This window comes from Oculatella sp. LEGE 06141 (genome assembly GCF_015207605.1).
Lineage (GTDB): Bacteria > Cyanobacteriota > Cyanobacteriia > Elainellales > Elainellaceae > Oculatella.
The window spans coordinates 1-57,671 of record NZ_JADEWO010000035.1 but is presented as its reverse complement, the minus strand read 5'-3'; the positions used below and the strand labels follow the sequence as shown (position 1 = coordinate 57,671).

Below are 57,671 nucleotides of genomic sequence, written 5' to 3'. Positions count from 1 at the left end.
GTTGACCAAACTCAGGAAAAGACTTGATGTTGGGGCCTTTCTCCAACTCAATTTGGCGGTTGTTTTCCCCTGGCGGCACTAACATATCGGTATTGGTCATTTCCGGTTCTGGCGGCACGAATTGAGGATAGGTCATGCCATACAGCGCTTCCAGCTCTCGCGGATCGGTAATTTTGCCTGTGAGTGCCGCCGCCGCCGCCGTTTCGGGGCTGCACAGGTAAACCCGATCATCGGCAGTGCCAGAGCGACCGGGAAAATTGCGCGGCATGGTGCGAAGCGAAATTTGCTGCGAGGCCGGAGCCTGACCCATGCCGATGCAGCCCAAACAGCCAGCCTGGTGAAATCGCGCCCCAGCGTGGATCAGCGGAATAAAAGCATCCATTGCCGCCAGGTTTTCCACCAGTTGCCGCGAGGTGGGGTTGACATCAAACGAGACGCGATCGCTTGCCATTCGCCCCTGAACCAGTCGGCTCACCATCCAGAAATCGCGCAAACCGGGATTAGCGGAAGAACCCACCACCACCTGATTAACGGGTCGTCCGGCCACATCCCGCACGGGCACCACGTTGCCCGGACTGCTGGGGCAGGCAATCAACGGTTCTAGTTCAGACAAATTAATTTCATCGTACAAATCGTACTTCGCCTCTGGATCGGCCACCAGCTCAACCCAGTCATGGCCTCGCTGTTGAGTCTCTAAAAAGTGCTTCACCTCTTGGTCGGAGGGAAAAACCGTAGTTGTGGCTCCCATTTCGGTGCCCATGTTGGCGATCACATGCCGATCCATCGCGCTGAGATGGTTCAAACCAGAGCCGTAGTATTCAATCACAATGCCGCGACAGCCCTGGACATCATAACGACGCAGCATTTCCAGCACAACGTCCTTGGCGCTGACCCAGTCTGGCAGTTGCCCGCTGAGCTTCACGCCCAACACGCGCGGCATTTTGATGTACATCGGCTCACCTGCCATCACCATTGCCACATCAATGCCCCCAGCACCAAAGGCTAACATGCCCATTGACCCGGCAGCCGGGGTGTGGCTGTCCGAGCCGATCAGCGTTTTGCCTGGAATACCAAACCGTTCCATGTGTACTGCATGGCTAATCCCGTTACCGGGACGGCTGTACCAGATGCCAAACCGTTGACAGGCCGATCGCAAAAAGAGATGGTCATCCGCGTTTTTGTAATCTGTTTGCAGCAGATTGTGGTCTACATATTGGGCAGAGAGTTCTGTTTTAACACGATCGAGTCCCATTGCTTCTAGCTCTAGCATCACCATTGTTCCAGTCGCGTCCTGGGTCAATGATTGGTCAATTTTGAGGCCAATTTCCTCGCCAGCACTCATGTTGCCTGAAACGAGATGAGACTGAATTAGCTTTTGAGTTACATTCATAGTCACGCTATTTAATTTGAGAGTTTAGTAAAAACGGGTTGCGTTTGATGTCAAATATCTTTGGATGAAAATAGAAACGGTTGTATAGGCCAAATCAGTGAGTTGATTTGATCCTAGAAAAAATTAGTCCAGTTGATCCGTGCAATAGTTTACTGTTGCCCCTCCAGCAAACGCGATCGCCTCCTATTTCTACCCAAAGATAGAGCCGCACAAAACCCGTTTTTGGAAGCTTCTTACTGTCAGGTTTTCGTTGACACACCAGTCCTATAAACGCGATCGCCTCCCTTCCCAATCGGAAAAGAGGCGATCGCGTTTGCAGCGAATGTTAGCGTTGGATTCCCTACGGGACAAAACAAACTCTAAGAGAGTGTTTGAAAAGTATCTTTCACGTCTCGGTAGGGGCGAAGCATTCGAATCAGGATGGCTGGAACAACCGAGACATTGTCTACCGAATGCTTCGCCCCTACACCTATCGGGTAACTAATCAAACTTTTAGAACATCCTCTAACGAGCCGTAACCGCACCCTGCTCTGCAAATACTTCAATCATTTTGCGATTGAAGGCCGGAATATCGTCGGGTTTGCGGCTGGTGACTAAGTTACCATCAACCACAACTTCCTCATCAACCCAGTTTGCGCCTGCGTTTTTTAAGTCGGTTTGAATGGACATAAAGGATGTCATTTTGCGGCCTTTAACGCCTTCCGCATCAATTAGCGTCCAAGGGCCGTGGCAGATTGCAGCGATCGGTTTATTGGCATTCACAAATGCTCTGATAAACTCGATATTTTTTTGACTACGACGCAGCTTATCAGGATTGTAAACACCTCCTGGTAACAGCAACGCATCGTAATTTTGAGGATTGGCCTTGTCAATTTGCAGGTCAACCGGGAACTCATCGCCCCAGTCGGTCATTTGCCAGCCTTTTACCGTGTCACTATTAGGTGACACAATGTGAGTTTGTGCGCCTGCTTCTTCTAATGCTTTTTTTGGCTCAGTTAACTCGGATTGCTCAAAGCCATCAGCGACTAAAATTGCGATTTTTTTACCTTCGAGTTGACGGTTTGCCATAATACTCTGTCATCTCCTGATCTCATTCACCTCCTATGCTATTGAGCCAGATCTATTCTAAACTCCGTTCATAGTCAGATCATAGATTTGCCTGGGTTCTACCCTTAGCTAGTTGCCCACTTTTTAGGGTTTAGTAGATAGTTTTATTGACGCTGCAACTAATGCTGGATTTACCGCCGCTTAATACCGATACAATTTGGGCTATTTTGCAAGATGCGATCGCCGACGATACAGCAAACCGGCTTGTCTGGCACTGTTTAGGATATCGTTACGACTCCAGAACTGGCGCATGGGACACTTCTGCTGTCCCGGCTGACTGGCAAGAAGCGTACCCCGACCCCCCCGATTTCATCGGCAGTCGTCCGGCTACTGTAAAATTGACGCGATCGATTCCCAAAGCAAACAAACAGCTCCTCAAAGAACAGCTTGGCTTTGAAGGCTACAAAGTCAACGAACTTGTTCCGCGTAAAACTCGCCGTGCCACCCTGGCCAACTGGCTGCTGAGCTACATCAAGGAACACCCTCCAGAAGAGTGACCCCATAGCAGTCGTCTTTAATGGCCTCATCTAAATTCCCTAATATTTGCGATACTTCCCCTGCCAACGCCCACACCCCAGGGGCAACCCTCTATAATCAACACAATCCGATCAACATAATGGCGTATGAACTGGTGGCAAAAGCTTAGAAGTAACTCTCTTGCTAAGTTTGGGGCGATCGTGCTGCTGATCTTTTATCTGTCGGTCATTGCAGCCGAATTTGTGGCACCATACGATCCCTACACATCGCAATTGGATGGCTCGCTGCTGCCGCCAACCCAGATTCATTGGCAAACTCAGGACGGACGCTTTATTGGCCCCCATGTTTACCGCGTCACCCAGGGGCCGGTTGATTTGGAAACGGGCGATCGCCTGCTAAGCGTAGATTTCAGCCAGCCTGTGCCGCTGCGCCTGTTTGCGGCAGGAACAGAGTATCGCTTCTTGCAAGTTCAGTTACCTTTGCCCACCCGCTTTTCCTTAAGCGAACCGCAGTTTGAGGAAATTGAACTCTTTCCCGGCATTCCCGGCAATCGGCATCTGTTTGGCACTACCGGAGAAGCCAGAATTAATTTATTGGGAACGGATGAACAGGGGCGCGACCAATTTAGCCGCCTGCTGTACGGTGGGCGAATTAGCCTCAGCATTGGTTTAGTGGGCATCATTATTTCCTTCCCGCTGGGAATGCTGATTGGCGGCATTTCGGGTTACTTTGGCGGGTTCGTGGATGCCTCGCTGATGCGGGTGGTTGAAGTGTTGATGACGATTCCAACCATTTATCTGCTGGTGGCCTTAGCTGCCGTTTTACCGCCCGGTCTGGGTACGTCTCAGCGCTTTTTGCTGATTGTCCTTATCACCTCGTTTGTGAGCTGGGCTGGGTTAGCACGGGTGATTCGAGGCCAGGTACTCTCCATTAAAGAAAGAGAGTTTGTGCAAGCGGCACGAGCCATGGGAGGGCGATCGTTCTACATCATTACCCGCCATGTGCTGCCCCAAACGGCAACCTACATTATCATTTCGGCAACCCTGTCAATTCCCAGCTTCATTGTGGCAGAGGCCGTTCTCAGCCTGATCGGATTGGGTATTCAACAGCCCGACCCGTCCTGGGGAAACATGCTGTCTCTAGCAACCAACGCCTCCATTCTGGTGCTGCAACCGTGGTTGGTGTGGTCGCCTGCTTTTTTAATTGTGCTAACCGTGTTGGCGTTTAACCTGCTGGGTGATGGACTGCGAGATGCATTAGATCCGCGCAACCTCCAACGTTAGGGGCGATCGCCTCATGCATACAAAAGAGCCGTGATTAACATCGCGGCTCTTCCGACAGGTTTATCTACTTAATTCAAGTAATCCAATTAATCCAACCCCGATCACCGTGCCGCATTTTGCTGCTCGGAATACATCGCTCGCAGCACCAGTGCAGGGTCAACCCAGTTTTCGCTGTACTTCATGCCCCAGTGCAGGTGTGGTCCTGTGGTGCGTCCCGTCATGCCCACGCGACCAATGCGGGTACCAGCAGGAAGATCTTGCCCTTCCCAAATCTGGATGCCGCCGCTGCGATCGATCATATACCGTCGTCCGTTAGCCACCTCCACATGCCCCTGCATATGGCAGTAAATGTGCAACCAACTGCCCGACTCAACCACTACGGATGTGCCGCAATTACTGTTGTCGGTCACTTCTACCACCTTACCGCCCCACCAGTTGCGAATATAGCTTCCTTCTGGAGCCGCCATATCTAGCCCGTAATGAAACTCCTGAGAGTAGCCACCGCTGGGCGACTGTCGATAACCAAAAGGAGAAGTATACGCCTGAAAATTTTCCACCGGGAATGAGGCACCTTGCCACTGGGGGAGCCGCATTTGGCGCGGATCGACAGCCGCTATATTTGGCTCGGAGGCGTTATTGGCATCGCCCACGTTAATCGCCAGTGTGGACGGCTGGGGGTTCGCTTCTTTCGCCTGCGGACTCGCGACTGGAGATGGCTTGGCCTCGGTGGTTGGCACTTCAGCAACCGACGGCGGATTTAACCGCAGTGGATTAGTAGGGGCGATCGGCAGCTTTCCCAGGTCGAGCGCACCAACCATCGGCTGATGAGATTCCAGCACCACTAATGCCGCCAGCCCTAAACCCGTCAAAAGCAGGAGTTTACCAAAACGGATGGTGTGCTTCGATGGGGTCGGCAGCGTCAAGCCTTGTTTAATATCCTCATGCGTTCGTTTGTCAACCATTCTGTTGGGGCACCAATAACACTGAGCAATGACGAACAGATTTTAGACGAATCGATCAGTAGATGCGGGGAACGCGCCAACGGCGTTTGGCTTTTTGCCCTAACCCTGGCCTCTTGCTGTTTTGAAGTCGATTGATGAATAGGGTTCCCGCCACGAGCAACTTTTTAGAGGCCAAGGGAGGCTTGGAACCGTCCTGGGTACTCGCGATCGCTTCCATCAACGATTGGTAAGGATCGGCGGCTTACCTGATCTATTTCTCAATCTGTTTCTTCAATCCTGGCGGCAATGCTGGCGGTTCGAGCGCAGGAAGCCCAACAGACCGCAGCAGAGGCCACCCTACAGAGGCAGCAATGGTGGCAGGTAAACACACGTTTTTTCAATTAATTATTCAGTCAACCACAAAAACAAGAAGCTACCCCGGTAAAACGAATGGAAATTTGTTAAGTTTTTTAAACTAAGCTGGAACTCAATCAACAGAGAGCCTAATCCGGCACTGAAACCGTTAGGCTATTTAATACAGGTTATGCAGGGTGCGATTGGTACTGGTTCCAGCAGAGGAGACGAACCTGACTTTAATTATTTTCGTCTAGCTCTACTGGTAGGCTTGAGAACGATAGACTCCAGGCTAAACCGACTGCTGTGTTGGTTGGTTGGATGTCTGGTCACAACCTAGATACGGCTGTACTTGCCTTTCATAACTGGTTATGACAACCGCATCCTCTTCGGGCGATATGCTAGCGACCCTGTCTCAAGGCAATCGCAAAGGTGACCTCACGGCACGGGTGAAAGATCTGCCCGTTGCTCAGTTTCGCGACTTGCTAGAGCAGATTACAACAGAGTTTCAGCACTTCCTTCGTGCGATCGACATGATCAACAACGAAGCGCTGGAGACCATGCTGGAGCAAGTCCTGGAAGCCTTCACCCTTAAAATTGGGCAAATTTTGCAAGCCGATCGCACCACTATTTTTTTAGTGGACGAAGAAAAAGAGCAATTGTGGTCAAAAATTGCTCAGGGCGAAAAAGACAAGTCCCTGGAAATTCGGGTGCCGCTTAACACGGGCATTGCCGGACATGTTGCCATGACAGGCGACTGTCTCAATATTCCAGATGCCTATAGCCATCCGCTGTTTAATCGGGATGTCGATCAGCAAACGGGCTACCGCACGCGCAATATTTTGTGTATGCCGATTTTTAGCATGAAAAATCGGGTGGTTGCTGTGGTGCAGTTGTTGAACAAGCTCACGGGGATGCCCTTCAACCAGGAAGATGAAGAGCAATTCCGCCAGTTTGCCGAATCGATTGGCATCATTCTGGAAAGCTGTAATTCGTTCTATGTTGCGGCTCGAAACCAGCGAGGTGTGGCAGCTTTGCTCAAAGCCACATCCTGTTTGGGGCAAAGTCTGGATTTAGAAAAGACGTTGCGAGCCGTGATGGATGAAGCGCGTGACCTGATGCAGGCCGATCGCAGCACCTTGTTTTTGCTCGATCGCGACAATGGACAGCTTTGGTCGAAGGTGGCAAAGGCCGACGGCAAAACCATGATGGAAATTCGGATTCCAGCCGATCGCGGCATTGCTGGCTATGTGGCTTCCACCGGGCAAACCCTGAATATTCCCTACGCCTATGAAGATCCCCGGTTTGATCCCAGCACCGATCGCCGCACCGGATATCACACCCGCAACATTCTCTGTATGCCCGTTTACAACTCCGAAGCCGTGCTGATTGGGGTAACGCAACTGATCAACAAACACCAGGGCAGCTTCACCAGTTCCGACGAAGAATTTATGCGGGCGTTTAACATTCAGGCTGGAATTGCCCTGGAAAATGCCCAACTGTTTCAAAGCGTGTTGCTGGAAAAGCAGTACCAGAAAGATATGCTGCAAAGCTTATCGGATGCGGTCATTTCAACGGACATGCAGGGCAAGATTGTCACCATTAACGATGCCGCACTGGAATTGTTGGGGTGTCCGCTTAAAAAAGAAGGAGCGCGGCAGCAGCAACAGCTATGGTTACGAAAGCTGGTGGGTCGCTATGTGTGGGACATGGTGCCTATTGATCGGCTGCAAATGCGGTTGGAAGACAGCCTCAAGCTGGGCGCAAGGCAGTATATTCCAGAACAGAGCCTGGTGGTTGGGCTGTATGAGGTTCGCGATACCGAGTCGTTCCACTGCAAGACAACCCCATCACCTGCCGCCGCTGAGCCGACGGCTATTCCAACCTATATCCTGGCCATTCGCGATCGCCACCACCGCGATCGCTACATTCCCTGGAACAAGGCTGAAGGAAAAGACTCAACCGGGAAGAACGGCCAATCAAACGGACAGGGTTCGCGCCCTCATGCTTCAATTCCATCTGTACTGGACGTGGCTCAGATCCGCCAGGTAGAGCGTAGCATCAACCTCACGGTCAATCCGTTGACTAACCCGGAAGGCAGTGTTCGGGGCGGGCTGGTGGTTTTAGAAGATATCAGCCGCGAAAAGCGCATGAGAGCGACCATGCATCGCTACATGACTCCCAACGTGGCAGAGCGGGCGCTGGAGTTGGGTGAAGATGCGTTTATGGAGGGAGAACGGCGAGATGTCACCATTTTGTTCTCCGATATTCGTAGCTACACTTCGCTCACCGAGAAGATGCAAGCCACGGAAGTGGTATCGCTGCTCAATAATTATTTCGAGACGATGGTGGAGGCGGTCTTCAACTTCGAAGGCACCCTGGATAAATTTATTGGCGATTCCCTGATGGCGGTGTTTGGGGCACCGCTGCCGTTAAGCGATGACCATGCCTGGATGGCGGTGCAGTCGGCTCTGGACATGCGGCGACGGCTGAAAGAGTTTAACCGCGATCGCGGTACGCCAACACAACCCCTGATTCGGATTGGCATGGGGCTGAGTTCAGGTGAGGTGGTGTCTGGCAACATTGGCTCCCAGAAGCGGGTAGACTACACCGTGATTGGCGAGGGGGTTGATATTAGCTCGCGCCTGGAAGGGGTTACCAAGGAATATGGCTGCGACATTATTTTGAGCGAATTCACCTACACGTTGTGCTGCGATCGCATCTGGACACGGGAACTGGATCGAATTCGCGTTAAAGGCAAAAGCAAGCCCGTTAGCATTTATGAGCTGATTGCCGATCGCCAGCAACCGTTGGACGACGCAACCACCGAGTTTTTGAACTTCTATGCCGCCGGGCGATCGGCCTATGTATCTACCCACTTCAGGCAAGCCATTCAACTGTTTGAAAAGGCACAGCAACTTCGTCCGGATGATAAGGCCGTTGCCGTTCATTTAGAACGAGCCATGCGATATATGCTCAATCCCCCACCTCCTACCTGGGATGGCGTTTACACAATGACAACCAAATAAGACGCAGCATCCTGCGGCAAAACGATGAACAGGGGTTTTGTGTTACAAGAGGTTGCAGGGTCTTACCCCTTTTTGCCACTGCAATTCATACATTAAGCAGTTCATCTTTGCATCATGGTTGGTCAAATCAAACGACATCCCTATGTTTTAGTGGGTCTGTTTCTAAGTTTTCTCATCAGTATCGTGATGTTTTCTGGTGCGGCTACCACAGCAGCAGAAGCGTCATCCACTCCATCTGCACCGTCGCTGTCCCTGGCGGAAGGCAGTCAGAAAACAGTGTTAGACAACGGCTTAACCGTTGTTACCAAAGAAATTCATACGGCTCCTGTCGTTAGTGTTCAGGTATGGTATCGTGTCGGTTCGCGCAACGAGCAAACGGGCGAGAATGGCATTTCGCACCAGCTAGAACACTTACTATTCAAAGGTACGAGCGATCGCCCGATTCAGTTTGGGCGACTCTTTAACGCGTTGGGCAGCCAGTCTAACGCCTTTACTTACTATGATGAAACGGCTTACTTCAACACCGTTGAGAGCAACAAGCTAGACGCAATTTTGGCGTTAGAAGCCGATCGGATGCAAAATTCGCTAATAGAGGCAGAACAGCTCGACAGCGAAAAGCGAGTGGTGATCTCGGAACTGCAAGGCTACGAAAATCGCCCAAGTTACCGCTTAGGACGTGCCGTAATGCGAGCCGCCTTCCCCAATCGTTCTTATGGGTTGCCAGTGGGCGGCACCAAGTCAGATGTTGAACAGTTTACGGTGGAGCAGGTCAAACAGTATTACCAGACCTACTATGCGCCAAACAACGCCACGCTGGTTATTACGGGCGACTTTGCCACCGAATCTATTCTGCCAACCATTGAAGCCAGCTTCGGCACCATTCCCAACCAGGGCGATAACCCACCAACGTCAGTTACACCAGCACCAACCGCGCCAACCGAGGCGATCGCCACTGCGCCAACCGAACCAATTGTGCTACGGGAACCGGGCAGTGCTGCTTTGTTGGAAGCGCTGTACCCGCTGCCAAACATTAGCCATCCCGATGTTCCGGCGATCGATTTGCTGGACACCATCTTGACGGGAGGACGCAGTTCTCGCCTTTATCAAGCGCTGGTGGAATCGGGATTAGCCAGTTCGGTTGCAGCCTATCCAGAAGAACCGATTGAACCGGGTTGGTACTCTATTTATGCCACGGCAGCACCCGGTCAGGCGATCGCCAATGTCGATCGGGTATTGCAGCAAACGCTGGCAACCCTGCAACAATCTGGCGTTACTGAAGACGAGCTGAACCGAGCCAAGACCCAGCTCAAAACCTATCTGGTGTTAAACAACCAGGATGTTTCCAGTCAGGCCAGCCAGCTCGCATTTTATCAAGCGATCGCTGGAGATTATCAGTATGGCGATCGCTATCTAGCTGCCATTGATCAAGTGACCGTAGCGGATATTCAGCGGGTTGCCCAAACCTATCTCGACCCGGCTAAACGAACCGTCGGCTTCTTTGAACCGACCGTTGCAGATGGGCAAGCCCCAGCAGCGGGTGGTTCGAGCCGCGCCATTGAAAACTTTAGCCCCGGCGAACCCGTTGACCCGGCAGAGGTTGCTCGCTATTTGCCACCCATTACGGCAGAGACTGATTCAACCCTGCAATCGCTTCCCGATGAGGTTGTTCTGGACAACGGGCTGCGTGTTTTGCTGCTACCGAGCGACACGATTCCAATGGTAAACCTGAGCGGTTGGGTGGAAGCCGGAAGCAGCTTTGATCCAGAGAACAAGGCAGGGCTAGCCAGCCTCACGGCTGAGAACCTGTTGAATGGTACCCAGACTCGGGATGCCTTGACGATCGCCACCTCCCTGGAAGATGAGGGAGCCAGTCTCTCGTTTTCAGCCGCCCGTGAAGGAGTGAGCATCAACGGCTACGCCTTACCCGAAAAACTGCCGACGCTACTGCAAACGCTGACGGATGTGTTGCAACAGGCTAGCTTTCCTGCCGACCAGCTAGAACTGAGCCGCCAGCGATCGCTGATTTCACTAAAGGTTGAACTGGATGACCCGCAACAGTTGGGTTGGCGCTTGTTCCGACAAGCGATCTACCCGGCCAACCATCCCTTCCATTCTTTCCCAACCGAAGAGACATTAAGCCGCATTTCTCAGGCGGATCTCGCTCGCTTTTATCGAACGCACTACCGACCCGATACGACGGTGCTGGCTCTGGTAGGTAACTTCAACCCAGACGAGGTGCGATCGCTGCTCAATACGTCGTTTGGCAATTGGCAGGCCGAGGGCAAAGCCCCTCGCTTACGTGTCCCGTCCGTCTCCTTGCCGCGATCCACAACTCAGGTGAGTCGTGCCATTCCGGGCAAAGCAGAAGCCGTGACCTACATGGGATACAACGGTATTGCTCGTCAGGATTCTCGCTATTATGCGGCACTGGTGTTAAACGAAATTCTGGGAGGTAATACGCTCTCCAGCCGTCTGGGAACTGAAATTCGCGATCGCCAGGGTTTAACTTACGGCATCAACAGCTTCTTTCAAGCGGGCATTAACTCTGGCCCCTTTGCCGTGGTTATGCAAACGGCTCCTGAGGACGTGAACCAGGCGATCGACAGCACCCTGGCTCTGCTCAAACAACTGCGTCAGCACGGCATCACCAACGCGGAACTAGAAGCGGCAAAACGCTCCATTATGAGTACGTATCCCGTGGAGTTGTCTGACCCCAATTACCTGACCTACAGCATCTTACGCAACGAAATCTACGGACTGGATTTAGAAGAAATTCGCCAATTCCCGCAGCAAATCGAAGCGGTAACGTTGGACCAGGTACAGCAGGCGATCGAGGATTTGATTCATCCAGACAACCTCGTCATCGTAACGGCAGGCCCAGGCAGCGCTGAAACCACCAGCTCTCGCTAACTCGGATACCCTCGCCCAGAAATCCCCCAACATGCCTGCGCGCACTGTTGGGGGATTTCATTAGGAAATGCCTTTGAACCCTTTAAACCACACTTTCATCCTGAACCAATAAGGACAACCAACCTGTGATATGCTCATTTGAAAATTGGGTGATGGAGCTCACCCTAACCGCCGCAAACCGTTAGCGTTATGGCTACAGGTTAAGGCTGATGGCTCCTACTGTTCTGGCTTGTTGCCAGGGAGTAGGGCTATGGCACAAAAGGCTTGCTCCTAACTCCTCTGGCAACATCGTCGTTGCTGCACATCATTCGAGGAGAAAGGAATGTTAGCCAGTGCGCTATGGATTTTGTTGATGGGCTTTTTTGCTGGTCAGTTTGCTCAACGGTTGGGGGCACCTCCTCTGATCGGCATGATTGTTGCTGGTGTGTCGATCGGCCCTCAGTTTGCAGATTTGATCAGTCCTGATGTGCTAGAAGCCGCAGATGAGCTGCGCCTGGTGGCAGTCATGATCATCCTGATGAAAGCAGGACTGGGGCTGGATCGGGAAAAGCTGGTGCAGCAGGGTACAGTAGCATTGCGGTTGGGGTTTCTGCCTGCCACCCTGGAGGCGATCGTTGTGGCGCTGGCCTCCATGCTGCTATTTCAGTTTGATTTCCTGACGGGTTTACTGTTGGGCTGTGTGGTTGGAGCAGAATCGCCAGCGGTCATTGTGCCGGGGATGCTGCGGCTGAAAAGCCAGGGTTGGGGAGTCACAAAAGGTATACCAGACGCTATTTTGACCGGCAGTGCCCTGTCTGACGTGTTGCTGCTGCTGATGTTTAGCCTGTTGCTCAACTTTTTGGGGCAGGGTGGTGTGGAGGCGATCGCCTTGCCCGGTGGCATCACCCTGACCGCTGTGCAACTGTTGCCGTTTCAAGTCGTCCTCGAAATTGGGTTGGGATTAGCGGCTGGCTTTTTGGCAGCGCGGCTGTTGGTGGTGCTGTTAGTTCAGCAAAACTGGACGCGCACCGTCGTGCAAGACATGATTCTTGCGGCTGGAGCGGCCTTGTTTCTGGTCGTTTTTGCCGAGGTATTTCCCTATTACTCTGGGTATCTGGCTGTGATGGCAATGGGGTTCTTTTTAATTGAATTCGATCCTCCCCTGGCGCGGCTGTTGCGGAGTGGGTTTGATGTGCTGTGGGCGGTTGCAGAAATTGTGCTGTTTGTTTTGTTGGGGGCAACCCTCCAACTTCAGGTGTTGGGCACAGTGCTGCTGCCAGGGTTGTTGATTTTATTGCTTGGTCTGGTGGTGGGTCGCGCCATTGGCTGGTATCTCTCTACCCTGGGCAGTAATTGGACGGCAAAAGAGAAATTATTTCTGCTGCCGGGAAACATGGCAAAGGCAACGGTGCAAGCGGCGATCGGTGCATTGCCGTTGGCGGCTGGAATTGAAGGCGGAGAGATTATTCTGGCGATCGCCGCCCTCTCAATCTTAACCACCGCTCCTATTGGCGCTTGGGCAACACAGGTGTTTGCACCCAGGCTGTTAACCAAAGGAGAGGTTGATCCAACCAGGGTGGCGGTTACGGGTCGTCCCATCTTTTTGGCAGCGGTAGACACATCCTCCTTAGCTACCCAGGTACTCCTCAAGGCGGCAGACCTGGCGCGACGCAGCAACGGTGATGTGATTGTGTTGTATGTAGACAATACGGGTGACGCACAGGCAGCAGAGCAATTACGCAACCGAGCCAGGCAGCTACTGGCCGATATTCGCCATGAGTTCACTACTCAAGTTGGTGCCGTTCCGGAAGAAATTGTGCGAGTGGCTGAAGCACGGTGCGTAACTGATGTGGTGATTGGCAAACGGGGGCATCGTCCCTGGGAAGATGTGGTAGTGGGTTCGGTGTCTCAGGCCGTTTTGGAAATGAGTTCTATTCCTGTGATTACCGTGGATAGACCAATCCGTCCTGCTTCCGAAAGGGGGGCATAGGGCGATCGCCCCCAACCAGGAGCCAGTCGAAAATCCCTTTAAACAACGAACTATGGATTGGTGTGAGGTCGATCTAGCTCTTGATCGCTCCAGGACACTGGATCTTCTAGCGGTTCTAAATGAGTGGAAACATGAGTATCGGGCAGTGCTTCAATAATGGCTAGCTCAATCTCTTCACACAGATCATGCCCCTGCTTCACCGTCCAATCTCCGGGAACTAAAACGTGGAACGAAACGAAACGACGTGAGCCAGCAGAGCGGGTTCGCATGGCATGAAAGTAAAGCCCCTGATTTTGATACTGAGTCAAGATATTTGTAATCAGGGCTTGTTCCGCAGCCGGGAGAGATTCATCCAGCAACCCTGACCCGGTTTCCCTCAAAAGCCGCACCCCAGCCCACACAATATTTGCCGCAACCAATAAGGCAATAAGCGGGTCCAGGATCAGCCATCCCGTCCACTTCACCAGCGCCAGCGCCACAAAAATTCCAATAGAGGTCCAAACATCGGTGAACAAATGGTGGGCATCGGCACGTAATGTAATCGAGCGCAGGCGTTTCCCCGCTTTGAGCAAGATGATTGCCACACCGCCATTGATGACGGTTGAAACGAGAGAAAGGAGCAAACCAATGCTCAACTGTTCCAGAGGTTGAGGATTACCTAACCGTCCCCAGGCCGCAATGGCAATGCTAACCGCCGCCACGAGAATCAATGATCCCTCTAGCCCGCTGGAAAAATATTCTGCTTTGGAATGTCCAAAGGTGTGTTCGGCATCGGGTGGTTTAGCTGCAAAGCTTAAAGCCCAAAACGCCGCGATCGCAGCCACTAAATTAACGCTTGATTCCAGCGCATCTGATAGCAACCCCACTGAATCGGTGAGTAAATAAGCACCCGTTTTGAGGGCGATCGTCACTACAGCCGTGGCGATCGAAAGAACCGCATAAGAACGGGCTGAAGTAGCACTCATTCACCTACCTGAAACACAACAGAACTGCACTCTACGACATTTATACGACATTTAGAGTAAACCAAAAGGCAACGTCCAGGGATTGCTCAAAGCAGGGGGCTTGCCATCAGCCGGATGCTACGCCTTTACCAGAGACATTTAATCCGTTTCAAATCGCCTCGCAACGAACAGTGCCCCTATTTCTGTTAGGATGAACATCTGCCAGTACACTCCGGTCTGTCACTGGCATGTTGAAACTTGCTAACTTGAGCATTCAACTGAACCCAACATTCACTGCTCTTAGACTGGTCCCAGCATTTCATTTGGGATAGGGGCACCACTAGGAGTAACCACATCCATGACCTTTCATCACCTCGGTCTTGCGACCGACCTGCTTCGTGCTGTTGCTGAGCAAGGCTACAGCGAACCCACTCCCATTCAGCAGCAGGCGATTCCTGCTATCTTGCAAGGGCAAGACATCCTTGCCAGTGCCCAAACCGGAACAGGCAAGACGGCTGGTTTTACGCTGCCTCTGTTGCAGCGTCTCAAAACCACCCCATTCCAGGGGCACCGTGCGCCTCGGGCGTTAATTTTGACCCCCACGCGCGAGCTGGCTGCTCAGGTTAGCGATAGCGTTAAACTCTACGGCAAGTATCTGCCCCTGCGATCGGCAGCCATCTATGGCGGTGTTGGCATCGTTCCGCAAATCCAAACGCTGCGTCGGGGTGTGGATATTCTGGTTGCTACACCGGGTCGCCTCCTCGACCACTTGCAGCAAAAGACTCTTGACCTTTCCCATGTAGAAATCCTGGTGCTGGATGAATGCGATCGCATGTTGGATATGGGTTTTATCCACGACATCCGCAAAATTCTGGCAGTGCTGCCCTCCTCCCGGCAAACGCTGATGTTTTCAGCGACTTTCTCTAAACCGATCCAGCAGCTTGCTCACACGCTGCTTAAGTCCCCTACTCTGATCGAAGTGGCTCCTCGCAATACCGCCGCTGAGCAGGTCACCCAGATCATGCATCCGGTCGATCGCGATCGCAAGCAAGAGCTGCTGGCCTATATGATCAGTTTCCACAACTGGCGACAGGTGCTAGTCTTCACCCGCACCAAGCATGGTGCTAACCGTCTGGCAGAGAAGCTCACCAAAGATGGTCTTAAAACGGCGGCCATTCATGGCAACAAAACCCAGGCTGCCCGCACCCGTGCTTTAAACGACTTCAAGCAAGGGAAGGTGCGAGTACTGGTTGCCACTGATGTAGCGTCTCGCGGTTTGGATATTGACCATCTCCCCTATGTGGTCAATTTTGACCTGCCCAACGTTCCGGAAGACTATGTGCATCGAATTGGGCGTACAGGTCGGGCTGGCAATGAAGGCAAAGCCGTTTCCCTTGTCTGCCGCGATGAGTATCCCCTCTTAAAAAGCATTGAACGATTGCTAAATCGCACCATTGCCGAAACGGTAATTTCGGGATACGAACCCACTGCGTCACTACAGAGTGACGTAGAGCCGCCGAACCGGAAGCAATCCCAGCAGCCTCGCAGTAACCGGGCAAACTCGCAAACCCAGGCCAAGCCTACTCGCAGCAAAGCCAAATCTGGGGGACGCGATCGCAAACGGCTTCACACCGCTTAAGCACTCTCTGGCGGCGGTTCAGAGTTATCTGAGGCACGCTCAACCACCTGCCGTGCCTCGGCGTTTAGCAGCGGCATGAGCTGGACTTGTACGTCTGCTGGCTGGTTGTTCCACAGCATTTTGACAAAGTCCGCCTTGCCCTGTTCTCCAGTGCGGTTCATAACACTGGCAAGCTTATCCACATCAATAGCCTCAGACACAATAAATCTCCCTCACCCGATTGCAATATCCAGCTATCTTTATAACTCTTTGAGCAAACGAGCGTTTCGTCAAGAGCCTCTGACAAAACTATTGAAAGCTGATTGGCGGCTAAACTTCCAAAAACGGCGATTCTAACCGGGCGGAGGCTCTGGCTACGTTCAACCTATGGTGCGGGTCACAGGGTGTAGATTTAGACTACGCTCAGTATCACAAAACGACGCTAATGTGAGAAACACGACATTCAATGTGCGAATGTACATCACAAAAGCCGATGGCGGGATTTGAACCCGCGACCGCTCGATTACGAATCGAGTGCTCTACCACTGAGCCACATCGGCACGACCAGTTAATTAGTATAGCAGCCTAAATGGTCAGCTATCAGACTTTAATTTGCTTTTGAGTTATTGATTTTGCTGAATTCACCTGCATAATGTCCACCTCTTCTCCAGCCGCAACTCGGGTGTGGCCGACTGGAAGAATCGCCAGGCCGTTGGTTTGTGCCAGGTTAATTAAGTTACCAGAGCTAAGGGAACCACCAGCCCGGTGAAATTCATACTCCCCATCTGCCAGGTAAAGTTGTCCCCAGAAGTAGGTTTCTCGCTTGCCGTCTGAACGCAGTTCGTGGTGCGATCGCCCCTTTACCACCACTGGACTCCATGAACTCGACAACCCAGATAACTTGCGTAGGGCAGGTTGAACAAACCGCCAAAAGCTAACCAGCGCCGAAACAGGATTGCCAGGAAGCCCAAAATAAAGGATTTGGGACGGTTCTTCAGCCGTTGTTCCCGGGTCTTGTCTGGAAAACGTTGCCACGGTTAACGGTTTCCCCGGTTTTACAGCAACCGCTCGAATATGCAGCGTTGCGCCTAATTCTGCCAGGATGCGATCGACATAATCATAGTCCCCCACTGAAACGCCCCCGGAAGAAAGAACCATATCAGCCGTCGCAATCGCTCTGGCGATCGCTGCTTTGAGCGGTTCGGGCTGATCGGGAACAATGCCCAAACACACAGGTTCAGCCCCCGCACTCGCCACCAGTGCCGCCAGAGCATACTGGTTAGAGTCAACAATTTGTCCAGGGTGTAGCGGCTGATCGGGGCCAACCAGCTCACTTCCGGTTGAGAGGAGAGCAACCCTGGGGCGACGATAAACCGTAACGGTTGGCACCTGTGCGGCGGCTAGCACCGCAATGTCTGGCGCAGCAAGCTCTAATCCAGCAGACAATAGCGGTGTCCCGGCTCGATAAAACTCGGCCTGGTGACGCACAAAGGCATTGGAGCGAGGGGGAGAAAGGATCGAAACACGATCGCCATCCCGTGTGGTTTCTTCCTGAATCACCACCGTATCTGCGCCAGACGGCATCATTGATCCAGTCAAAATTCGAGCTGCCTGTCCAGGTTGAACCGTTTTCTGCGGCTGATAGCCCGCCGGAATTTCTTCAACAATGTCTAAAACGGCAGGTTGCTCTGCACTACACCCCTGCACATCTGCATAGCGAACAGCATATCCATCCATGGCGGAATTGTCCCAATGGGGAAAATCCAGCGTGCCAACCACCTCGGTCGCCAAAATTCGTCCAGAGGCAGCCATTAAATGAACCGTTTCGCTGTCTCGCTGCAAATGGAGCGGTTGAACTAAATCAAGAATGAGCGATTCTGCTTGAGACGCTGGTAGCATAACTGAACAACCAAAACCAAAAGGCCGTTAATGGACAGCTTAGTATGAGAATAGCGGTGCTCTCATTTTAATTTTCCATGCGCGATCGATACTTGCCCGCCCGTTATCCCAAAGTGCCACTGGGTCGGCGCAGTGCAGCATTTGCGATCGATTTTGTCGCAGTGGCTCTGCTCAGTTCTGTGGTGGCCTTAAATCCGCTGGCTCAATCCATCTTGTTTCTAGGGGGATGGATTGGTATGCGTGTCATTGCCGTGTCCAAAAACAGGGGGCAAAGCCTGGGATGGTGGGCGCTGGATATTAGAGTGGTGGACATTCGCTCGGGCAGCACACCTGACCTGCAAACGCTGGTTAGACGCGAAGCGATCGCCGGACTGGGAGCCATGTTTGCCCTGTTGGGGGTCGTCAATTTGAGTCCTGCTGCCGCGTGGTCAATCTTACTGTTTCTTCCCCTGGGAGCCGACTGTGGGTTTGCCCTGGTTGATGAGGCCGATCGCCAAGCCTTTCACGATCGCTTCGCCGATACCATCGTGGTGCAAACGCGCCGAGGCTACTCTTTAGACATAAAATTAAGAAGGCTCCTTGCACAAGTGAAGGGTCGTGTGAAATAATTGAAATTTGTGTCAATTCGTCTGCTGCAACTAAACTTCGTAGAATTATGGCTAAGGGCGTCCGAATCATCATTACGCTAGAGTGCACTGAGTGCCGCACTAATCTTGCTAAGCGATCGCCGGGTGTATCTCGCTACACCACGACCAAAAACCGTCGCAATACAACAGCACGGCTAGAACTGAAAAAGTTCTGTACGCACTGCAACAAGCACACGGTTCACAAAGAAATTAAGTAGGCAGAGAGTATAGAACGTTGGGCTATAAGTCTGTCGCCCTGACCTGTTCAGACATCCTGACTTGTTCAGAGCAACGACCGCAACCCATCACAGGCGTTCTTTACAACGATTCAGTTAATCTCTTCAATTTCATCGCTCACAACTCGTTGTTATCCAAATACCATGACTTACTACCGCCGTCGCGTTTCTCCAATCAAGCCGGGTGATCCGATCGACTACAAAGACGTCGATCTCCTGCGTAAATTTGTAACCGAACGGGGCAAAATTCTTCCTCGCCGCATCACAGGTTTAACCTCTAAGCAGCAGCACGATTTAACTGTAGCCATTAAACGCGCCCGAATTTTGGCACTGTTGCCCTTTATTAACCAAGAAGGGTAGAGCGTTCACTACGGGTGGTACACTCTACGGTTGTAGGTAGATGCCGCGAATCGTTCTGTTTTATCCAGAACCATTCAGCACGTGTAAAGCAGGTAGTCAGTTGTAGTTCTACGCGCAATCCGTTTAAAGAACTTCAACCCGTCTCCTGCTTCCGTTGCTTTTAAATGCGAGTGACCTGCAACTTGACCTGACCCTCAATACCTCATGGAAAAGGGAACCTTAGTTGAATTTCGGCTACATGGCGATCGCCGTCTTGCGGTGGCCGAACGGCCAGAAGGCAAAAAGCACTGGATTGTTGTGGATGAGCGAGGGCAATCTCACACCCTGCATCCTCGACAGGTCACCTATGAGGTCAAAGGTCAGGGGTACAAACCGGGTGGGATCGCGGCCTTTTTGCAAGAGGTGCAGTCCTATCTTGATCCGTCTAGCCTGGAAGTGGCCTGGGAACTGCTGGTTGAAGACAGCGAACCCGTTGATCCCGAAGCGATGGCGCTTCTGCTCTTTTCGGATCAAAGCCCTCCCCTGTGTTATGCAGCCCATTGTTTGCTGTCTGAAGACAAGTTTTACTTTAAGCAGAAGGGCGATCGCTACGAACCCCGTTCTGCGGCTCAGGTTTTAGAACTAAAGCATCAGTCTGATGTAGAGGCTCAGCGGCAGCAAGAGTGGCAGGGCTTCCTGTCCCGGTTGCAACAAGCATTAGCAGGAGAGCCGCTAGAATGGCAAAGTAGCGATCGTTCCCGCTTAGAAGCCCTAGAACGATTTGCGGCCTTAGGCGAAGAAACCAATCATCGAGCGCCCGCTCTGGAAACGTTATCGGCCTTGGGGCGACCCGAAACAGCTCAGGCCGCTTTTCAGCTTTTGGTGGATCTTAAAGTCTGGAGCCTTCACGAGAATTTGTTCTTGCGGCGCAGTCAGGTTCCCATGCAATTTTCCAGTAGGGTACTCGAAATGGCTCATTCCTGCTTAGCAACTCCGCCACCCGACCCCGACCCCAACCGTTTAGACCTGACTCATCTGAAGCTCTACACCATTGATGATGAGAGTACCTGCGAGATTGACGACGGGTTGAGTGTTGAAACCTTGGAAGACGGCAGACAACGGCTCTGGATTCACATTGCTGACCCAACCCGTTGGTTAGTGCCGGGAGACGACCTTGATTTAGAAGCACGGCGACGCTGTACGACGCTGTACCTGCCCACGGGAATGATTCCGATGTTTCCGCCTGAGCTGGCAACTGGGCCAATGAGCCTTAAGCAGGGGCAGGTTTGTTCGGCGCTGAGCTTTGGTGTGGTGTTAACTGAAGCGGGCGCTGTAGACGATTTTTCGGTTCATGCCAGTCTGGTTAAACCTACCTACCGCCTGACTTACGAAGACGTGGATGAAATTTTGGAGCTGGGCGTTCAGGCAGAGCCAGAACTAGCCGCCCTCGACACATGGGCAAAGCGGCGGGTGAGCTGGCGGCGGTCGCAGGGCGCAATCAGCATTCACATGCCAGAGTCTTCGATCAAAGTTCGAGACGATGAAATTACGATTCAAGTTTTAGATGATTCGTCGTCGCGGCGGCTGGTTGCCGAGCTAATGATTTTAGCGGGTGAAGTCGCTGGTCGGTACGGTCAGGCGCACGAGCTACCGTTTCCATATCGAGGGCAGTCTCAGCCGGAGCTGCCGTCTGACGATGAGCTGATGCTGCTTCCGGCAGGGCCAGTTCGTTATTGTGCCATTCGTCGGTGTATGCCCCGCAGTGAGATTAGCATTACGCCCACTCGCCACGCCAGTTTGGGGTTAGATACCTACACCCAGGTCACTTCTCCAATTCGGCGCTATGCAGACCTGCTGGCTCATTTTCAGCTTAAAGCACATCTGCGAGGGGAGCCGCTGCCTTTCTCGGCCAGCGAAATTAAGGAACTGTTGCAGACGGTGAGCAGTACGGCCTATGAGGCAACTCTGGTGGAGCGCCAAACGAATCGTTACTGGGGGTTGGAGTATTTGCGGCGACATGCAGAGCAGCCCTGGCACGCGCTGATGCTGCGCTGGTTGCGAGAGCACGAAAACCTGGGGCTGGTGCTGCTAGAAGATTTGGGCTTAGAACTGGCCATGCGCTTTACTCGTCCGATTGAACCGGGCGATCGCCTTGATGTGCGAGTCACCTATGCCGATCCACGTCAGGATATTATTCAGTTTGCCGAACACACTGAAGCCTCGGTGCAGTCAATGGCTCAACCGATGGCAACTTGAACCGCGCTCACTGAACCGATGCTGAACCACTAATGCTCAACTTAGGACGGAAAAGCAGCGCCGTTTCCTCGCTCAATTCGGGCTTTTGCGTCTTTTTCAAACCAGGCAATCACCTGAGAGGGGGTTAGCGTTTCAATCTCAGCGTCAGCTTCTGCCGCAATTTGCTTCAGTGGTTTCAAGGCTGATAGCACTAACCGGGTAAAGAAGCCCTTAAATGAGTCGCTGGCTTCCAAGCCCTGTGCCGGCTGCTGAATGCTTTCATCTTGCTCGATCCAATCGGCAATTTGCTGATCGGTAATGGTGGCGATCGGTACACTTTGGGCTTGCGAAATTTGTTTGAGCGATCGCAAACAATAAATAGCGACCCGTGTTGAAAAGCGCTCGCGCGCCGTTAATAACGCTTTGTCTACCTCAGCAGATTCTTCGGGCGTTAAAAACTGATTGGGGTCTTGAGATTCAGACATCATAAACAGATGAGTACGGATGAGTTCAGCAGTTTCTAAATGGCTTTAATCAAGTATCCACAGCGATGCTCACCGTTGGCTAACCAGTGGGTTCGTTCGACCGTACAGTTTTGCAGCGCGGCTTCAAACAGTTCGAGTTCGTGCCCGCAAACGCTAGGAAACGACTCCGCAATATGGGAAATCGCGCAGTTGTATTCAGTGACAATGAATTGAGGCGTGGAATTGTGGGATGACTCAACCGGATACCACTCCGCCATATAGCCTTCGGCTTTGCGTAGCTCTACTAAACTTGCAACCCGCTCTTGCAACGAACCGGAGCCAATTTGCTCTCGATATTCAACGGCTTTGCGTTCCCATTGTTTACGCAGGATCGAGCTAACCTGGTCGCGCCCAACCGTTTCCGCCAGGGTATCGAGCAGGGAAATGGCAAACTCGTCGTAACGTACCGGGAGGCGATCGCGCCCTTGCTGGCTGAGGTGATACACATGCTGTGGCCGACCCATGCGAGCCTGGATCGCCTGATGCTCGATCAGGCCATCATCTTCTAAATCTTTTAAGTGCCGTCGAATCGCCTGAGGACTGATCTCTAGATGGTCAGCCAACTCCTGAGCGCTAGCTTGACCTTGCTTTAACAGATGTTTCAGGATGTCCTGCTTGGTCGAAGGTTGCTGCGTAGTTGTCATCGTCTTTTCAGAAATCAATTTCCCGCGAATGGGGCACCAAACCGAGCAAAAAAGAATGTAAAATTTACTTTGACAACTTCCTTGTTGCTAAAGTACCCTACAATAGAAGTTAAGCAACACACAAGTTGTTTTAATTATAGATTATAGAAGTTATCGGCTGTTCTGTCGCCCTATGCAAACACCAGAAAAACCCACACAAGCCACCGATAAAAGCCTTGAGGCAATGCGGCATTTTTCCGAAACCTACGCCAAACGGACTGGCACTTATTTTTGTGCCGATCTGGGTGTAACCGCCGTGGTGATTGAAGGGTTAGCCAAACATAAGGACGAACTGGGTGCGCCTCTGTGTCCTTGTCGCCACTATGAAGACAAAGCAGCAGAAGTTGCAGCGGCGTACTGGAATTGCCCCTGTGTTCCCATGCGCGAGCGGAAGGAGTGCCACTGTATGCTCTTCCTCACGCCAGACAACGACTTTGCGGGCGACCAGCAAGAAATTTCCTTTGAACAGGTACGCACAACCACCAGTCAGTATTAAACCAGCGCTGAGTTTTGAGTGTTGGGTTCTAAGTCGAGAGCTAAAACTCAAATCTTAAAATTCAAAACCCCACTTGCAGAGAGAACACTATCCACCATGACGGCATCGGTTAGAACACTAGTCAACCAACCCTACAAGTACGGCTTCATCACTGACATCGAATCAGAGGCGATTCCGCGTGGGCTAAGTGAAGATGTAATTCGGCTCATTTCGGCTAAAAAAAACGAGCCGGAATTTATGCTGGAGTTTCGGCTTCGCGCCTACCGTCACTGGTTAAAGATGACCGAACCCACCTGGCAACGAGCAACCTATCCGGCGATCGATTACCAGAACATCGTCTACTATTCCGCGCCGAAACAGCAGGAGAAGCTGGGCAGCCTGGATGAAGTTGACCCAACCCTGCTGGATACCTTTGAAAAGCTAGGTATTCCGTTGTCTGAGCAAAAACGGCTGACCAATGTTGCGGTTGATGCCATCTTTGACAGTGTCTCTGTGGCCACCACCTTCAAAGAAAAGCTGGCCGAAGAAGGAGTCATCTTCTGTTCAATTTCTGAGGCGGTGCAAAAGTATCCGGACTTGATCCAGAAATACTTGGGCAGCGTGGTTCCAGTGGGCGATAACTTCTACGCAGCGCTCAACTCTGCGGTGTTTAGCGATGGTTCGTTCGTGTACATCCCGAAAAACACCCGTTGCCCGATGGAGTTGTCTACCTACTTCCGCATCAACAACGGCGATTCGGGGCAGTTTGAGCGGACGCTGATCGTCGCTGAGGAAGGCAGCAGCGTTAGCTATCTGGAAGGCTGTACCGCTCCCATGTTCGACACAAACCAGCTTCATGCGGCGGTGGTTGAACTGGTGGCGTTAGACAACGCGGAGATTAAATACTCCACTGTCCAAAACTGGTTTGCTGGCGACGAAAACGGCAAAGGCGGCATCTACAACTTTGTGACCAAGCGGGGCTTGTGTCAGGGGGTTAACTCCAAGATTTCCTGGACTCAGGTAGAAACGGGTTCGGCTATCACCTGGAAATATCCAAGCTGTGTGCTGGTGGGCGACAACTCTGTGGGTGAGTTTTACTCTGTAGCGCTGACCAACAACAGGCAGCAGGCCGACACGGGCACTAAAATGGTGCACGTTGGCAAAAATACTCGCAGCACCATTGTGTCGAAGGGGATTTCGGCAGGGCGATCGGAAAACAGCTACCGGGGGTTAGTGAAGATCGGGCCTAAAGCAGACGGCGCTCGTAACTACTCCCAGTGCGACTCCATGCTAATTGGGGATACGGCTGGGGCAAATACCTTCCCCTACATCCAGGTGCAAAATAATAGCGCCAAAGTAGAGCATGAAGCGTCTACCTCCAAAATTGGGGAAGACCAGTTGTTTTACTTTGCTCAGCGCGGCATTTCGGCGGAAGATGCCGTTTCGATGATGATCAGCGGCTTCTGTCGGGATGTGTTTAACCAACTGCCGATGGAGTTTGCTGTAGAAGCCGATCGCCTCCTGAGCCTGAAACTAGAAGGCAGCGTGGGTTAAATGACGCAAGCAGAGATAGGCATCACGTTCCCGACCCGTCAGTGGTTTTCCAGCTCAACGCCTGGGTTAACTTGGGTGGACAGTGGTGCCTCTGCGTGGGGGATCGCCCATTTTTCACCCGCTGTTCATGAGATTGGTTTGCTCAACACGAACAGAATAGTGATCCAGTAGTGCAGTTTGTTGGCGAGCGATGCCTGTACTCTCAGTAAGGGTTTGAAGATGATTGTTGAAAACAGCGAAGTAATTCTGTCCGTCAAAGATTTAACGGCCTCGGTTGAAGGCACGCCCATCCTGAAAGGGGTTAGCCTTGATGTCAAGGCAGGCGAAATTCACGCCATTATGGGGCCAAACGGTTCTGGAAAAAGTACCTTCTCTAAGGTGTTGGCAGGGCATCCCAGCTACGAAGTAACAGGCGGAGAGATCCGGTTTAAAGGAGAAAACCTGTTGGAGTTGGAGCCAGAGGAACGGGCTAGAACAGGGGTTTTCCTGGCGTTTCAATATCCGTTAGAGATTCCCGGTGTGAGCAACCTCGACTTTTTGCGGGTGGCGTACAACTCGCGCCAGAAGCACAAAGGACTGGAAGAACTGGACGCATTTGATTTTGACGAACTGGTGCAGGAAAAGCTGGATATCGTCAAGATGAACGCCAGCTTCTTGAACCGCAGCGTCAATGAAGGGTTTTCGGGTGGCGAAAAGAAGCGCAACGAAATCTTGCAGATGGCGTTGCTGGAGCCAACGTTAGCCATTTTAGACGAAACGGATTCTGGCCTGGATATCGATGCGCTAAAGATTGTTGCGAATGGCGTAACCCAGCTCACCACTCCTGAAAACGCCGTTATTTTGATTACCCACTATCAACGACTGCTGAATTACATCCAGCCGGATTATGTTCACGTCATGGAAGGTGGACGGATTGTGACGACAGGCGGTAAAGAGTTGGCGCTAGAACTAGAAGAGCGCGGCTACGAATGGGTAACAGAACCGGAAGCGACTGAAGCGAGGGTGTGATGACGATTCAAGTTTCTCCGGGGCAACTGGCAAAATCTAAGGCGACGACCCAGCGTGAGGTGTATCTGGCAGCACTGCTGAACCAGCGTTCTGAATTCGATCGTCAGAACTTATCGGCTGATTTGGGTGACTGGTTGCAGGATCTGCGTGATCGCGCTTCGGTTCGGCTGCAAGACCTTGCAATCCCGTCGCCGAAAGACGAAGAGTGGCGCTTTACCGATCTATCATCGCTCCTGCAAGTTAGCTTTCAAGCCGCTACGGCGGCGCTGTCTGCTGAAGCGTTGGCCGGGTTCAATGCCGTACTGCCAGAAACGGCAGAAAGCTGCCTGGTGTTTGTCAACGGCAGATATATGCCGTCGCTTTCTTCGACCGCTGGGCTGCCGCAGTCGGTAACGGTCGGCAATGTAGGGCAGTTGGAAGAACCCTATGCCGCTCGTCTTCGCCACTATCTAGCGCAGCAACCTGGTTCTGAGGAAGTCTTTACCACCTTGAACACAGCCAGCATGACGGATGCTGCCGTCATTTGGGTGCCTAAGAATCAAGTCGTTGAAACCCCGATTCAACTGTTGTTTATCTCTGCGGGTGAAACGGCTACGCTGTCTCATCCTCGCTGTTTGGTTGTGGCTGAACCCAATAGCCAGGTGACTTTCATTGAAGACTATGTGACTGGCGATCGAGGTTACTTCACCAATGCAGTGACGGAAATTTGGATTGAGGAAAACGCACAGGTCAATCACACCAGAGTACAAAGAGATCGGTCTAATGCGTTTCACATTGGCAAAACGGCTGTCTCTCAAGCGCGACATGCACGCTACATCGGCACTACCATCAGCATGGGTGGCAAAGTGTCTCGTCACAATTTAGAGATTTTTCAACTGGGTGAGCAAACCGAGACAACGCTCAACAGTTTAACCATGATTGCCGGAGAGCAACTATCAGACACGCACAGTACGATCGCTTATTCCAGTCCCTATGGCACCAGCCGTCAACTGCACAAATGCATTGTAGACGACCAAGCGCACGCGGTTTTCAACGGTAAAGTGGTTGTACCGCAAGCGGCTCAGTTAACGGATGCTGGGCAGCTTAACCGCAATTTGCTGATATCGCCCAAAGCGCGAGTAGACGCTAAACCTCAGCTAGAAATTGTGGCAGATAACGTCAAATGTACGCATGGTGCCACCGTGGGCCAGCTCGATGCCGATGAAGTCTTTTACTTGCAAAGTCGCGGTATTGATGCCGACAGCGCCCGTAAGCTGTTGATTTACGCCTTCGCCTTTGAAATCATTGAGCAGGTTCCGATCGCCTCTCTGCAACAAGCCCTTTCCCAATCTATTTCTCCCCCTACTTCCTGACATTCTTACTCGTGCTGCCATGACTCTTACCCAGGAAAGAACCCTCGCTGCTAAAGTCCGTCCTGATTTTCCCATTCTGCACCAGGAAATTCACGGCAAGCCCCTGGTTTATCTTGATAACGCCGCCACGTCTCAAAAGCCGTTAGCCGTACTGGAAGCGTTGCAGCATTATTATCGCCAGGATAATGCCAACGTTCACCGGGGTGTGCATACCCTTAGTTCGCGGGCAACCGATGCGTACGAGGGGGCAAGAGATAAGGTTGCCGGTTTTGTGAATGCGGCTTCTCGGCAGGAGATTGTGTTTACCCGTAATGCCAGTGAAGCGATTAACTTAGTGGCGTATTCCTGGGGAACCCGTAATTTGCAGCAGGGCGATGAAATTATTCTGTCGGTGATGGAACACCACAGCAATTTAATTCCCTGGCAACTGCTGGCTCAACGTACAGGAGCCGTACTAAAGTTCGTCGAATTGACGCAGACTCAAGAATTTGATCTGGAGCAGTTCAAGTCGCTGCTTTCGGATAAAACGAAGCTGGTTTCAGTCGTACATGTCTCCAATACCCTGGGTTGCATCAATCCAGTTCAGGAAATTACAGCACTGGCTCATCAGTCTGGCGCAAGGGTGTTAGTTGATGCTTGCCAGAGTGTTCCCCATATGCCCATTGATGTCCAGGCGATCGGCTGCGATTGGTTAGTGGCATCTGGACACAAAATGTGCGCTCCTACGGGCATTGGTTTTCTGTATGGCAAGCTTGACCTGATGCGATCGATGCCTCCATTTTTGGGCGGTGGCGAAATGATTGCAGATGTATTTTTAGATCACGCTACCTACGCTGACCTGCCCCACAAGTTTGAAGCGGGAACTCCAGCCATTGCAGAAGCGATCGCGCTGGGTGCAGCGGTCGATTACCTCTCTGGGATTGGTATGGACAATATCCATGCCTACGAGGCAGAACTAACCGCTTACCTGTTCCAGCAACTCAAACCGCTGCCAGAGGTGCAGCTTTACGGCCCTCTGCCCCAGGCCACAGGTGAAGGCAGAGCCGCATTAGCATCCTTTACGCTGGGTTCTGTCCATCCTCACGACCTATCAACCATTCTGGATCAGTCGGGCATTGCAATTCGAGCGGGGCACCACTGCACTCAGCCACTACACCGCCATCTGGCGGCTCAGTCTACGGCCAGAGCCAGTCTCTACTTCTACAACACGCGCGAGGAGATAGATACATTTATCGCGTCTTTAAAAGAAGCGATCGACTTTTTTAGCGGCCTTGGCTTCTAATCAACCCGGCTTCCAGTCAACAAACCAGGCACAGCTCAGGCTTCAGCCCCTCCTTTGCAACCAAAACGGGATGCAAAGGAGGTTTTTGCGCTTTAACCGCGCCGCAGGTACCATTCCAAGGATTGATTACAATGTCCCTCTCAAGCTGACAAAATCCTAGTACGAATGGTAATGAGTGGTGGTGGTGTATGATTAGGCCCTGGATGGTAGTTGGGGGCGTTACTCTGCTGGTAGCGCTGTTGGGTAGCATTACCCCTCCCGGTGGCGCAAAATGGTTTCAACGGTTGCAACGCCCCAGTTGGCTGACGTTTGAAAAGCTGATTCCAGTAATTTGGACGGTTGTTTTTGTCTGTGGTGCCGTATCAGCCACTTTAGTCTGGCAACAGGCTCCAGGTGAACCAGCAACCTGGCTATTGATGGCAGGCTATGTGTTACTGGAACTCATTACTGTGGCCTACAGCCCGGTAATGCTGATCACCCGCAAGTTGCGCGTTGGCATGGTCATCGGCGCAACAGGGTTTGTTGTAGCGATCGTCCTGGCACTGTCGGTACTGCCTGTTTCTGGTCAGGCAGCGGCCTTTCTGTTGCCCTATCTCATCTGGAGTCCCATCGGCACCTACACAACATGGGTCATGGCTCAGTTGAACCCGTCAGAGGCATAAGTTCACCAGGGATGTGTGTCGGCCAGCAAAAAACGGGGGATTGGGTAACTGTGGCGACGACCCTACAGCGTCACCTGCTTTAAGTGAGTCCGAGGATCGTAGCTGCGGTTGGCGCGAATTTTTTCGTAATACTCACGCTCAATGCTGCTCAAGTCTTTAGGCGGTGCAATCACGACTCGAATGAGCTGATCGCCCCGACCATCTTTGGGTTTAACCCACCCTTTACCTCGCAGCCTTAACGTTTGCCCCGATCGAATCCCGGCTGGGATGTTCATTGACACCATCCCGTCTGGCGTGGGAACCTCAATTGACCCACCCAGAACGGCTTCATCGGGCGTAATGGGCACTTCACACACCAGGTTATCGCCCTCAAACTGGAAGAAAGGATGGGGTTTGGTTTCAACCACCAGATACAAGTCTCCTCGCTGCTGGTTGTAAGGACTCACCTGGCCTTTCCCTTTGATCCGCACTCGGCTTCCCGGCTTTGCCCCGGCTGGAATTCGCACGGTGATGACTTCGTTGCCTAAGTTCAGTCGTTTTTGTACCCCATGAAAGGCTTCTGCCAGAGACAGCGGTAGCGTAGATTCTAAATCCAGTCCGGTGGCAGTGGCCGCATCCCCCATGCCAAAATCGTTGAAGCCACCAAAGCCACTGCTGGGGCCTGCGCCTGGACTGGTGCGATAGCTGTAGGTACGGCGACCGGGGTCACTGGCACCGCCTGGGCCGCCAAATCGCCCCAACAGCTCGTTGATGAACTCGTCAAAGCTGCCGTACTGACCAAAATCAAAGCCGCCAAAATCGGCACCGGTACCCGCATTGGGCGACCAACTGCCTCCAGCTTGCTTCCAGTATTGGCCAAACTGGTCATATTTTTGCCGCTTCTCAGTGTCAGACAACACCTCGTATGCCTCGCTGACCTCTTTAAATTTAGCTTCTGCTGCTTTATCCCCAGGATTCATATCAGGGTGATATTTCCGCGCTAGCTTACGGAACGCCCGCTTGATGTCGTCAGCGCTAGCCGTTTTGCTCACTCCTAATGTGGCGTAGTAATCTCTGAAGTCGGTTGCAGCCATCCACCATTCTCCTCTTGATGGGTCGTTGGGGTCTTACTTTAAGCTATCAAGGTCATGATGCTAGCTTGGTTCGGTTCTTAGCGGCAGAGTGGAGGAATTTCCGTACTCTTTAACTATTCATTCCCCTATTTATTACCACCATAGCCTCACATCCTGGGAAACAGGGGGGATTGATTGATTCTCTTTTGAAGTTCGGAAACCGGAATGAAGCCAGGGAGCCTTGTTGCCAGGGACGTGTGAGGTAGGAGCCGAATAGCGAATCAGGCGATTCAGTCCTTCTGGGAGGCTGGGAGGGGCACCTGTGAGACGGCGATGCATTCGCAAAATGACATCATCGGGAACCTGACGATCGCGCCGTTGATTGCGTTCCAGGCAAAGAGGCAATGGTGTATCTAGCCAGACCCCGGTGATATGAGTGAAGCCGATGTGTCGGGCAGTGGCGATCGCCCCTCGTCGGTGGCGACGAACGGCATTGGTGGCATCATACAGAGCGGCCTGCGCCTGCCCTTGAGCGATCGCTGTTACAGCTTGCCGTAGCTGGCGCTGAATTTCGTTCCACACTAACAGCCAGGAGCCTTGAATCGACTCGTCGCCAAATAACTGGGCACGAATGGCATCGCTGGAGATGAGAAGGAGTCCTGGATAGGTTTGCTGCCAGGAAGCGATCAGAGTTGACTTGCCGCTTCCTGGCAGGCCAATCATGAGAACTAAATCAACCATAGCAGCGCAACTGCTCGACTAACCTGGGGCGCTTCTAGCCGTGGGTTGCAGGCACACAGCCTGCAACCTTGGGCTTTAGGTGGCTAAACAAATTGGGGGAAGTAACAAGCTTCCCCCAATTCATAGTGTTTCTCACACGATTCGCTATCTTACAGCCCCATCTGTTATCAGGGGTTAGATGACCGTACCGTCTGGAATCACAGCATTTTTCAACACCGTTACAATGCCGCTGCGAATGTAAAACCCTTCGTCCTCTCGGTTGGATTCTTCAACGTTGTCTTTGTTGATGATTTTGACATTCGTTCCAATGCAGGCATTTTTATCAACAATGGCACGACGGATCGTGCTGTTGGCACCAATGCCAATTGGCACCTTGCTGTTGTGGTGATCGTCGTTTCGTTCTACGAACGGCTGATAGAAGTCTGCACCCATGATCAGCGTATCTTGAATGTCGCAGCCCGATTCGACCCGAGTACGAATCCCCAGAACCGAGTGGTGGATTCGGCAGTCTTTGAGAATACAACCCTCACCTACCATTGAGTCCGTAATCTGACAATTCAACATTTTGGTGGGCGGCAGGGAGCGGCCTCTGGTATAGATGGGGCGCTTCTCATCGTAAAAGCTAAATGGTGGTTTTGGCTGTTGGGTAAGCGCCAGGTTTGCATCGTAGAAGGCTTCGACGGTTCCAATGTCTTCCCAGTAATCGTTGAACAGGTAGGCTTGGATGTTGTATTCGTTGGCGCAGCCAGGAATAATCTCTTTGCCAAAGTCAGTTTGTTCGGTCGATCGCCGCAGTAGATCAACCATCACCTCACGCTTGAAGACGTAAATCCCCATCGAGGCAATATAAGGCTTTTCTTTGGCTTCCTCTGGAGTCAGACCGAGCTTTGTGGTGTCAACCTGCATTTGCTTGAGCGCATCCCCCTTGGGTTTTTCGCTGAAGTCTACGATTCGGTTTGAATCGTCCATCTTCATTAAGCCAAAGGACGACGCTGTTTTTTCACCAATGGGCAACACAGAGATGGTGATATCGGCATTGGTATCTTTGTGATGCTTGATGAAATCACCATAGTCCATGCGATACAAGTGATCGCCCGACAAAATCAAATATTCGTCTACATCCCACTCTTGAAAGAGCCAGAGATACTGACGGACAGCATCAGCCGTACCCTGGAACCAATTGGGGTTTTCTTGGGTTTGTTGTGCGGCTAGAACTTCGACAAATCCATCGCGAAAGCCAACCCCAGAAAAACTGTAAGTGCGACCAATATGGCGATTAAGAGATGCAGAATTGAACTGAGTCAGAACGTAGATCTTAAAAATGTCTGAGTTGATGCAGTTACTAACTGGAATATCAATTAATCGATACTTACCAGCTAACGGCACGGCTGGTTTTGCCCGCAGCTTGGTCAATGGATAGAGGCGGGTGCCGGCACCACCACCTAGAATGATTGCTAATACTCGGTCTGTATTCACAACAACCTCTTAACTGCCTCTTAACGCCAGAATTGATCCCAAGTTAAGTTTCGGCTTGAGTGGGACGGTTGGCAAGGGGTCAGGGATAGAAAAGCAAAAAATTTTCTCTCGCTCTCAAGATAGATGTTTGAAGACGCTGCTCGATCGCCCCTATTGGAACTCTGAGTTTACGTAGCCCAAGCAGCGATCGCCCTTCCCTTTTGAGCCGCTCATGGGTGGCTCGGTCGTTTGTGTCGAAGTTTATGTAGATTTGTCAGATAGCGGCTCATCTGTAGAAGAGGGCGGTTTCTTTCCGGTATTACGAACATTGAGTACAGTGTTGAGTAACTGGAACCAGAACGGGGCACCCATGCCAATGGCAACGGCGCTTAAAATCCAGCCCGGTAGCCGCTTAAGCACAAACGCAATACGCTGATCTCCGCCTGGGATAGCCTCCGCCTGCTCTGGCTCTAACGGAACACACGCCTGTTGCAAATCCAGTTGATGCAGGAGCAGAACGTTATTCTGGGAGGCGCTGGGTACCAATCCGCTCTGGCGGCAAAGCGTGCTAGAGGTCCAACCGATGGGAAGCGAGATATCGGCTAAGGCGCGATCGACTTCTCGTTTAACCTGATCAATTTGACCTGCACTTAAACTGATCTGGCTGGCACTGCTGGCTACCGCCGCTTGCAGCGTGTTGTCGCTGGAGAGTCGGCTAACCATGTGAAAGGTGTCTGCGTTGGCTATTGCAGCCACCAAAAGACCAATTAAAAACGTGACTCCTTTGGCGTTGCGCTTGTACACCCCAGAGGCGCGATCCATTGACCGATCGAACCAGTGTTCAACTTCACGCTTAAACCGATTCAATTCTTGGTCAACGTCTTTAGCAGTAATTTGAGCGTTGACCGCCAGGGTGGCAAGGCTGTTGCGAACCGAAAGCGGAAAGTGTTCGGCGATCGCTTCGATCTGATTTTTGATGTCTTGAGCGGCCTCATCCAACATGGCAGCAATCGAGCTATTCGGGTCGGTTGCCAGGGTTTCCATTTCAGTGTGGAGGCGATCGAGCATGGCAAGATTGCCCTGAATCATATCCATGACTTTGGGCAGACTGGGGCGAACCCGACCCAGCAACTCGTCATGGTGATCACCATTGCCACACACATCTTGAAGAATAGAGGTAATGTCTTGCTTAAATGTCTGCTGTCGAGCTGGGTAATCTGTGAAAAAAGCCAACTCGCTGCATGTCTCTGCAAAGGTTTCAACGGTCGATTTAAGTCGAACAATACCAGCCTGTAACGTTATTCGCTTGCATCTCAAATTCGCTAAGATCCGGGTTAATCGGTTCTGCAACTGGTCAAGCTGAACCGAGAGTTCCTGATAGGCAGATGGCTCTATTTCAGGTTGATTTAGCGTGCTAATTAGCTCTCGAATATCTCGCATGAGTTCTTCATTAACAATTCTGGCTAAATTGAACCAAGTTACTGTTTCAATCAGGTTAGGAATGCCTAAACGAACCAGTAACGTTGTTGAAAAGGTAGCTGCTGGAATATAGGAAGGGCCACTGCGTCGGCGGATTTTAACTACTGTGGGCGGCACTGTTAATGGGTGGAGAACCACTTCTTCTTCGCCAAGGTCAACCCACCGAGCGGTTAGTTTGCGGAAATAAGAAGCCACTCCCTTTTGGGACTGTTGGTTAATGTTTTTGATTAAGGGATTGTCGTACAGCTCGTTGACGATTCGTTCAACGGCTTTGTCTTCTGCGGTTTGCGGCTGTTTGCCGGCCTTTGGTTTTCCTCCAGACAGCAAAATTTCGATCGACTTCTTGAGATGATCGGCTCTCCACTGAAACAGCGTTGCCAGAATTTCTTGAATTTCAGATGCCAGTAAACTCAAGATCAAGTAAATAAAAACCAACCCCAGCGCAACATCTAAAATTACAGGCAAATTCACAATGGTTTCTCCTTTCAGCTAACTTTGTTTCTATCTCTATAGGGAGGCTAAGAAAATAGGTCAAACGTCTGATTATTAATAGAAGATGATTTGAAGATGCTGATTGTCACTTGAATCGTTCCCTAAATCCCTCATTTTTGGAACCTTTGAACTAGAAGCCGCTCGGAAGTTCCCTGACATTGAGATTTAGAGAATGGCGTGAGCGGTGTGCCGAACGTTGTAAAGCATCCCAATGTATTCATTTTTCATAGAGGTTTTACGGAAACAAAGCGCGAGAAATATCCACAAGAGGATGACTTAAATGGTCTATGCAGTGGTAGCAAGACGGTTCAGATCGGCCTAAATCCCTGCGTCAGTGAGCCGTGTTGCTGGAAAAGAGACTTTGAATTTGATTTATCTTCTTCCAAGGGAAGTAAGAGAAGCGGCAGGTGGCTCAAGACACAACAGAATTTTGCCCAACGCTGGCGCGATCGCCCACTTCTATCTAGGGTGATAGGCAATGTTGGGTTGTTTGGGCTACCGTTCCGGTATACATTTCTTCATGGAAGCGATCGCTGTCCATGCCAAACAGCCGCACTGATATTTATCGTTAAAAGTAGAAAACGTTAGAGGTTAATAGAGTTATGCCAACACGAGTTCGGTCTATTTTGGGTTTGCTTCTGGCAGTCCTGACTACATTTTTGGTGAGCTGTAGCAGTCCTACAGAAGTTGTCGAAAAAATCACCTATACGCCAAATCAACTCGAACAGATCCACAAGTACACCGAAGATTTGCAAACGTTGCGTGAGCAGATGTTAACCATTCCGCCCCTGGTGCAAAAAGGCAACTGGAATGATGTTAAAACCTTTATTCATGGGCCATTGGGCGAATTGCGCTTTAAAATGCTCAACCTCAGCCGATTTCTGACACCCAAGGCTCAAGAAAAGGCTCGCACCATTTCCAAAGAGGTATTTGGACATTTGGTGTTAATCGATGAGGCGGCTCAAACGGGCGACGCTCGTAAAGCCTTGCAGAACTACAATGGCGTACTGGCTGATTTTGATGCCTTTTTGGAGCTGATTCCCCCAGAAGCAGCCTGAGGCGCTTAAGCACAGACACGCACTTTTCAGGCATAGTGGTTGAAACCTTGCCCATAGGTACCCAATGAGGAGTGTTATGTCAATTAAATTGGTTGCGCTGCTAGCCTGTATTAGCGCGCTAGCAGTGGCACCTTGTCCCGCTTTCGCTGAGCTGCTTTTAGTGGGAGAAAACGCAGAGGGCGATCGCTTCCATGTTGATTCTGAAACCGTGACTGAATTAACAGAAGATGTGGTCGTATTTGACACGATTGTGAACCACCGCCAACCCCAGGCCAATGGCACAACGGTAACGGTCGATCGCTTTGTAGCGGATTGCCGCACCAACTCCGTCGCCAACGTTTCCTGGCTCTCGCTGGATGCCAACCAGCGTCCTGTTGTTTCGCAAGCGTTGCCGCCGTTAGAAGCCAATGTTGCCCCGGCAGGCAGTTTGATGATGGCCGAGATTGAGCTTGCGTGTACGGCGATCGATTAGCGCAGAGCAGAATGAGCAGTGCAATGAACGTGGTTGTCATTGGTTGTGGTGTTGTAGGCGCAACGATCGCCTATGAACTCACTCAAGTCCCTGGGTTAACCGTAACGGTGGTCGATCGCCATCAGCCTGCCCAAGCCTCTACCGGAGCCGCTCTCGGTGTGTTGATGGGTGCCATTAGCCAAAAGGTCAAGGGTCGAGCCTGGAAACGGCGAGAAACCAGCATTCAGCGGTACGAAACGTTGATTCCCGAACTGGAAGCTGCTACGGGGCGATCGATTCCGTTCAACCGCCAGGGTATTCTGATGCTTTGCTTAACGGCAGCAGATTTACCCAAATGGGAAGCACTGGCTCAAACTCGTCACGGTCAGGGTTGGCCGCTGGAGCTTTGGGAGCGAGATACGGTTCAGGCTCGGTGTCCTCAAATTCAGCACCCCAACCTGGTGGCGGCTATTTATTCGGCTGGCGATCGCCAGGTTGACCCAACAGCACTGACGCTAGCATTGGTGGCAGCGGCGAAACAGCGCGGTGCCACCTTTTATTTCAACGATGAGGTTACAGCCCTGGGTGGCGACACTCAGCCAGCCCCTCTGCACACCTGCCGCCAGGTGATCACTGCATCACAAGAACTTGCTGCCGATTGGGTAGTGGTTGCGGCGGGCTTAGGTTCAACCGCTCTGGCTCAACCAACTGACCCCTCGCTCAAGCTTCATCCTGTCTTAGGACAGGCGCTGCGGTTGCAGCTAGAGCAGCCATTGGGCAATCCCCACTTTCAGCCAGTGATTACAGGAGACGACATTCACATCGTACCGTTGGGGCAGGCAGACTATTGGATTGGGGCGACCGTCGAATTTCCCTCGGATGCGGGTGAGGTGACAGCCAGTGCCGATCGCCTGGATCAGGTGTTAGAAGGGGCGATCGCTCTTTGCCCAGCATTGGCAAATGCCAGGTTGCTTCACACCTGGTCGGGCTTGCGTCCTCGTCCCCAGGGGCGACCCGCTCCCATTATTGAGCCGTTGGCAGGCTACCACAACGTGCTTCTCGCAACAGGACATTACCGCAACGGAGTTTTGCTGGCTCCAGCCACGGCTCAAGCGGTGCGAGCGGCGATCGAGCGTCAATCAGGCTAATGGGCTAATCTCGACTTAATCCAAATTCAGGTGGGAGCCATTTTCGGCGGGTCGGAACCAACGACAGGTTCTCAACTCTTTGGGGCTATGACTGAATAAGCTGTACACACGCGAACACAGCACCGAGAGCCAGAGCCAGACTCAGTTTGGGTCGATTGAACCTTTTGAGCGATCGAAAATCTTCTAATGCGCCTGCAACAATGCCAGAAAAGATGCAGCAAGGCGTAATCCGGGAATATTTTGTTTATAGATTCCCAAACGGAGGTTTAGCGGTTCTCTTACACCATTTCCATTTGCATTCACCACATCCCAAACCCTACACCCCAACCCATCCTGGCGAAACTGTGGCTGACTCGATTGAGAACTGCTGTAATACCACACGGATTGACCGACGAACCCTTCAACAACCCGATGTTTGTGCTGATTGGGGTTAGCGTTCGTCGCTGTGGAGCAGCCATCATCCCCACCAGAGCGTTTCATTCTATCCTTTTAGCCGAGAACCATTGTGAACCTTTTCCATCCCTCCGCTTTCCGCACTGTCTTTTATGCTGTGCCCCGAATGCCGATCGCGCTACTCCTTATGCTGGGGCTGGCGATGAGCGGCTGTCAAACCACCACCGGGGAGCCACAATCAACTGATAGCACCGCATCTCCCCCCGCATCCGAGCCGGAAGTGGTGGTGGTTCGGGATCTGACGATGGGAGATAGAGCCTGCTACATGGAAGTGGAAGACGCACAAGGGCAGCGTTCAGGAGAGGAGGCGAGCTTCGAACTGTGCGAACAGTCGCAGTTAATTGGTCAACGCGTTCGGCTCACACGGGTACCCACCTCGATTCTTGCCATGTCCTGCCAGGGAGATCCCGAGTGTGTGGAGAGTGATACCGTAAATTTAATCACCGCTGCCGAGGTGGTGCCATAGCTCTGGCAAGCGGCAGAAGCGCTGACGGCAACTAATGGCAGAGCAAGCTTCTGTACCGATCCGATCCATGCCGGATGTTCTATGCATCGTGTTGGTGTGATTTAATTCGGTACAGCGATCCAGTGCAGCCATTCTAATTCTGGGGAACCGTCGCATGACTCAATCAACTTCAACCCTGGCCTTGCCGATTCAACGGCTGTCAGCCGCTGCCTTTCAACCCTATGGGCAGGTGATTTTTGCCAGTTCAGACGGCAAGCCTTACGATGCAGACGATGCTCAGTTAACGCTCGACCGGGGGATTCCACGCTTCTACATCATGCGCTTGCACCGTCGAGGACGAACGTTTTCTCACATCACGCGCCATGTTCACTGCACTCAATGTCTGGGGTCGTTGGAAGGGAAACCCTGGTTAATGGCGGTCGCTCCGCCAAGCAATACTTCAAAGCCGGATCTGAAGGCGATCGCTGCCTTTCAAATCCCCGGCAACTGCTTCATCAAGCTGCATTTAGGCACCTGGCACGCTGGCCCCTACTTTGAGCAAGATGTCATTGATTTCTATAATCTGGAATTAAGCGATACAAATGTGACGGATCACTTCACCCACAACCTGCTGGAAAGTGACGGGATCGAGTTTGAGATGGTGTGGGAGAAAAACCGTTCCGGTGAATAACGCAACGCTAGCCGAATCAACAGGGGTGCGCCTTAAAACAGTGGAGATAGGGCAACTTTGGGGGCACCAAACTTAAGATAAGTGACACACGGACTGACGACGCTAAGACCGTTTACCTCTACATCTGCCGTACCATTTACGTTGAGCGCTACTCGTACCAGATCGTTTAGCAAGTGCTGGCTCGGAACCTGACCAACCAGAACCACTACTGCACCACGTTGGCTGATGCGAATATTTTTGACGTTCTCAGCCGCAAAGTTTTGATTAAAGGCCAGAGCCACTCGCTTGGCCAATCCGCTGTGGTCGTACTCTCCGTGCAATCCTACACGTTCTGGCGGGATCGCCGTAAACAGACGCGCCAAACTGCTGCGACCTTCTGACGTTGAGCGATATCTAACTGAAGAGGAACTTGGTAGTGCATTCATTCTGTGACGATTCAAGAAGACTTGATAAATATAAGAATTCTATAAAGATGTAATCAATCTATCACAGGAAATATTGTCTCACAGCATACAAGACACCAAAAAAGCCAAAAAAGGCGACCGAAAAAATACTGCTTTTCTCAGTAGTTGCAGCAGTCTTGTGATACATGGAATGCTTGAAAGCTACGGATACTATTTGCGTGATTTTGCCCGATTTGATCTGCTAATTGCGGGATTTAGAGAGTTGGTTGCGCCAAACAGCAGGATTTTGGGATATTTGCTGCCGTCTTTTGAGCCGAGCGATCGCCGCTCAACCCTCTGCAAGTGCAACGTTTTGTGTATAAAAGAATGCCGGGAACCAGTGCAACGAAAACACCCAGTTCAATACCACTCAGGTGAGGTGGTGTTTACAAACCGTAAGGCTGCCTAATTTTATTTGTAGAGAAAATATGCTATGCATGAACGCTGCCGTCGGGCATTGTTGTGCCGCTCAGGTTAGCCCCCGTTAACTTCACCATTAATCGGTTCGACACTTCCATTCGGGCACCCTTCAAGTTGGCACCGCTGAGGTCTGCCCCGCTAAAGTCAGCACCAATCAAATTTGCCTCCTGCAAATTGGCTTGTTTTAAGTTGGCTTGCAGCAGATTGGCTCTAAACAGGTTTGCCCGAGTCAGGTTTGCGCCTGACAAATCTACGTTATGCAAAAACGCATCGCTCAGGTTGGCGTTGGTGAGGTTAGCGTTGCTCAGGTTTCGGCCTGACAAATCTTTTTCAATCAAATTGGCACCGCTGAGATCGGCTCCGCTCAGGTCGGGCGATCGCGGCTTCCGTTGGGTCTGTGACTGGGCTGATGGCGACGGTTGCGCTGGACTGGGAGACGGCTGAGCTGGACTGGGGGACGGCTGATAGGACTGATACGACTGATACGACTGATAGGACTGATAGGAACGAGGGGGCGGTTGATAGGCTTGCTGCCGATAGGATGAGGGTCGAGCCGCACTCCGAGGGGCTGGTGACGGCGACGGCGACGCAGACGGGCTAGCTTTTTTGCTGGCTCGATGCGAGGATCGCAGCTTGTCGCGCGCCTGATTTAGTTCTTTGAGCTTCTCTTGAGCTTTTTCTTGTAACCGTAAGTTGTCTTTGGGCAGGCGATCGGGATGCCAGACAAACACCAGATCTTTATAAGCCTGGTTGACCTCTTCTAGCGAGGCACCAGGCTCTAACCCCAAGATGCGATAGCAACTCTCGATATCGTGCATTTAACTCAAAATAACGTCACACAGCTAAGGTCTTGATAAACAGCGATCGGGCTTCCATAGGGTAAGTCAGCCCCTGGGAGGGATGCCTAACGATCTAGCACTGGATGGACTGGTGCTTGGTAGAATAATCGGAGTTCCCGCTTACAGCATTACCGTATCGTGAAATCTGCATAATGGCTTTAACCGTTATGATCACTAAATCATGAGCACTAAATTTGTTGCCAATACTCATTTGGTTTACATGATTTGGTTTAAATGGGGTTTAGAGACGCTCTATGCACGATGAAACCGAAGTTTATGGGGCACTCGGTTGTGCATGAACACAATTGACCTCAGCTTGATTAACCCGACTGCATCGGCTGATGTCATTATGCTTGATTTTGTTTGTCGATCGCTTCTCCCTCATTCTTACGCGTTAATATGCTCACAGTAGCGTTACCCAAAGGCGGATTGCTAGAAGACAGCATTCGCCTGTTGCAACAGGTTGGATTAGATTTTAGTGCGTTTCTCGATTCGGCCAATCGCCAGTTAGAAATCTGGGATGCCAGCCGAACGGCCAAGGCGCTGCTGGTTCGCAACTACGACGTGCCCGTTTATGTGGAATATGGGCAGGCGCAGTTGGGCATCGTTGGCTATGATATTTTGCGCGAGAAACAGCCACAGGTGGCACATCTGGTCGATCTCCAGTTTGGTCGGTGTCGTCTGTCGGTGGCGGTGAAAGAGTCGAGTCCTTATCGGTCGGCGTTGGAGTTGCCGCCCCACAGCCGCGTGGCTTCTAAGTTTGTCCACTGCGCCCACGACTATTTTCAAAGTCTGGATTTGCCGGTTGAAATTGTGCCGCTATACGGTTCGGTGGAGTTAGGGCCGATTACAGGCATGTCGGAAGCGATCGTGGATTTAGTTGCTTCTGGTCGCACGCTGAAAGAGAACAATCTGCTGGAAATCGAACGCCTGTTTGAAAGTACCGCTCGCCTCATTGCCCATCCGCTGAGCTATCGCCTAAACCAGGACGGGTTGCACGATCGCATTGAACAGATTCGATCGTTAACCTCGGCTCACGTCCCGGCGTGAACTCTGCAACCTGCCCATTCCAACTGACTCTCAACATTTAACAACATTTAAACGGATGCCTCGACCGCCTAGAGCGTCTGTCTTCTCATCCGTCTCTAGTGTCTTGCAGCAGTTCTCAATCGAGTCAGCCACAGTCTCGCCAGGATAGGTGCGGGGTGTGGGGTTTGAGGCGTGGTGAATGCAAATGAAAATGGCTGTAAGCTAAAGTTGGAAACGTACGATTATTGTGGCTATTAATACGGTTTATTGTTCGGTATGACCAGTGCATCTCCCGTGAGCAAGGCTGATGATCGTCGGCGAGATCGGCAAACAGACTGGCGACTGTTGCGAATTTTGCTTCCCTATGCCAAGCGCAATAAACGCTGGCTGCTGGCTTCTATGCTGCTGCTGGTGCCGTTAGCGCTAGCAACGTCTGTTCAGCCTATTTTGATTGGGCAGGCTATCTCTCTAATTCGTGATGAGCCAGTGGCCTGGTTTCTGGAGGGGCGATCGATGGCGGCAGGGTTAAATATTTTAGTCATTCTGTTAACGATCACGGTGGTGGTGCAGTTAACCTTCAACGGTGTGCAGGGGTACATGGTGCAGAAGGTGGGGCAGCACATTACCGCCGATGTCCGAGATGACCTGTTTGAGCACGTGACATCGCTGGCAACCCGCTTCTTTGACCGTACTCCGGTGGGTCGCCTTATCACTCGCCTCACCAGCGATGTGGATGCTCTGGGCGATGTGTTTTCAACCGGGGCAATCGGCATCGTCAGCGATCTGTTTTCTATGGTGGTGATTACGGTGATTATGTTCACCTTACAGTGGCAACTGGCGCTGATGCTGTTGCTGATGCTGTTTCCTATCACCGGGTTAATTGTTTACTTTCAGCAGCGATATCGACGGGCGAACTATCGGGCACGGGAAGAACTGTCTGCCCTGAACTCAACGCTGCAAGAAAATATTGTTGGCATCAATGTGGTGCAACTGTTTCGGCGCGAGCAGTTTAATGCGGAACTGTTTCGCAAGATTAACCAGCGTTACATTACTGAAGTCGATAAAACGATTTTCTTTGATTCTGCGGTGTCGGCCACGCTGGAATGGATTGCCCTGGTGGCGATCGCAGGCGTGCTGATTTTAGGGAGCCTGCTGGTGCTGCAAGACAGTCTCAACTTTGGCACCCTGGCCTCATTTATTTTGTTCGCGCAGCGGTTGTTTGATCCGTTGCGTCAGTTTGCTGAAAAATTCACGGCGATTCAGGCGGGTTTAACGGCGCTAGAGCGGGTTAGCGATATTATTACCGAACCAATCGAAATTCGTGACCCTGAGATGATTAGCGGCGATCGCCCGTCTGTAATGCGTGCCCAGGAAATGGCGATCGGCCATGACCCTTCCTCTAATCTGCCGTCTGCTGCTCTCGATACCCCAGGTGATGCGGTATCGACGGCTGCAACGCTCTTGCCCAACCTGCAATCGGCTATTCCCAGTTCCGAAACACCGCTACCGCTGCCTCAGGCTGCAACAGTAGCGAAACCGAGCGAGATTCGCTTCGATCATGTTTGGTTTGGCTATAAGCCCGACGAGTACGTCCTGCGCGATTTAGACTTCACGATTCGTCCCGGCGAAAAAGTAGCGCTGGTTGGCCCCACTGGAGCCGGAAAAAGCTCGATTATTCGTTTGCTGTGTCGTCTGTACGAAATTAATGAAGGGCACATTTGGCTGGATGGAGTGGATGTGCGAGACATGGCGCAGGCCGAATTGCGCCGCCGTATGGCGGTGATTCTGCAAGACGGATTTTTGTTTGCAGGGGATATCAAAGGCAACATTAGCCTGGGAGAAACCTACACGCTAGAGCAAATTCGTGCCGCCGCTGAGCAAACGAATGTCTCTAGCTTTATTGAGCAGCTTCCCCAGGGGTATGACACGCTTTTGCGGCAGCGAGGCACCAATTTATCGGGGGGACAAAAACAGCTCTTGGCGTTTGCCCGTGCGGCCATCCGCAATCCGTCCATTTTGGTGTTAGACGAGGCAACGGCCAATTTAGATGTGGTAACGGAAGCGATGATTCAACAGGCGTTGGAGCGGCTGTTGGTGGGGCGAACCGCAATCATCATTGCTCACCGTCTGTCTACGATTCGAAATGTCGATCGCATCCTGGTCTTAAAGCAGGGTCGCCTTGCAGAATCGGGTAGCCATGAAGAGTTGCTGGAGCAAGGTGGCCTATACGCCAGCCTTTATCGGCTGCAAATGCTGGAAGGGTAAGAGCAAGTTTGCTTCTACAAGGGCATTGGTTCGATCGGTTAGTGCCCTTCGAGTAGGAACGCACTTTGAATCGATTTGCAGTATCTGCAAGAATGCTTTGAACGGCTAATGTGTAGCCGCTAGCTTGTAGTGGCGCAGCATTTTGGCAAAACGGTTGAGTCTATTTCAAGGACTATCTGCCAAATGCTACGCCCTTACAGGAGACATTTGCTATTTTGCAAAAACCTCTGAAGCAGAGTGCAATCTGTTGCGCGGGGAGCAGGCAGTGCAAACAGGCAGTGCAAATATAGATAGCAACACCTACCTACTGCAAAGAATCTCAAAACGTTGCAAAAGTTAACCTATTTCCCGCTTTTAGCCATGATTGTTTGTAGTTTCTTATACTATATTTAAGGAATTGATAAAATTAAGTGGTATAGCTGGATTGGTTTAAAGTCCTGCGTAAATATACCCAAGTCTCTCTAACGGTTGGAAAGCATCTGAATCTCCAGACCTGCTCTTCGACCTTGCGAGGATTAGAGACAGTTGGTTTGAGTTCGGAGTTGTTTCCAATCAAGAGGATATTGAAGGCGTGAGTCAAGACCAGTTGAGCCAAATGAGGCGTTACGACTCAGGGGCGATCGCTCGCTACTATCGTTACAGACCTTGGAAAGCTTGGTGGCGGGCGTTAGATATCATTTGGTCGTTTGTTGGCTTTGTCCTGGGGCTAAAGTGGGATGATTGGCAGCACCATGTTGAAGTCAACAAATCCAGGCGGGCGATTCAGCTTCGCAAAATTCTGACCCGTCTCGGCCCCACCTTCATTAAAGTGGGTCAGGCTCTTTCAACTCGACCTGACTTAATTCGCAAAGACTTTCTAGAAGAGCTGATTAAGCTACAAGACCAGCTTCCTCCGTTTTCAACCCCCAAAGCGTTCGACATCATTGAAACCGAACTCGATCGCTCCATTGATGAAGTGTTTGAGTCGATTTCTCCCGCACCGATCGCCGCTGCCAGTTTAGGACAGGTTTATCAAGCACGACTGCGAACCGGAGAAGCGGTGGCCGTTAAGGTACAGCGTCCTAACCTGCTGCCCACTCTAACGTTAGACCTGTATCTCATGCGCTGGGCTGCCGGATGGCTGGCTCCCTGGTTGCCGCTGAACCTGGGGCACGACCTGACGCTGATTGTCGATGAGTTTGGCACCAAGCTGTTTGAAGAAGTAGACTACCTCAACGAAGGGCTGAATGCTGAGAAATTTGCGGTCAATTTCCAGGACGATCCTCGCGTCAAAGTTCCTTCTATCTACTGGCGCTACAGCAGCCAGCATGTTTTAACGCTGGAATGGATTGACGGCTTTAAGCTCACCGATACTCAGCGGGTGAAAGATGCCAACCTGGGTACCGATACCCTGATCGAAATTGGTGTTACAACGGGGCTGCGCCAACTGTTAGAGTTTGGCTTCTTCCATGCCGATCCGCATCCCGGCAACCTGTTTGCTATGGCCGATGGGCGCATGGCCTACATCGATTTTGGCATGATGGATCAGCTTTCCGAAGAGACAAAGGAAACGCTGGTTGATTCGGTCGTTCACCTGCTTAATAAAGACTATGTTGACCTGGCCAAGGACTTTGTTAAGCTTGGCTTCTTAACCCCCGAAACCGATATCATGCCGATTGTTCCAGCGCTAGAGACGGTGCTGGGAAATGCGATCGGCGAGAGCGTGAGCGACTTTAACTTTAAGACCATTACCGATCAGTTCTCGGAACTGATGTACGAATATCCATTTCGCGTCCCGGCTAAGTTTGCCCTGATCATTCGCTCGCTGGTCACCCAGGAAGGCTTAGCCCTGAGCTTGAATCCTGCCTTTCGGATTGTTGAAGTCGCTTACCCTTACGTGGCACGACGGCTGTTAACTGGGGAGTCGTCAGAATTGCGCCGCCGGTTAATCGAAGTTCTGTTTAAAGATGGCAAGTTCCAGTGGCAGCGCTTAGAGAATCTCATTGTGATTGCCCGTTCCGATGACAGCTTCGATATTTTGCCAACCGCGCAGCTTGGGTTGCAGTACCTTTTATCGGAGGAAGGGCGCTTCCTGAGACGGCAGCTTATTCTGGCTTTGGTGGAGGACGATCGCCTGCATACGGCAGAGGTGCAACGGCTGTGGGACTTAATTAAAGACGACATTCAGCCTACAAAACTGTTTAACGTAGCGCTAAATGCGATCGCCGAGCTTTCTGCCGATCGGGCGGCAACGTTCATTTCACCCATGACTGCATTTACCCTGTTTCAAGGAAATAAGGGAGACGATACCAAGTTTTGAGTTTGTGAAGTATGAGTTATTGGCTTTAGGCTGTAGAGTGCTTTTAGCCGGACATACCGGATTCATAACTCGTCCTGATTAAGGAGTCATCCGTGTCATATTTTTCTGAACCTCCCTATTTCCTGCTGGTTGCAGGCTTATTTGCTGGTCTGGCTTGTGGTTTAGCCTTTGAAGCGACCCTGAAACAATCGGTGCTTGACTGGTCACGCAACCGCTCCACTCGGACGTTAGCCAACATGCGCGGCATGCAGTTGTTGGTGCCGTTTTTGGGCATTTGCGGCGGCATTTGCGTGTTTCTGGCATCTGGTCTGGAAGTGTTTGGGTTTCCCAACGAGTTGTCTTATATCGTTGCGGTGTCGCTAACGCTATTCACTGGCATTTTAATTTGGTCGCAGCTTGGCAAAATTTTGGTTCAGCTAGAAAGAGGCGGTTCAAAAGCGCTAGACCTGGACTCCTTCGGTTGATAGAGATAGTTTCATTCTCTCGGCAGAGGGTTAATAGCGCCCAGTTTGAGTATCTTAAGTTTTAGCAAGTACTACGGCCTGGGTTGCTGCAAGTCGTGAACTTGTACCAGCGTCAGGTTGTACTGCCAGATGGGGAAACCCTTTCGCACTGACTCTTTTGATCTGTTGCGCGCAAAAGAAACCCACCCTTGATTCAAGGGTGGGTTTCTTATAAATCTGCATCACGCTCGTTTAGCTCACAAACCCAAATCCACAGCAACCCGGTGAGCGCAGGCGAAGCCTGAGAAGGCTACGGCATTTAACCCTTGCCCTGGAAAGGTGCTGTCGCCCACACAATAAAGTCCTGGTACTGCCGTGCGGTTGAAGGGCATCCCCAACAGCCCCAACAGCTTACGGGATGGAATAGGGCCATAGGTGCCATCCATGCGCCCCAAAAAGCGGCGATGCGTGCGCGGCGTTCCTGCTTCTTGAAACTCAATGCTCTGCGATAACCCCGGAAAGATGGCTTCTAATCGTACAATCATGCGTTGAGCGACCGCTAGCTTTTTCGCCTCGTACTCGCTAGGCGATAGACTCTGCCAGTCTGCAATCCAGCTTGGGGTAAAGGTATGGATGATGTGGCGATCGCGCGGTGCCAAACTGGGGTCCAGCAAGGTTGGAATCGATACAAAAATCGTTCCTTCCGCGTCTTCCAGGCGCTTCCAGTCGTCTAGCAGAATATGGTGACAGTCTGTTTCGGGCGGCAGTACGCTGGCCTGCACCCCCAGATGCAAGCTAAAGAAACTGGGAGATTTTTGATAGCGTTTTTGCCACTTCTGTTCTGCACGCGGCATTTCTGCGACTGGCAGCAGCTTTTCAAAGGTATCCCATCGCGTTGCGTTGGAAACAATCCGTTTGGCTCGATAGGTTTGCCCTGTAGCTAACTGCACACCGACCGCTTTGCCCCGCTGCCGCAGAATTTGCGTCACTCTGGCTTTATAGGCAATCTGGCTTCCTGCTTTTTCCAGACCTTCCACGAGCTGTTGGGCGATTTGCCCTACCCCGCCTTTGGGATAGTTAATGCCACCGTAGTGGCGATCGCTAAACACCATTCCGGCATTAATCATCGGTGTCTGGCTAGCTGGCACAACCGACCAGCAGTAGCATTCCATATCAATAAAGTTGAGCAGCGCCGGATCGGTGATGTAGCGTCGGGCAATGTCGCCAACGTTTTGCGGCAGATATTGCGCCAACCCCAAACAGGCAAACGGATGTTGAAAAAACACCCGCATTAAATAACGAGGTTCTTCCAACGACAGCAACTCCATTACGTTTAAGCAGTTGAAGACCTTCCAGCATTCATCGTAAAAGCGCCGAATGCCTGCCTGCTCGTGGGGAAAGTAGGCCGTCAACTCTTGCAAGAAATTCTCATAGTTCCGATGAACTTTTAGATCGAGCTGGTCGGGCAAATGATAATGAATTTGCACCGGGTCGGGGATAGTTTCCAGCCCCACGTCTACTGCTTTAAGGGCACGGGCCAGCAAGTTGGTAGTACCCTTCTCGCCAAAACCAAAGATCATGGAGGCTCCAACATCAAAGCGGTAGCCCGATCGCTCAAAATAGCCAGCACTGCCCCCCGGAATCAGGTACCGTTCGAGTACCAAAACCCTGGCACCTTTGGCGGCCAACTGGGTTGCCGTGACCAGGCCGCCGATGCCCGAACCGATGACAATTACATCAAATTCTGCATCGGTAGGCGGTAGTTCCGTAGGGCGATCGAGACGAGTAGATTCGCTGCGATTAACAGAGGGGGGCGAAGGTTCAGAAACAGCAGACATGAAGCGGCAATCTCTAGAAGGCTCTTTTACTCAGTGTATCTGAACTCTGATCGCTGTGAAATTGGGTTAAACGATTGGAGTGGAGTAGAGCAATCAGTAACACCTGCCCATTATTATCTAAGAAACGAACCGCAAGACCACCGCCAATTTCAAAAAAAAGAGGGGGATCAGTCCGCGACCAACCCCACCTGCCGATCCTTTGAGAGGAGAACACTGAAAATTAATATAGTCTTATTGCAAATCTATGTCAATACTAATGAAAAAGATTTGCAATAACCCTGCGATGCCCGACAAATGGGCGAATGGAGTGAGCCTGGGTTTATACCAGTGTGAGAGTCAAAGACCCATTTCAACAGGGTTGCAGGTTGATATCAATGAACGTGGATATCAATGAATACGGTGATTGGCTGCGCTAAACCCGTTGTGCGATCGCCGTAACGGAGTATGATGATGCAATTCATGGCCACTGTTTTCGGTTTTGCCCAGCAATGTCTTTGCAGTTACGTGTTCACGTTCCGCCTCATCCCTTAATCAAACACTGGCTTGGTGTTGCTCGTGATGAAACAACGCCATCGGTGTTGTTTCGCAGTGCCATGACCGAGCTAGGGCGATGGCTAACCTATGAAGCTATTCGCGACTGGCTTCCTGTTTTGGAGACAGAGGTTAAAACACCGTTAGCGCCGTGTCAGGCGACGTTCATTAATCCCGAAGTGCCAGTGGCGGTCGTACCGATTTTGCGTGCCGGATTGTCACTGTTAGACGGGGCACAGGCACTTTTACCCCTGGCATCGATTTATCACATTGGTCTGGTTCGCAACGAAGAAACCCTGGAGCCAACTCTGTATTTGAACAAGCTGCCCCAGCAGTTTGATCCGCAGACCCGGATATTGATTAGTGAACCAATGTTGGCGACTGGCGGCACCAGTATGGCTGTGATGGCAGAGCTAATCAATCGAGGGGTTGAACCATCATTGGTTCGCATTATCTCTGTGGTAACTGCGCCAACGGCCTTACAAAAACTGGGGACGGCCTATCCTGGGTTGGTGATTTATGCCGCTGCCATTGATGAAGGTTTAAACCAACACGGATTTATTGTGCCGGGGCTGGGCGATGCAGGCGATCGCACCTTTGGCACTTAAAATTGCAATGGCACTGCTGTGGGCAACTTTCTGTCCTAGCGACTAAGCTGTGAACAAGTGGTCGAATACTCATCCGCTCTTCAGTAACGAACCATGAGCCAACGAGATAATTTTATTGGTGGATTCTTAGTGGGAAGCGTTGTCGGCGGCGCTGTTGGCGGTCTCTTGGGCGTGTTGTTAGCATCTAAGCTTTCCAATCAAGAGGTTGCTCCGTCTGAAGAATCCTTTAAAAAACTGGACAAACCGCCGGGGCGCAAGCGGCAGCTTAGAGCGCCGACCGAGCAAAGCATTGAAACGGCACGACGTGGATTAGAAGATAAAATTGCTCAGCTAAACGACGCGATCGACGATGTGCGGCAGCAGCTCGGCAACGTCAATGGCGCTCCTAAGGACGAAGGCAGTCAACGCACCCTCTCCCAGGATTCGTAATGTTTCCATGGATCCACGCCGGGATATGCGAGGATGTGGAAGATATTGGGGGGCTGGGGTCTGGCTTTGATGTGGCAACGGTTGAGCCGTTTCTGCCTCGGTGGGTTAATCCCCTATGTCGCTTGACCAATTGAGAGTCTACTGATATTCGTTAAACTAAACCTAAGTTGTTTTTACTTATCCAGTTCAACACGGCACTATGAATAGTTCTCTTGCTCTAATTGCAACCTCACTGGCAACGTTTCTTCAGATCTACTTCGTTCTGCTGATCATACGTATTCTGTTGAGCTGGTTCCCCACAATCAACTGGATGAATCCCCCATTCAACATTCTGAGCCAGTTGACCGACCCCTACCTGAATATTTTCCGCTCCTTTATTCCGCCGTTGGGTGGAATCGATTTTTCGCCCATGTTGGCTATTTTTCTGTTACAGTTTATTTCCAGCGCCTTTATGCAAGCGGCACAGCGAGTCGCATTTGCTGGATACTAAGCACTAGATACTGAGCCACCCGATACTGAGCCACTAGGTACTAGCCATTGGGCTGCTACATTCGGCAAAAAGCGCTCCTGTTCTGAGCGCTTTTGCCATGATATTTGTTTGCAGTTTAACTTTAACGACGCACTCGACCTGAAAACCCTGACGCTTTGAACTGCTTCAATTGCAGCGGTGTGGGCTGGTTGGCGGGCACGGTAATTCGCAGGTCAAAGTCGCTAATGCCAGGGGGCACTTCATCAATGGAACCGAGGCGGGTGCGGTTTTGCATTACGGAGTTGCCGTTTGCGTCGTAAATACGCCCAAAAATATCTGCGTTCAGTACGGGTTTGTTCGTTGCATTTTCGGCTTTGCCGCTGACCAGGTAGCAGTTGGCGGCCATGCTGGCACCGTCGGTGGTCACATTCCCTTCTGCCAGATCCGGTGGACAAGAGCCGTAGGAAATATCAAACAGTCGAATTTGCGTTAAGGCATGGGCAGTGGGGGCGATCGCCCAACTGCTTACCCACAACAGACAGGATAAGGCTAACGCAGCAAAGACTTTTAAAAGTGTGGGCTTAACCATAAACATTAGGTGATAGAAAAACAGCAGAGTTGAGGCGTTTGGGTTCCGCAATCCCACTTTTCAGCTTACCTTGAATTTCCTCTGGAGGCGCTCAAGCACTTCGGTAGAGTTCTGCCATAATGGGGATCATTAAATTGCAGCAACATGTTAGTTCTGGACTAGTGCAGTAAAAATCCTCCAGACCGTTGCTGCACTATTGAACTAAGCTCATATCAAGTCCAATCTCACCCATGACTCACGCTGAGATTGAAACGGTTTTGCAGGCAGCCTTTGTTCAGTGCGAAGCAGCAGGTTGCCCATTAGATGCTCAGCAAAAGCAGATTTTGTTGAGGTCAACTGCGGTGCTGGCAAGTCTGGATGGCAATGGAGCGATCGCCGCCAATCATGACGATCGTTCAGCGCTGCTGAATCCCTTAGATGAACTCACACCCGAACAACGGCGAGCTTTCCTTCAGTTTGTGCAGGCACACGAGGCGCAGGGCGCATCGTGGAAAGTGCAACTGCTCAATGATTGGTTGGCGGGTCGAGAATCCGGCTCGATTCAGTTCTTGCGAGATCAGTACGGGATGCAGTGGCTCGATCGCATTCAGGCGGTTCACCTGGCTCAGTATTCCGACGAGCTAGCCATGAACCTGAAGGTGGGCGATCGCATTGAGGTGTCTAACAACCTGTGGGAATGGGTGCAAGACGATGGCCCCTGCCAGCGGGAATGGGTACTCTGCACCGTGGTTGGCCTCAGTGAAGCCCCAGACAACATGCCAATGGTGCCTGCCAGCTATAGCGGCTATACGACCTGTACCGTTCGCTTTGACAACGGTATGGAATATGAGATTCAAGGTGTATACGAATGGAATCGCTATAACTGGCGATGGGCAGAACGATCGCCCGACTGACTGCTTCAGAGCGGGTGGATGAGGTTATGGCAGCTTGAGGTGCTGTTTTAACGCCTGTCGCATCACGTCTACTGGAACCGACTGCTGGAGCCACTGTTGCAACGCAACAGCACCCTGTTGCACCAGCATTTCCAGTCCATCAATGGCGATCGCGCCCTGGGTTTGGGCTTGCTGCAAGAACTGGGTGGGGTTGGGAGTGTAGATCAGGTCATAGGTGATCGTGCCCGGTTGCAGGTGTGCGGCATCGCTGTCGCTAAGCGGCGATGCCGTGGGGTGAGGATTCATGCCAATGGGTGTGGTATTAACCAGCAGATCGGCCTGGGGAATCAACTGGGGCAACTCTTGCCAGGGATGCACCGATAGGTTGACGGCTAAGGGTGAGTCAACCCAACTCGCCAGAAATGACTGGAGCTTTTGCGGATTGCGACCCACCACTCGCACCTGAGCACAGCCTAACTGGGCGCATCCAGCAACAACCGCTCTGGCCGCTCCGCCGTTCCCCAGAACCACTGCTGTAGTGTGTTGCCAGTTCCGTTGCATCTGGGTAAGAGGTGAGATGAATCCAGCAACATCGGTGTTGGTACCCTCCCAGCCTTGTTCTGTCCGGTAGATGGTGTTCACGGCTCCAACGGCTTGCGCGATCGCTGCAATCGACTGCAACAGCGGCATCACGGTCTGCTTATGCGGAATGGTGACGCTAAAGCCCTGCAACCCAATTGCCTCAAATCCATCGATCGCCCGTTTCAACTCGGTCGGTTGAATGGAGAATGGTAAGTAGACATAGTCCAACCCCAAGTGGGCGATCGCCGCATTGTGCATCACTGGAGATAGAGAATGTGCGATGGGGTATCCAATGACACCAAGCAATTTAGTTTGACCAGTAATTATCATGAAGGCAGGCCAGCAGCAAATACAGTTCATTTCAACCGATGGGAGTGGGGGCAGTCGTCCACCCGTTCCATCAAGATCAACTCAAAGACTATAGAATCTTAGAACCTCAGGAGTGACGCGGTTGAATGAATTCTCAGGAATATCAGGGGATGTGAGCGGAACATTGAATTCGAGCATTTCCTAATAAAGTCAATCCTATTGAATCATCATGCTAGGAACTTTGCTGGGTGGGCACTACAAACTGGTTTCTGTTTTAGGGTCGGGCGGCTTTGGTCGAACGTATCTGGCTGAGGATGTGCGTCAGCCGCATGGCTCTTTTTGTGTCGTGAAGCAGTTTAGGCCAACCAGCGAAGACGAAAAGTTTCTAACCGTTGCCCGCCGCCTGTTTGATAAAGAAGTTGACGTGCTAGAACGGCTGGGGCAGCATCACCAGATTCCCCAATTTCTGGACTTTTTTGAGGAAAGTCAAGAGTTCTATCTGGTTCAGGAATTCATTGACGGTCATCCGTTAAGCGAAGAGATCTCTCAAAGAAAGCGGTTTAGTGAAGCCGAGGCGATCGCCCTCTTGCAGGATGTTTTGAGCGTGTTGGATTTTGTTCATGCCCATGACGTGATTCACCGCGACATTAAACCCAGTAATTTAATTCGCCGCCATAGCGATGGCAAAATCGTCTTAATTGATTTTGGGGCGGTCAAAGAAATCCACACCCAACTCTCTACTGGCAGCGGTCAAACCAACCTGACCGTTAGCATCGGCACGCCGGGATACACGCCAACCGAGCAACTGGCGGGTAAACCCCGGTTTTGTAGCGACATTTACGCGCTGGGCATGACCACGATTCATGCCCTCACCGGATTGCCGCCCTCGCAACTGTTAGAACATCCCCAAACCTTTGAAGTGCTTTGGCAGGATGAGGCGAAGGTCAGTCCGGGGTTAACCTTCATCTTGGAACGGATGGTGCGCTCTCATTTCAGCCAGCGTTATCCAACGGCGCGGGATGTGTTGCAGGCATTGCAACGGCTGTCGGCGTTGCCGCTTGGAACCTCCGCTAATTTGCCAGCGCTGTTGCTGCCCGAGTCTCTACTGCATGACCAGCGGAACGAACCCGAAACCCAGTTTGAGTCGCCAGAGGAACGGCGCAAACTCCTGAAACGGGGGATACAGGTGATGGCGATCGCTACCATTGCGATCACGGGCTTAGTTCAAGGACTACGGCAAATTGGCTGGGTAGAACCCCTGGAACGGGTAGCCTACGATCAACTGGTGCGCTGGCAACATCAGGCTCCGCCCGATCCGCGTCTGTTGCTGGTGGCAATTACCGAGGCCGACCTGCAAGCCCTTCAGCGTCCTACCCCGTCCGATCAAGACCTGGCTACGGTGTTAAAACAACTCGAACAACATCAGCCGCGAGTCATTGGCTTGGATATGCATCGTGAACTAGCGCAGGAGCCAGGTCACGCCCAGCTATTGGCTCAGCTTCAGCAAGCCGATAACCTCATGGTTATTATGAAACTGGGTTCCGAGGAATCGGCACAGATTCCGCCTCCGGAGGGTGTTCCAGGCGATCGCATTGGGTTCAACGATTTCCCGGTGGATGTGGATGGTATCGTTCGCCGCAACCTGATGTTTGCCTCTGTTGGTGCCGATGCTTATTATTCGTTTTCGCTGCGAACGGCGCTGGCTTATTTGAGCCATCAAGGAATTGAGATTAAAAACAGTGTCGATCGCCCTGATGCCATTCAAATCGGGGAAACGGTGTTTCCACCGCTGGCGGCCAATTCGGGTGGCTATCACCAGCTAGATGCAGCGGGATACCAGGTATTGCTGGATTACCGTTCTCCACGCAACATCGCCAGACAGGTTTCGTTTAGCGACGTGCTTCAGGGGCGGTTTGAGCCAGATTGGGTTCAAGATAAGGTTGTGCTGATTGGAACAACGGCTGCAAGTGCCAAAGATTTGTTCTATACCCCCTATAGTGCGGGGCAGGATCTCAACCATCAGATGCCCGGTGTCACGATCCACGCCCAAATGGTGAGCCAGATCTTAACGTCGGTTTTGGATGGCCGATCGCCCTTTTGGTTCTGGTCTGAGTGGGTGGAAATTCTCTGGATTGGCGGCTGGGCGATCGCGGGGGCTGGTTTGGTTTGGTTTGTGCGCCATCCGGCTGCCCTGGGTGCGAGTTTAGTAATTGTGTTGCTGAGCCTGGCTGGAACCACCTACGCTCTGTTTAGCCTGCATGGTTGGGTGCCCGTTGCGGCTCCGGCGATCGCCATTGGGATGACGGTGGCGGTGGTGCTAGCCTATCGCTCCTATTGGATGCAACAACAACTCGCTACTCAGTTTCTGTGATATCCTCCAGACACCACCGTATCGGGTAGGGTCTGGCTTCCCTTGCTCACAAAAGGGCTTTCCTGGTACTAGTCGATCGAGCGAATGAGGTGTGGCAAAGGACGATACCCCAGTAGCTTGATAAACTGCATAAACAGGTCGTTCAACGGTCGATCGCCACACAAATGATTAAATGGCGAGGCGTTGCTGTGCAGAACGAATTGCATTGAGGAGTCGCAAGATTCTGTTTTGATCAACGTTTGGGTTAACGAGTTCACTAATTTTGAGCCTATCAAGCAAGGTTGCCTTGCACTGCCTGCGCTGGAACTGAGGCCAGCCTGGTTGTCGATCGTCTCAGGAGAACCAAAGTGACAGAAAAACGCCTGAATTTCTGGCAACTCTGGAACATGAGCTTTGGCTTCTGTGGCATTCAGTTTGGCTGGGGTCTGCAAATGGCGAATGCCAGCGCCATCTTTGAGCATCTGGGTGCTAGCGCTCACGATATTCCTATTTTGTGGCTGGCCGCGCCGTTAACCGGGCTAATTGTGCAGCCCATTATAGGCAGCCTGAGCGACAACACCTGGAGCCGCTTGGGACGGCGACGACCCTACTTTTTGGTGGGTGCAATTTTGAGTTCGATCGCCCTCATCCTGATGCCCAATTCATCCAGCTTGTGGATGGCTGCCGGACTGCTGTGGCTGCTCGATACTTCGGCCAATGTCAGCATGGAGCCGTTTCGTGCCTTTGTGGGCGATCTGCTGCCACCCGACCAGCGAACGCGCGGCTATGCCATGCAAAGCTTTTTCATTGGCCTGGGTGCTGTGGTGGCAGCGGCGCTGCCGTGGGTGCTCAACCACTGGTTTAACGTGCCGGGGGCAGGTATTGAGTATATTGTGCCACCCACGGTTAAACTCTCGTTTTACGTAGGAGCTGCGGCCTTCTTAGGGACGGTGCTGTGGACGATCGCCACCACCCAGGAGGAACCTCCCGAAGATATGCAGGCGTTTCAACAACAGCAGCAAGAGCAACTGGGGGTTTCTAGCACGCTGCGCGAGATTAGAACGGCTCTGCAAGATATGCCTGCCACGATGCGGCAATTGGCCTGGGTGCAGTGCTTTAGCTGGTTAGGAATGTATTGCATGTTTCTGTACTTTCCCCCAGCCGTGGCGCGAGATATTTTTGGCGCGGTGTTTGAAAGTTCGCCTATTTATGCAGAGGGCATTGAGTGGGCAGGGTTATGCATTGCTACCTATAATGCGGTCTGCTTTGCCTTCTCGTTTGTGTTGCCTCGGTTGGCGCAAGCCACCAGTCGCAAAACGGCTCATACGATCTGCCTCTGTAGCGGTGCGGCAGGGTTGTTGTCTCTGCTGCTAATTCACAATCGGTATGTGTTGTTTCTCTCGATGCTTGGGGTTGGCATTGCCTGGGCCGGGCTGTTAGCAATGCCCTATGCCATTCTGATTGGAGCCTTGCCGCCCGATCGCAGCGGTATCTACTTGGGCATTTTTAATTTCTTTATTGTGGTGCCCGAAATTTTGGCTTCTCTGGGGCTGGGCTGGGTGATGGAACACTGGCTACATGACGATCGCCTCCTGGCTGTATCTATGGGAGGAGTATTTATGCTTATCGCAGCTCTCTTAGTCCATCGGGTGGAAGATGTGTCTCTAGATAGGCGAGTTGCCAAATTTACTGTGGTAAATAATAAAAACGGAGGAGTGGTTACCTCTGATACAGAAGTTAATGAAGCTGAATCGGTTTTGAATGTTGATTCTTCATCTATCGCTACTTCTGATTCGGTGCGTTCTCAGCATGACTAAATTGGCTAATGCCAAGCTAATAACCTGAGCTGAAAGGGTTTCAGTAGTGTTACTTGTTGTGTTGAAACCCAAAAACTAGCCATAACCGCGTTGATTTTAGTTTTTCGAGCGTTAAAGAAAAACCTTGAATCCTTGCGAAATATTACGGGTTTACTCGTTAACTTTTGTTACCTGTTTTACGGTCTACTGACTTCAATTAAATCCTCCAATGTGTAAAGGATTATGAACGTTATTCAGCAACTTCGCAGGCTGAAACAACGTCTGCCTCATGTTATCTCTCATCGTTTACGTTGGGTTGGAGTGGCGATCGCCGTTTTTATCGGGGTCGTCTTTTACAGTGTTGTTGTCCTGTCGCAGCAGCCCATTACCCTGACGGTGTTGATGCCAGCACCCGATACGCCTCCGTGGCGACCGTTAATCGAAGAATTTCAATCGCAAAATCCCAATATTCGCGTCCAGATTGTTGAAGGGCCAAACGCCAGCGATGCCGTTGAAGATCTATACACCTCATCTTTTTTATTGGGAGATTCTCCCTATGACATGGTGGTGATGGATGTGATCTGGGTGCCGAAGTTTGCGGCGGCTGGGTGGCTCCAGGATTTGAGCGATCGCGTTTCTGAAGAGCAGTTAGCCGCCTACACCGAGGCCAGCATTGCCGCCAGCCGTTTTGAAGACGGGCTGTATCAGATTCCGCTGCGCTCCGACGTAGGAATGCTGTACTATCGCACCGATTTGCTAGAGCAGATTGGAGCGCAACCTCCCGAAACCTTTTCGGATCTGATGACGATCTCCCAGCAGTTGCAGGCGGATGATGTGGTTCCCTGGGGCTACGTTTGGCAGGGACGGCAGTACGAAGGCGTATCTGCCATGTTTGTCGAAGTCCTGGAAGGGGCGGGCGGTTTCTGGATTAATCCAGAAACCCAGGAAGTGGGACTGGATCAGCCAGAGGCGATTCAAGCCCTGGAATTTTTACGCAGCACCATTACCGAGGGCGTTTCGCCATCTGGGGTGAGCACGTACCAGGAAGAAGACGTTCGCCGATTTTTCCAGAATGGACAAACGGCCTTCATGCGAAACTGGCCGTATGCTTACGCTCTGGGTGCAGAAGAAGGCTCTGAAATTGCGGGCAACTTTGACATTAAGCCCATGGTTCATGCTCCCGGCCAAACCTCTGGTG

At 51.7% G+C, this 57,671-nt stretch carries 53 protein-coding genes, 1 tRNA gene and 1 riboswitch (1 of these 55 running past the window's edge); of the genes, 34 read left to right on the top strand and 20 right to left on the bottom strand.

Annotated features, from left to right (window positions below):
* On the bottom strand, positions 1-1,390 hold the 5' portion of the coding sequence (locus IQ268_RS21045; protein ID WP_193883396.1) for an aconitate hydratase. 599 nt of this gene lie to the left of the window's left edge; 1,390 of the gene's 1,989 nt are visible here — the first part of the coding sequence; the start codon lies at positions 1,388-1,390; its stop codon lies beyond the left edge, outside the window.
* Between the two features lie 504 nt (positions 1,391-1,894).
* A complete protein-coding gene (locus IQ268_RS21040) occupies positions 1,895-2,458 on the bottom strand; it encodes a type 1 glutamine amidotransferase domain-containing protein (RefSeq protein WP_193883394.1) in 564 nt (187 codons plus the stop codon).
* Positions 2,459-2,619: 161 nt separating this feature from the next.
* On the opposite strand from IQ268_RS21040, the gene IQ268_RS21035 reads away from it, so the two are divergent.
* On the top strand, positions 2,620-2,994 hold the full coding sequence (locus tag IQ268_RS21035; protein ID WP_193883436.1) for a DUF1823 family protein: 375 nt from the start codon (positions 2,620-2,622) through the stop codon (positions 2,992-2,994).
* 126 nt (positions 2,995-3,120) lie between these two features.
* Positions 3,121-4,257 carry an ABC transporter permease gene (locus tag IQ268_RS21030; RefSeq protein WP_193883392.1) on the top strand — a complete coding sequence of 379 codons (1,137 nt, stop codon included), beginning with the start codon at positions 3,121-3,123 and terminating at the stop codon, positions 4,255-4,257.
* 101 nt (positions 4,258-4,358) lie between these two features.
* Here the strand turns inward: IQ268_RS21030 and IQ268_RS33275 are convergent, their stop codons facing one another.
* On the bottom strand, positions 4,359-4,919 hold the full coding sequence (locus IQ268_RS33275; protein WP_370584691.1) for a M23 family metallopeptidase: 561 nt from the start codon (positions 4,917-4,919) through the stop codon (positions 4,359-4,361).
* A gap of 1,004 nt (positions 4,920-5,923) precedes the next feature.
* Between IQ268_RS33275 and IQ268_RS21020 the strand changes: the two genes are divergently transcribed.
* From IQ268_RS21020 to IQ268_RS21010, 3 genes are all read left to right on the top strand, one after another.
* Positions 5,924-8,581, top strand: a complete 2,658-nt coding sequence (locus IQ268_RS21020) for an adenylate/guanylate cyclase domain-containing protein (RefSeq protein ID WP_193883390.1) — start codon at positions 5,924-5,926, stop codon at positions 8,579-8,581.
* Between the two features lie 114 nt (positions 8,582-8,695).
* Positions 8,696-11,491, top strand: coding sequence for a pitrilysin family protein (locus IQ268_RS21015; RefSeq protein ID WP_228035588.1), 2,796 nt, complete (start codon positions 8,696-8,698; stop codon positions 11,489-11,491).
* 139 nt (positions 11,492-11,630) lie between these two features.
* Positions 11,631-11,717, top strand: a riboswitch (Fluoride riboswitch).
* Between the two features lie 96 nt (positions 11,718-11,813).
* Complete coding sequence (locus IQ268_RS21010) at positions 11,814-13,460, top strand: sodium:proton antiporter (protein ID WP_193883387.1); 1,647 nt, start codon at positions 11,814-11,816, stop codon at positions 13,458-13,460.
* 50 nt (positions 13,461-13,510) lie between these two features.
* Here IQ268_RS21010 and IQ268_RS21005 read toward each other — a convergent pair whose 3' ends face one another.
* A complete protein-coding gene (locus IQ268_RS21005; protein ID WP_193883385.1) occupies positions 13,511-14,425 on the bottom strand; it encodes a cation diffusion facilitator family transporter in 915 nt (304 codons plus the stop codon).
* A gap of 337 nt (positions 14,426-14,762) precedes the next feature.
* Between IQ268_RS21005 and IQ268_RS21000 the strand changes: the two genes are divergently transcribed.
* Positions 14,763-16,043, top strand: a complete 1,281-nt coding sequence (locus IQ268_RS21000) for a DEAD/DEAH box helicase (RefSeq protein WP_193883384.1) — start codon at positions 14,763-14,765, stop codon at positions 16,041-16,043.
* On the opposite strand, the gene IQ268_RS20995 is transcribed toward IQ268_RS21000, so the two are convergent.
* The 3 genes from IQ268_RS20995 to glp all read right to left on the bottom strand — a co-directional run bounded on the left by IQ268_RS20995 (position 16,040) and on the right by glp (position 17,921).
* Positions 16,040-16,243, bottom strand: coding sequence for a hypothetical protein (locus tag IQ268_RS20995; protein ID WP_193883381.1), 204 nt, complete (start codon positions 16,241-16,243; stop codon positions 16,040-16,042). The genes IQ268_RS21000 and IQ268_RS20995 overlap by 4 nt on opposite strands.
* A 267-nt stretch (positions 16,244-16,510) precedes the next feature.
* Positions 16,511-16,582: transfer RNA gene (locus IQ268_RS20990), tRNA-Thr, on the bottom strand.
* 40 nt (positions 16,583-16,622) lie between these two features.
* Complete coding sequence (glp, locus tag IQ268_RS20985) at positions 16,623-17,921, bottom strand: gephyrin-like molybdotransferase Glp (protein WP_193883379.1); 1,299 nt, start codon at positions 17,919-17,921, stop codon at positions 16,623-16,625.
* Positions 17,922-17,998: 77 nt separating this feature from the next.
* On the opposite strand from glp, the gene IQ268_RS20980 reads away from it, so the two are divergent.
* From IQ268_RS20980 to IQ268_RS20965, 4 genes are all read left to right on the top strand, one after another.
* Positions 17,999-18,529 (top strand): RDD family protein, encoded by a 531-nt coding sequence (locus IQ268_RS20980; RefSeq protein ID WP_193883376.1) that lies wholly within the window; start codon positions 17,999-18,001, stop codon positions 18,527-18,529.
* A gap of 47 nt (positions 18,530-18,576) precedes the next feature.
* Positions 18,577-18,765, top strand: a complete 189-nt coding sequence (rpmG, locus tag IQ268_RS20975; protein WP_193883374.1) for a 50S ribosomal protein L33 — start codon at positions 18,577-18,579, stop codon at positions 18,763-18,765.
* Between the two features lie 162 nt (positions 18,766-18,927).
* On the top strand, positions 18,928-19,143 hold the full coding sequence (gene rpsR, locus IQ268_RS20970; protein ID WP_193883371.1) for a 30S ribosomal protein S18: 216 nt from the start codon (positions 18,928-18,930) through the stop codon (positions 19,141-19,143).
* A gap of 204 nt (positions 19,144-19,347) precedes the next feature.
* On the top strand, positions 19,348-21,378 hold the full coding sequence (locus tag IQ268_RS20965; protein WP_193883369.1) for a ribonuclease catalytic domain-containing protein: 2,031 nt from the start codon (positions 19,348-19,350) through the stop codon (positions 21,376-21,378).
* A gap of 41 nt (positions 21,379-21,419) precedes the next feature.
* Here IQ268_RS20965 and IQ268_RS20960 read toward each other — a convergent pair whose 3' ends face one another.
* Both IQ268_RS20960 and sufR read right to left on the bottom strand, forming a co-directional pair.
* Positions 21,420-21,845: a hypothetical protein gene (locus IQ268_RS20960; protein WP_228035587.1), complete on the bottom strand. Its 426-nt coding sequence runs from the start codon at positions 21,843-21,845 to the stop codon at positions 21,420-21,422.
* Positions 21,846-21,877: 32 nt separating this feature from the next.
* On the bottom strand, positions 21,878-22,525 hold the full coding sequence (sufR, locus tag IQ268_RS20955; RefSeq protein WP_193883367.1) for an iron-sulfur cluster biosynthesis transcriptional regulator SufR: 648 nt from the start codon (positions 22,523-22,525) through the stop codon (positions 21,878-21,880).
* A gap of 172 nt (positions 22,526-22,697) precedes the next feature.
* Here sufR and IQ268_RS20950 point away from each other — a divergent pair, with 172 nt between their 5' ends.
* The 6 genes from IQ268_RS20950 to IQ268_RS20925 all read left to right on the top strand — a co-directional run bounded on the left by IQ268_RS20950 (position 22,698) and on the right by IQ268_RS20925 (position 28,897).
* Entirely contained in the window at positions 22,698-23,060 is a 363-nt protein-coding gene (locus IQ268_RS20950) for a ferredoxin thioredoxin reductase catalytic beta subunit (protein ID WP_193883365.1), read from the top strand.
* Positions 23,061-23,156: 96 nt separating this feature from the next.
* Positions 23,157-24,593 carry a Fe-S cluster assembly protein SufB gene (sufB, locus tag IQ268_RS20945; RefSeq protein WP_193883363.1) on the top strand — a complete coding sequence of 479 codons (1,437 nt, stop codon included), beginning with the start codon at positions 23,157-23,159 and terminating at the stop codon, positions 24,591-24,593.
* A gap of 219 nt (positions 24,594-24,812) precedes the next feature.
* The gene (gene sufC / locus IQ268_RS20940) at positions 24,813-25,601 is read left to right on the top strand and encodes a Fe-S cluster assembly ATPase SufC (RefSeq protein ID WP_193883361.1); all 789 of its coding nucleotides are present in this window, start codon (positions 24,813-24,815) and stop codon (positions 25,599-25,601) included.
* Positions 25,601-26,953: a Fe-S cluster assembly protein SufD gene (gene sufD / locus IQ268_RS20935; RefSeq protein ID WP_193883359.1), complete on the top strand. Its 1,353-nt coding sequence runs from the start codon at positions 25,601-25,603 to the stop codon at positions 26,951-26,953. The genes sufC and sufD overlap by 1 nt, the downstream gene beginning before the upstream one ends.
* Before the next feature lie 19 nt (positions 26,954-26,972).
* Positions 26,973-28,235 carry a SufS family cysteine desulfurase gene (locus IQ268_RS20930; RefSeq protein WP_193883357.1) on the top strand — a complete coding sequence of 421 codons (1,263 nt, stop codon included), beginning with the start codon at positions 26,973-26,975 and terminating at the stop codon, positions 28,233-28,235.
* 188 nt (positions 28,236-28,423) lie between these two features.
* Complete coding sequence (locus IQ268_RS20925; RefSeq protein WP_193883355.1) at positions 28,424-28,897, top strand: TspO/MBR family protein; 474 nt, start codon at positions 28,424-28,426, stop codon at positions 28,895-28,897.
* A gap of 62 nt (positions 28,898-28,959) precedes the next feature.
* On the opposite strand, the gene IQ268_RS20920 is transcribed toward IQ268_RS20925, so the two are convergent.
* The 4 genes from IQ268_RS20920 to IQ268_RS20905 form a co-directional block, all read right to left on the bottom strand.
* A complete protein-coding gene (locus tag IQ268_RS20920) occupies positions 28,960-29,970 on the bottom strand; it encodes a DnaJ C-terminal domain-containing protein (RefSeq protein WP_193883353.1) in 1,011 nt (336 codons plus the stop codon).
* 132 nt (positions 29,971-30,102) lie between these two features.
* Positions 30,103-30,690 carry an AAA family ATPase gene (locus tag IQ268_RS20915; protein ID WP_193883351.1) on the bottom strand — a complete coding sequence of 196 codons (588 nt, stop codon included), beginning with the start codon at positions 30,688-30,690 and terminating at the stop codon, positions 30,103-30,105.
* Positions 30,691-30,864: 174 nt separating this feature from the next.
* Positions 30,865-32,166 carry a glucose-1-phosphate adenylyltransferase gene (locus tag IQ268_RS20910; protein WP_193883349.1) on the bottom strand — a complete coding sequence of 434 codons (1,302 nt, stop codon included), beginning with the start codon at positions 32,164-32,166 and terminating at the stop codon, positions 30,865-30,867.
* A gap of 240 nt (positions 32,167-32,406) precedes the next feature.
* Positions 32,407-34,095, bottom strand: coding sequence for a hypothetical protein (locus tag IQ268_RS20905; RefSeq protein ID WP_193883347.1), 1,689 nt, complete (start codon positions 34,093-34,095; stop codon positions 32,407-32,409).
* Positions 34,096-34,718: 623 nt separating this feature from the next.
* Here IQ268_RS20905 and psbQ point away from each other — a divergent pair.
* The 3 genes from psbQ to IQ268_RS20890 all read left to right on the top strand — a co-directional run bounded on the left by psbQ (position 34,719) and on the right by IQ268_RS20890 (position 36,773).
* Positions 34,719-35,174 carry a photosystem II protein PsbQ gene (psbQ, locus tag IQ268_RS20900; RefSeq protein WP_193883345.1) on the top strand — a complete coding sequence of 152 codons (456 nt, stop codon included), beginning with the start codon at positions 34,719-34,721 and terminating at the stop codon, positions 35,172-35,174.
* 76 nt (positions 35,175-35,250) lie between these two features.
* Positions 35,251-35,646 carry a hypothetical protein gene (locus IQ268_RS20895; RefSeq protein ID WP_193883344.1) on the top strand — a complete coding sequence of 132 codons (396 nt, stop codon included), beginning with the start codon at positions 35,251-35,253 and terminating at the stop codon, positions 35,644-35,646.
* Positions 35,647-35,669: 23 nt separating this feature from the next.
* Complete coding sequence (locus IQ268_RS20890) at positions 35,670-36,773, top strand: FAD-binding oxidoreductase (protein ID WP_193883428.1); 1,104 nt, start codon at positions 35,670-35,672, stop codon at positions 36,771-36,773.
* A gap of 183 nt (positions 36,774-36,956) precedes the next feature.
* Here IQ268_RS20890 and IQ268_RS20885 read toward each other — a convergent pair whose 3' ends face one another.
* Positions 36,957-37,253 carry a hypothetical protein gene (locus IQ268_RS20885; protein ID WP_193883343.1) on the bottom strand — a complete coding sequence of 99 codons (297 nt, stop codon included), beginning with the start codon at positions 37,251-37,253 and terminating at the stop codon, positions 36,957-36,959.
* Between the two features lie 25 nt (positions 37,254-37,278).
* Between IQ268_RS20885 and IQ268_RS20880 the strand changes: the two genes are divergently transcribed.
* A complete protein-coding gene (locus IQ268_RS20880) occupies positions 37,279-37,692 on the top strand; it encodes a hypothetical protein (RefSeq protein ID WP_193883342.1) in 414 nt (137 codons plus the stop codon).
* Positions 37,693-37,846: 154 nt separating this feature from the next.
* Entirely contained in the window at positions 37,847-38,362 is a 516-nt protein-coding gene (locus tag IQ268_RS20875; RefSeq protein ID WP_193883341.1) for an ureidoglycolate lyase, read from the top strand.
* 32 nt (positions 38,363-38,394) lie between these two features.
* On the opposite strand, the gene IQ268_RS20870 is transcribed toward IQ268_RS20875, so the two are convergent.
* Positions 38,395-38,787, bottom strand: a complete 393-nt coding sequence (locus IQ268_RS20870; protein ID WP_193883340.1) for a BON domain-containing protein — start codon at positions 38,785-38,787, stop codon at positions 38,395-38,397.
* 169 nt (positions 38,788-38,956) lie between these two features.
* Between IQ268_RS20870 and IQ268_RS20865 the strand changes: the two genes are divergently transcribed.
* A complete protein-coding gene (locus tag IQ268_RS20865; RefSeq protein ID WP_193883339.1) occupies positions 38,957-39,214 on the top strand; it encodes a hypothetical protein in 258 nt (85 codons plus the stop codon).
* Positions 39,215-39,236: 22 nt separating this feature from the next.
* Here the strand turns inward: IQ268_RS20865 and IQ268_RS20860 are convergent, their stop codons facing one another.
* Complete coding sequence (locus IQ268_RS20860) at positions 39,237-40,043, bottom strand: pentapeptide repeat-containing protein (protein ID WP_193883337.1); 807 nt, start codon at positions 40,041-40,043, stop codon at positions 39,237-39,239.
* Positions 40,044-40,463: 420 nt separating this feature from the next.
* On the opposite strand from IQ268_RS20860, the gene hisG reads away from it, so the two are divergent.
* The 4 genes from hisG to IQ268_RS20840 all read left to right on the top strand — a co-directional run bounded on the left by hisG (position 40,464) and on the right by IQ268_RS20840 (position 46,121).
* Positions 40,464-41,114, top strand: a complete 651-nt coding sequence (hisG, locus tag IQ268_RS20855) for an ATP phosphoribosyltransferase (protein WP_193883335.1) — start codon at positions 40,464-40,466, stop codon at positions 41,112-41,114.
* Between the two features lie 255 nt (positions 41,115-41,369).
* Positions 41,370-43,358 (top strand): ABC transporter ATP-binding protein, encoded by a 1,989-nt coding sequence (locus tag IQ268_RS20850; protein ID WP_193883333.1) that lies wholly within the window; start codon positions 41,370-41,372, stop codon positions 43,356-43,358.
* Between the two features lie 595 nt (positions 43,359-43,953).
* A complete protein-coding gene (locus IQ268_RS20845; RefSeq protein ID WP_228035592.1) occupies positions 43,954-45,657 on the top strand; it encodes an AarF/ABC1/UbiB kinase family protein in 1,704 nt (567 codons plus the stop codon).
* A 92-nt stretch (positions 45,658-45,749) separates the two neighbouring features.
* On the top strand, positions 45,750-46,121 hold the full coding sequence (locus IQ268_RS20840) for a hypothetical protein (RefSeq protein WP_193883329.1): 372 nt from the start codon (positions 45,750-45,752) through the stop codon (positions 46,119-46,121).
* A gap of 236 nt (positions 46,122-46,357) precedes the next feature.
* On the opposite strand, the gene crtH is transcribed toward IQ268_RS20840, so the two are convergent.
* Positions 46,358-47,938 carry a carotenoid isomerase gene (crtH, locus tag IQ268_RS20835; RefSeq protein WP_193883327.1) on the bottom strand — a complete coding sequence of 527 codons (1,581 nt, stop codon included), beginning with the start codon at positions 47,936-47,938 and terminating at the stop codon, positions 46,358-46,360.
* Between the two features lie 488 nt (positions 47,939-48,426).
* Here crtH and upp point away from each other — a divergent pair, with 488 nt between their 5' ends.
* The 4 genes from upp (at position 48,427) to IQ268_RS20820 (ending at position 49,996) form a co-directional block, all read left to right on the top strand.
* Positions 48,427-49,077, top strand: a complete 651-nt coding sequence (gene upp / locus IQ268_RS20830) for a uracil phosphoribosyltransferase (protein WP_193883325.1) — start codon at positions 48,427-48,429, stop codon at positions 49,075-49,077.
* Between the two features lie 93 nt (positions 49,078-49,170).
* Positions 49,171-49,506: a hypothetical protein gene (locus tag IQ268_RS20825; RefSeq protein WP_193883323.1), complete on the top strand. Its 336-nt coding sequence runs from the start codon at positions 49,171-49,173 to the stop codon at positions 49,504-49,506.
* Positions 49,506-49,640 (top strand): hypothetical protein, encoded by a 135-nt coding sequence (locus tag IQ268_RS33020; RefSeq protein WP_255527239.1) that lies wholly within the window; start codon positions 49,506-49,508, stop codon positions 49,638-49,640. Before IQ268_RS20825 ends, IQ268_RS33020 begins: the two co-directional genes overlap by 1 nt.
* A gap of 65 nt (positions 49,641-49,705) precedes the next feature.
* On the top strand, positions 49,706-49,996 hold the full coding sequence (locus IQ268_RS20820) for a YggT family protein (RefSeq protein WP_193883321.1): 291 nt from the start codon (positions 49,706-49,708) through the stop codon (positions 49,994-49,996).
* A gap of 121 nt (positions 49,997-50,117) precedes the next feature.
* On the opposite strand, the gene IQ268_RS20815 is transcribed toward IQ268_RS20820, so the two are convergent.
* Entirely contained in the window at positions 50,118-50,564 is a 447-nt protein-coding gene (locus IQ268_RS20815; RefSeq protein ID WP_193883319.1) for a hypothetical protein, read from the bottom strand.
* Positions 50,565-50,794: 230 nt separating this feature from the next.
* Here IQ268_RS20815 and IQ268_RS20810 point away from each other — a divergent pair, with 230 nt between their 5' ends.
* Positions 50,795-51,457 carry a hypothetical protein gene (locus IQ268_RS20810; RefSeq protein ID WP_193883317.1) on the top strand — a complete coding sequence of 221 codons (663 nt, stop codon included), beginning with the start codon at positions 50,795-50,797 and terminating at the stop codon, positions 51,455-51,457.
* Positions 51,458-51,481: 24 nt separating this feature from the next.
* On the opposite strand, the gene IQ268_RS20805 is transcribed toward IQ268_RS20810, so the two are convergent.
* A complete protein-coding gene (locus IQ268_RS20805) occupies positions 51,482-52,345 on the bottom strand; it encodes a shikimate dehydrogenase (RefSeq protein ID WP_193883426.1) in 864 nt (287 codons plus the stop codon).
* A 211-nt stretch (positions 52,346-52,556) separates the two neighbouring features.
* Between IQ268_RS20805 and IQ268_RS20800 the strand changes: the two genes are divergently transcribed.
* Positions 52,557-54,698 (top strand): CHASE2 domain-containing protein, encoded by a 2,142-nt coding sequence (locus IQ268_RS20800; protein WP_193883315.1) that lies wholly within the window; start codon positions 52,557-52,559, stop codon positions 54,696-54,698.
* 68 nt (positions 54,699-54,766) lie between these two features.
* Here IQ268_RS20800 and IQ268_RS20795 read toward each other — a convergent pair whose 3' ends face one another.
* A complete protein-coding gene (locus IQ268_RS20795; RefSeq protein WP_193883313.1) occupies positions 54,767-54,904 on the bottom strand; it encodes a hypothetical protein in 138 nt (45 codons plus the stop codon).
* Positions 54,905-55,045: 141 nt separating this feature from the next.
* On the opposite strand from IQ268_RS20795, the gene IQ268_RS20790 reads away from it, so the two are divergent.
* Positions 55,046-56,494 carry an MFS transporter gene (locus IQ268_RS20790; protein ID WP_193883311.1) on the top strand — a complete coding sequence of 483 codons (1,449 nt, stop codon included), beginning with the start codon at positions 55,046-55,048 and terminating at the stop codon, positions 56,492-56,494.
* Positions 56,495-56,716: 222 nt separating this feature from the next.
* On the top strand, positions 56,717-57,671 hold a 955-nt coding region (locus tag IQ268_RS20785; RefSeq protein WP_193883309.1), incomplete at its 3' end, for an extracellular solute-binding protein.

Coding starts and splice junctions, on each gene's coding strand:
- IQ268_RS21040 (WP_193883394.1), bottom strand. CDS start 2,458: ATGGCAAACCGTCAACTCGAAGGTAAAAAAATCGCAATTTTAGTCGCT.
- IQ268_RS21035 (WP_193883436.1), top strand. CDS start 2,620: ATGCTGGATTTACCGCCGCTTAATACCGATACAATTTGGGCTATTTTG.
- IQ268_RS21030 (WP_193883392.1), top strand. CDS start 3,121: ATGAACTGGTGGCAAAAGCTTAGAAGTAACTCTCTTGCTAAGTTTGGG.
- IQ268_RS21020 (WP_193883390.1), top strand. CDS start 5,924: ATGACAACCGCATCCTCTTCGGGCGATATGCTAGCGACCCTGTCTCAA.
- IQ268_RS21015 (WP_228035588.1), top strand. CDS start 8,696: ATGGTTGGTCAAATCAAACGACATCCCTATGTTTTAGTGGGTCTGTTT.
- IQ268_RS21010 (WP_193883387.1), top strand. CDS start 11,814: ATGTTAGCCAGTGCGCTATGGATTTTGTTGATGGGCTTTTTTGCTGGT.
- IQ268_RS21005 (WP_193883385.1), bottom strand. CDS start 14,425: ATGAGTGCTACTTCAGCCCGTTCTTATGCGGTTCTTTCGATCGCCACG.
- IQ268_RS21000 (WP_193883384.1), top strand. CDS start 14,763: ATGACCTTTCATCACCTCGGTCTTGCGACCGACCTGCTTCGTGCTGTT.
- glp (WP_193883379.1), bottom strand. CDS start 17,921: ATGCTACCAGCGTCTCAAGCAGAATCGCTCATTCTTGATTTAGTTCAA.
- IQ268_RS20980 (WP_193883376.1), top strand. CDS start 17,999: ATGCGCGATCGATACTTGCCCGCCCGTTATCCCAAAGTGCCACTGGGT.
- rpmG (WP_193883374.1), top strand. CDS start 18,577: ATGGCTAAGGGCGTCCGAATCATCATTACGCTAGAGTGCACTGAGTGC.
- rpsR (WP_193883371.1), top strand. CDS start 18,928: ATGACTTACTACCGCCGTCGCGTTTCTCCAATCAAGCCGGGTGATCCG.
- IQ268_RS20965 (WP_193883369.1), top strand. CDS start 19,348: ATGGAAAAGGGAACCTTAGTTGAATTTCGGCTACATGGCGATCGCCGT.
- IQ268_RS20960 (WP_228035587.1), bottom strand. CDS start 21,845: ATGATGTCTGAATCTCAAGACCCCAATCAGTTTTTAACGCCCGAAGAA.
- sufR (WP_193883367.1), bottom strand. CDS start 22,525: ATGACAACTACGCAGCAACCTTCGACCAAGCAGGACATCCTGAAACAT.
- IQ268_RS20950 (WP_193883365.1), top strand. CDS start 22,698: ATGCAAACACCAGAAAAACCCACACAAGCCACCGATAAAAGCCTTGAG.
- sufB (WP_193883363.1), top strand. CDS start 23,157: ATGACGGCATCGGTTAGAACACTAGTCAACCAACCCTACAAGTACGGC.
- sufC (WP_193883361.1), top strand. CDS start 24,813: ATGATTGTTGAAAACAGCGAAGTAATTCTGTCCGTCAAAGATTTAACG.
- sufD (WP_193883359.1), top strand. CDS start 25,601: ATGACGATTCAAGTTTCTCCGGGGCAACTGGCAAAATCTAAGGCGACG.
- IQ268_RS20930 (WP_193883357.1), top strand. CDS start 26,973: ATGACTCTTACCCAGGAAAGAACCCTCGCTGCTAAAGTCCGTCCTGAT.
- IQ268_RS20925 (WP_193883355.1), top strand. CDS start 28,424: ATGATTAGGCCCTGGATGGTAGTTGGGGGCGTTACTCTGCTGGTAGCG.
- IQ268_RS20920 (WP_193883353.1), bottom strand. CDS start 29,970: ATGGCTGCAACCGACTTCAGAGATTACTACGCCACATTAGGAGTGAGC.
- IQ268_RS20915 (WP_193883351.1), bottom strand. CDS start 30,690: ATGGTTGATTTAGTTCTCATGATTGGCCTGCCAGGAAGCGGCAAGTCA.
- psbQ (WP_193883345.1), top strand. CDS start 34,719: ATGCCAACACGAGTTCGGTCTATTTTGGGTTTGCTTCTGGCAGTCCTG.
- IQ268_RS20895 (WP_193883344.1), top strand. CDS start 35,251: ATGTCAATTAAATTGGTTGCGCTGCTAGCCTGTATTAGCGCGCTAGCA.
- IQ268_RS20890 (WP_193883428.1), top strand. CDS start 35,670: ATGAACGTGGTTGTCATTGGTTGTGGTGTTGTAGGCGCAACGATCGCC.
- IQ268_RS20885 (WP_193883343.1), bottom strand. CDS start 37,253: ATGAAACGCTCTGGTGGGGATGATGGCTGCTCCACAGCGACGAACGCT.
- IQ268_RS20875 (WP_193883341.1), top strand. CDS start 37,847: ATGACTCAATCAACTTCAACCCTGGCCTTGCCGATTCAACGGCTGTCA.
- IQ268_RS20870 (WP_193883340.1), bottom strand. CDS start 38,787: ATGAATGCACTACCAAGTTCCTCTTCAGTTAGATATCGCTCAACGTCA.
- IQ268_RS20865 (WP_193883339.1), top strand. CDS start 38,957: ATGCTTGAAAGCTACGGATACTATTTGCGTGATTTTGCCCGATTTGAT.
- IQ268_RS20860 (WP_193883337.1), bottom strand. CDS start 40,043: ATGCACGATATCGAGAGTTGCTATCGCATCTTGGGGTTAGAGCCTGGT.
- hisG (WP_193883335.1), top strand. CDS start 40,464: ATGCTCACAGTAGCGTTACCCAAAGGCGGATTGCTAGAAGACAGCATT.
- IQ268_RS20850 (WP_193883333.1), top strand. CDS start 41,370: ATGACCAGTGCATCTCCCGTGAGCAAGGCTGATGATCGTCGGCGAGAT.
- IQ268_RS20845 (WP_228035592.1), top strand. CDS start 43,954: ATGAGGCGTTACGACTCAGGGGCGATCGCTCGCTACTATCGTTACAGA.
- crtH (WP_193883327.1), bottom strand. CDS start 47,938: ATGTCTGCTGTTTCTGAACCTTCGCCCCCCTCTGTTAATCGCAGCGAA.
- upp (WP_193883325.1), top strand. CDS start 48,427: ATGTCTTTGCAGTTACGTGTTCACGTTCCGCCTCATCCCTTAATCAAA.
- IQ268_RS20825 (WP_193883323.1), top strand. CDS start 49,171: ATGAGCCAACGAGATAATTTTATTGGTGGATTCTTAGTGGGAAGCGTT.
- IQ268_RS33020 (WP_255527239.1), top strand. CDS start 49,506: ATGTTTCCATGGATCCACGCCGGGATATGCGAGGATGTGGAAGATATT.
- IQ268_RS20820 (WP_193883321.1), top strand. CDS start 49,706: ATGAATAGTTCTCTTGCTCTAATTGCAACCTCACTGGCAACGTTTCTT.
- IQ268_RS20815 (WP_193883319.1), bottom strand. CDS start 50,564: ATGGTTAAGCCCACACTTTTAAAAGTCTTTGCTGCGTTAGCCTTATCC.
- IQ268_RS20810 (WP_193883317.1), top strand. CDS start 50,795: ATGACTCACGCTGAGATTGAAACGGTTTTGCAGGCAGCCTTTGTTCAG.
- IQ268_RS20800 (WP_193883315.1), top strand. CDS start 52,557: ATGCTAGGAACTTTGCTGGGTGGGCACTACAAACTGGTTTCTGTTTTA.
- IQ268_RS20795 (WP_193883313.1), bottom strand. CDS start 54,904: ATGCAATTCGTTCTGCACAGCAACGCCTCGCCATTTAATCATTTGTGT.